We start from the raw sequence: 50,933 nt of genomic DNA on the forward strand, positions 1-50,933 counted from the left end.
GGACAGGAGCAGATGGCGCGCGAGATGGCGAGGCCTCCCGCACCGAAGCCGGTCACCGAGGCGAGGCCGCCGGTCGATCCGCGCGCGCGCGCAGCCGCCCTCCCGCCGCAGCCTGCGGCGCCGCCGGTTCGCAAGCCCAAGCCGCCTGTGACGCGGACCTACATGCCGGCCTCTTCGCCCGCGCCGCTCGCGCCTCCGCCGCCGCTATCGCAGGCCGCCGCCGCCACGCCGCCGGCTGCGCCGACCACGACGACGCAAGCCGTTGCTGATGACGACGGACCTATCGTGCGTCCGCCGATGCCGCTGCGCTAGAGCATGATCCGAACCCGAAGGGCCGCGTAAGCGCAAAGTGCGCAGCGGTTTTCCAAAACGATCATGCTCAAACAACAACAACCTGAAGCGCGATGACGATTCATTCTGATCGCATCGCGCTTTAGAGCAGCGACGCAGCCTTGCTGTCACGCGCTCACGCACGCTGTCCGAGTCGATGTGAAGCGTTAACTCCGGGCGATTACGGTGAGCGACGTCTCGCTCAAGAGAAAAGGCCGTCGGGATCTATGCCGGCGGCCTTCTCTTGCAGCTGCCGGTTCCCGGAGCCCGGTTCTGCTGCAATTCCATGCCTAATGATCGCGCGGGTATATTTAATAAACTCTTAACGAGCCCGCACGTTGCACATCATTTCTGCGCCATAAGCCCAGAGATTGCGCGCTCTGTTCATTCGATAGATGTCGACTCAGTGGTACCATCCGACATGTGTTGAGACTTGCACTGAAGCTCAGATCGTCACACCGGGGAATTCGGATGCCCTACTATTATTTCGATCTCGTGGTTGGTGAAGAGTTCAAGAACCAGGGTGGAATCATCCTCGAGGACATCGAGGTTGCCTCCGATCGCGCCGATCAATTGGCCTGCGAGCTGTCGCAGGTGAAGCCGGAGCTGCAGCAGAAGGGTTGCGCGGTGCGCGTCACCGATCGCGATCACAACGAGCTCTATCGCACGCCGCTCGATCCAGTGCCGGCCTGGCAGCGCTAGTCCAGCACCGGTGCCTCGAACCAGTTCGTCAGCGACAATCCGCCGTCGACGACGAAGGCTGCGCCGGTGACATAAGCGGATAGCTTGTTCGACAGCACCGTGAGAGCCATCGGGGCGAGATCCCCGGCCTCGCCGAGGCGCCCGAGCGGAATATGCCGCGCCAGCGCGGGATCGGCGACGAATCCGCCGGCTGCGACCGCGCCGGGGACCAGCGCGTTGACGCGGATGTCGTAACGTCCGAGCGTCTTGGCCAGCTCCTTCACCAGCATCGCCATGGCGGCCTTTGCCGTCGAGTAATGCGCCAGGTTGCGCGGCGTGCCCGCATGTAGCGAGGTCAGAAACAGGAATGAGCCCGGCCGCTTCGCCGCGATCAGCCGCTTGGCGAGCTCGCGCGCCAGGTGAAAGCCGGCATCGAGATTGACGGCATGCATCTCCTGCCAGGTGTTGCGATCGACCGCGAGCAAGTGATCCGCCTCGCGCCGCGGCGGCGAGGCGCTGTGGACGAAATGCGTGACCTCGCCCAGCGCGGAATGCGCTGATGTCAGCAGCTCATCGCAGGCCTCGAGGCTGGCAAGATTGCCGACCCAGGGCACGGCGAGACCTGGCCTCTCGCTCGCGCCGATCGCGGCACGCACCCGCTCCGCGCTGACATCCGCGAACACGGTGCGGACGCCCTCGCCGACCAGGCCGAGCGCGATCGCGCGGCCGATGCCGTTGCCTGCGCCGGTGACGAGCGCGGTGTCGCGTGTGGGATCGAACGGCGTGCTGAACAGGCTCATATCGCGCTCCGATGCTGGGGAGCGCAGGTTAGCCTACTGGGCCGATCGGCGACAATTGTGTCCCGATCCCATTGCCGAGCGGCGCGCCGGACGCTAGCCTCTCGATAAAATGGAGGAGGTCCCAGGGATGCGCACCGGTTTTCTGATGACGGGCCTGTTGCTGTTGGCCGCGCCGGCCCTCGCGGGCGATGCGCCGCCGCGATCGACCTATGTGACGATGGTCTTGCAGGCCTTCGCCGCCAAGGTCGAGTGCCCCAACACCGATCTCGCCTATCAGGACCTCGTGCAGAGGGCGCAGCAGATGCACCTGCCCGACGGCACCACCGAGAAGGTGCGCAAGGCGATCGCCTGGCTGCATACCGGCGGCAAGATGGGCGAGAAGCAGGACGATGACCTGATGGCGGAGGTCGCGATCGCGACCCAGGCGACCGACATGGACCAGCGCCGCCTCGGCATGTCCGGCTGGTGCGAAGCCCAGAAGACCAATCTCGCCGGCCTGATCCGCAGCAAGGGTGGCTAGCGCGCCGCCCCGTTAAGCACGCCGCGACGGAACCTCTGCCGCGGCCCAAAATCGTCATAATTTTTCACAGCATGCGGCCTCCTTCCGAATTCGAACAGGAGGTCCTCATGCGGAGTATCCATTTCGTTTTCGCCGGCGCGATTGCAGCCGCCGCGGTGCTGACTGCGCCCGCACTGGCGAGAAATTCCGACGCCCAGAAGGGTGGGGAAAAGTCCACCTCGCCGTCCTGCAGTGCCTATCAGCAGGCGCCGGACGGCTCGTGGGAACCCCTGCCCTGCAAGGAATCGGGCGAGCGCGCGCAGCCGCAGACACAGAACCGCAATTCGTCCCAAGGCGCCGATCGCGGCGAGCGTTGAAACTCGCGCGTTCGAGTGTCAGCTCTGATGCGGGCCGCGCATGATCTTCATGGCGTCCACGATGTGACGCCATTCCCTGGCCTCATCGGCCTCGCCGCGGCCCTCGCAGGCCTGGGCCTGCTCAGCGGCCTTCGCGATCGCAGCAAAGCCGTGCTGTTCGAGCATCTGCCGGGCAAGTGTATGGACCTGGACCTCGGACATCATGGGCGCTCTCCCGTCTGACCAGCCGCGGTGCAACGCTGCCGCGGGTGGTTCACAACGGTCGAGGCGCGGGGCGCGTTCCGTCCAATCGATGTGAGCGGCAAGACAAGGGCGGCCCGCCATGCCCGGCGGACCGCCTTCTCACCCACCCCAAAACGGGAGTCTGCGGGCCGCGGTCCCCTACGCGACCGCCACCTTCTTGCCCTCGATATCGTTGGGCACCTCGATGTCGACCTCGAGGGTCGAGACCTCGTCGCCGCGTTCGAGCCGGACGATGACCTTGGTCGGGTCCAGCGTCACATGTTTGGACACGACAGCGAGAATTTCCTCACGCAGCACACCGAGCAGATCGGGCTGGCCGCGCATTCCACGTTCATGGGCAAGCAGGATCTGCAGCCGTTCGCGCGCGACGGGTGCTGTGGCCTTCTTGCCGCGGAGGAGTCGAAGCAGACCCATGCTCATGCAGCCCTCCGTCGCAGCAGCCGGTCCATAAATCCTCTGCGCTCGGCAGGAACGTGCATTGTCACGTTCTCGCCGCAGAGGCGCTTAGCGGCGTCCATATAGGCTCGTGCCGGCGCTCCATCGGCATTCGACAGAGTCACAGGCGTGCCGACGTTGGAGGCCTTCAACACGTCCTGGCTCTCGGGGATGATGCCGAGCAAGGGCGTGGCAAGGATCTCCAGGATGTCGTCGATGGTCAACATCTCGCCGCGCGCGGCGCGTGAGGGATCGTAGCGAGTGATGAGAATATGCTTCTCGACGCGCTCGCCCTTCTCGGCCCGCACCGTCTTGGAATCGAGCATGCCGATGATGCGGTCGGAATCGCGCACCGAGGAGACTTCCGGATTGGTGACGATCACGGCCTCGTCAGCAAAGCGCATCGCCATGGAAGCGCCGCGCTCGATGCCGGCCGGGCTGTCGCAGATCACCCAGTCGAACCGGCTGCGCAACTCGGCAATGACCTTGCCGACGCCCTCCTCCGTCAGCGCGTCCTTGTCGCGGGTTTGGGACGCCGGCAGCAGCCACAAATTCTCCAGCCGCTTGTCCTTGATCAGCGCCTGCGGGAGTTTGGCGACGCCCTGCACCACGTTGATGAGATCGAACACGACGCGGCGTTCGGCGCCCATCACGAGGTCGAGGTTGCGCAGGCCGACGTCGAAATCGACGACGACCACCTTGTCGCCGCGCTGCGCCAAGGCAGCTCCCAGCGCGGCGGTGGTCGTGGTCTTACCGACCCCGCCCTTGCCTGATGTCACGACCAGTACCTTACTCATCTGAAATGTCTCCTTTGCTGGTCAGTTCAGTGCTGTAATTCGCATGGTATTCCCCTGCAGCCAGGCCTGCGCCGGCTTGCCGCGCAGGGCCTCGTCGATGTCCTCGGCGGTCTGATAAAATCCGTCGATTGCAAGCAGTTCGGCTTCGATCTTCTGGCAATAGATGCGCGCGCTGGTGTGTCCATTGACGCCCGCCATGGCGCGGCCGCGCAGCGCGCCGTAGACATGGATGGAGCCGCCGGCGACGACCTCGGCGCCCGAGCCGACCGAGCCGAGAATGGTGACGTCGCCTTCCGGGAAGATCACGGTCTGGCCTGAGCGCACGGGGTTTTCAAGCAGCAGCGACGTCGGCTTGGTCTCGACCTTCGCTTCGGCCTTCTTCGGCGCGCTCGGCTCGACCACGCAGCTGCGTCCGCCCGACAGCAGCGGCGGCATCATCGGCGTCAGCCTTCCCTCCTCCACGCCCTCGATGCCGAGCACGCGGATGTTGCGGTCCTGCAGGCTGGTGAGCAGATGGCCGATGCCGGCCTGGCTGAGATCGACCGAGGACAGGTCGATCACCACCGGCCGGCCGGCGAAAAAGCCGGGCGAGCGCGCAATCGTGGCGTCGATCTCGTGCAGCCAGTCCTGCACGGGAACCGTCGGCGTGAACACGAAAGCCACATAGGAGCGCCCGCGCAGGCGCACCATCTGACGTTGGACCTTTGCTGCAGCCTCCATGGCGGCCGACTCGTTCCCTGTTATTGAATGGTTAACGATGCGGCCGATATGGTTAATGGCTGGTTAATGTCTCCGTGGGGTTACGTGAGTGGATGCGCGGTCCCGTAGCCTGGATGGAGCCAACGGTCGGCGCGAAAGCGCCGCCCGTTTGTGCAATCCGGGTCTCGCGCATCACCCGGCACTCTCCCGGATTGCGCTGCGCTCCATCCGGGCTACGAAGCTGGGCGCGGCGTAAACACCGCGCCCTCGCCTCTTCCGCTCAGGTCTTGCTGCGCGTCTTGCTGAGCAGATAGTTGTCGTAGAAATTCTCCGCGATCTGCGTATAGAACAGCACCTCCTTCATATACGCGTCGTGGCTCTCCTTGGTCCGCTTGAACAGGTCGCTCTTGGCGGCGAGCTCGTTCAGATGGTCCTGGGTCGCGTTGTAGCAGGCCTCCAGCACCGGTTGCGGGAACGCCTTCAGCTCGGTGCCGTTCGCAATCAGCCGCTTTAGCGCACCGGGGTTCACGCTGTCGTATTTCTCGAGCATCCACGCACCGGCCGCCGCGCCCGCCTGGTTGACGATCGCCTGATATTGCTTAGGCAGCGAATTCCATTTCTCGTCGTTGACGATCATGTGCAACATGGCACCGCCTTCCCACCAGCCGGGGAAGTAGTAGTATTTGGCGACCTTGTAGAAGCCGAGCTTCTCGTCGTCATAAGGACCGACGAATTCGACCGCGTCGATCGTGCCCTTCTCCAGCGCCGGATAGATATCGCCTCCCGCGATCTGCTGCGGGACGACCCCGAGCTTTGCCAGCACATGGCCACCCATGCCGGCGATGCGGAATTTCAGGCCCTTGAGGTCGTCGACGGACTTGATCTCCTTGCGGAACCAGCCGCCCATCTGGGTGCCGGAATTGCCGCAGAGGATGGCGTGCGCCTTGAAGGGTTTGAGCGCTTCGTTGGTGAGGTCGGCGCCGCCCCCGAAGTGCCACCATGATTCCTGATGCCGATGGTTCATGCCGAAGGGCGCGCCGGTGGCATAGGCCAGCGCCGGCTCCTTGCCGATGTAAAAATAGAGCGGCGTCTGCGCCATCTCCACTGATGCGGTGCTGACCGCATCGAGCGCCTGCAGGCCGGGCACGAGCTCGCCCGCCGAGAAGGTCTGGATCTGGAATTTGTTGTCGGTGGCCTCGGCGACATATTTCGCGAAGGTCTGCGCCGTGCCGTAGATGGTGTCGAGCGATCTCGGGAAGCTCGACGTCAGGCGCCATTTGATCTCAGGCATGCTCTGCGCGATCGCAGGGGCCGCAACCAGCGTGGTCGCGCCGGCGACCGCACCACCTTGGAGGAATGTACGGCGTTTCATGATGGGTCTCCCTTGAACTCAGCGTCGAATGGATGGCCTGGGCCACGGTTTCTTGGCGAACCGTTTGCCCGTTCCGGGAGCGGAGTTCAAGCGACGGAAAAGAAAGGTCGGGCTTGCACCGGATACCGTGGACCAGCTGGACCCAGCATGTCGCGGCGGACCCGCCCGCTCGGCCCGGCCTCGCCTCAGGCGGCCGCTGCTTCCTCGTACAGGCCGGCGATGAAATCGCTGAACGTCGGTGCTAGCGGCAGGACATAGCCCCATTGATCGGACATCGCCTGCGCCAGTGTCCAGGGCTTTTCGTATTCGGCCATCTCGTGGTCCATGAACCAGATCTCGCCGAAATGGGCCTTGTCGATCGTCATGCAGATCGGATTGCCGCCGTGGTCGCTCATGATCCACAACAGCTCATCGACGGTCGGCCATTGCGGCGTCTGGCGCGTCTGCACCAGCGAGCACTCGTCGGACCGCAATCCCAGGACCTCCTGCACCGAACCCGCCCAGTCCCCATGCGGCCAGTTGAAGTCGGCGCCCCCCTGATGATAGCCGCCGGCGCAGGCCAGCAGGAAGCGGCGATAGTCGTCCGGCAAGCGACAGCCGATGGACGTCTCGAAGGCGGTGAGCGCGGCTTCGGTTGGTTGCTCCGCGCCAACGTCGATGCCTGCAATGAATTCTGCCAATTTCATATTCCCTCTCCCTGGCGCGGACGCGCAAGCCTTCGTCGCACCCGCCTTGCAGTGGGTTCGAGGGCGACGGATCAGGCCAGAGGGAGAGATTCTCTCAGAGCAGCTTGGCGCTGACGAACAGCGCGCGCACGGCGTTGGTTGCCTGCACCGCCAGCATGGCGTTACCGGCGGCGCCTTCCAGGGCCGCGACGGCGTCCTCGTGCAGCGAGCGAAATTCCATCCACTCGACCGATTTGAAGTTGGTCAGGAATTGATAGGCCTGACCGACGGTCGCGATCGCCAGCGTGTCGCCGTTCAGCTTGATCTTGAACGTCGTGCGCAGCGGGGTCTCGGAATTGGATGGATCGCTCATGGGCTGCTTCTGGACGAGGACGGCTTAACGAAGGGGAAACGGCAGCCCCGCCGTCGCAGGCGAATATCAGGAATCGGTGCTCGCGCGCTGCGAGGCGGTCGCCGCGCCGCGCAGACTCGGCACCACGACCAGGCGGTTGAACTCGCCATTGTCGTAGGCCTTGATGAACCGATCATAGTCCTTGATCGAGACGCAGCCGTTGGAATCGCCGCGCGGCCCGAGCAGGTAATTGTGCGTGAGCAGCCCGACGCGGCCGAGCGCGCTGGTGCCTTCGACCGGGGTCATGCGCAGCGCACGGACGCCGTGGAACGGCTTTTCGCGCGGCTTCAGATCGTAGATCGCCGGCGGCGTCGCGCCGACCATCCGCCGGTCGACATGGTCAGGATTGTCCATCAGCGCGCCCAGGCCGGAATGGGCTTCCAGCGCCACGCCGCTCGGCAGATAGACCGCCTTGGCCGAGATGTCATAGACCGCAGTGCGCGAATCGTAGCCGAGCGCGGCGAGATCCGGCCCCCTGCCGAGCAGGCCGTCGCCGGGCGTCAGCGAGGCCAGCTTGATCTTGTCGGTGAATTTTTCGAAGAAATTGCGGTTGTCGACCCTGAGATTGGTGTCCGCATAGGCCTGGCTGGAGGCGATCTGAGCGGAGAAGTCCGCCTGGACCGGACGCGCGCGCGGCATGGGGATGGCGTCGGCGCGCTGCGAGCGCCTCGCCTCCTCGGTCATGTACCGGTCGTCCTCGCTCAGGATCGAGCGCCAGTCGTCGCCTTGGAGCTTCTGGGCCAGCATCGCCTTGGCGTCCCGCAGCTTGAGCTGGGCCGCATTCACCGCGGAGCGCTCCAGCACCCGCAGACCAAGCTCGCGCGGCGACGGGCCGGCCGAGGCCGAGGCGAAACGGTCCTCGAATGAGGGGGCATTGGCCGGCGGCAACGCCGCGGAGACCAGCGGGGTCGAATCGCTGATATCGGCGACCCACGCGGCGGCGCCGAGCGCCAGCGCCATCGCGGCCACAGACAGCAGAATCGTTTCAGCCCGCCCGACACGGCGGCGCGACAACAGCCTCTCGGCGTGTGCTGCGTCGGAAACCATCAGATCCCCAAATCGACCCCCGGGGGGCTTACCCACCCCCACCCGGAGAGACTCTATACCAGCTACCACATTGGGAGCCAAAAGTTAGGCATAATCGGGGCCGCCAAGGCCCTCCAAAGGTATCCCCTAAGGTATCCAATGACCGATCCGTTCGATCTCGATCGCTTTGTCCGGGCCCAGGGCCCGGTCTACCGCGACGTCCTGGGCGAGCTGACCCGGGGCCGGAAGCAGACTCACTGGATGTGGTTCATCTTCCCCCAGGTCGCAGGTCTTGGCGCCAGCGCCATGTCGCAGCGATATGCCATCGGCTCCCGCGCGGAGGCCGAGGCCTATCTCGTCCACCCTATCCTGGGCGGCCGGCTGATCGAATGCACCAGGCTGGTGCTCGCGGTCGAGGGCCGGACCATCAACGCGATCCTCGGCGCGCCGGATGACGCCAAATTCCGCTCGTCGATGACGCTGTTCGGCGCGGTCTCCGACGAGCCCGTCTTCGATCAGGCGCTCGCCCGATATTTCGCAGGCGAACGCGATGGCGCCACGCTGGATATCCTCGAAAGGCTGGATCAGGCTCGGCATTAGCAGGCGCCGATCAACGTCCTTGGAAGACGGCCGCGCGACGCTCGATGAAGGATTGGATGCCCTCCTTGGCGTCGGCACTGCCGAGCACACGATCGCGAATTTTCGGGATGTAGGCAATCGCAGCCGCTTCGCCAGCTTCGACATAGTTCGCCGCCGCTTCCTTGGTCACCTGGATGCCGAGTGGCGCATTGCGCGCGATCATGGCGGCGAGCGTCATCGCCCGCTCGATCTGCTCGCCTGCAGGCACGACCTCCTGGACGAGACCGATCGCATGCGCGCGCTGCGCCGAAAACTCGTCGCAGAGGAACAGATGATACATCGCATCGCCCCAGCCGGCCCGCGATAGGAAGCGGAAATGCGCGCCGCCCAGCGGTGCGATGCCGCGCCTCGCCTCCATTTGGCAGAAACGTGCATCGTCGGCCGCAACCACGATGTCACCGGCGAGCATCAGCTCGATGCCGATGGTGTAGACGATACCCTGCACGGCCGTCACGATCGGCTTGGGGCAGCGCTTGTTGAGCCCGAACGGGTCGACATTGCCGTCCTTGGTGTTGCGCTTCTCCGCGGTGGGACCGAAGAATTTGGGCATATCGAGACCTGCAGTGAAATCCCCGCCCTCGGCGCAGACCACGCCGACGCGATAGGCCTCGTTGTGGTGCAATTCGGTGAGTGCATCGGACAATTGCTCCATCATCGCAGGCGTGAACGCGTTCTTCTTCGCGGCGTTGGCGATGATGATTTTGAGGACGTGGCCGTGCACCTCGGTGCCGATCTGACCTTCGCTCATGTGCTCGTCTCCCGATTGTTGGTGTTGGCAGCAAGTCAGGCCGGCTGCTGAAGCGCCGCGCGGATCGCCTCGATCCGGGCCGGCGTGAACACGCCGGAATCCAGCAGCTGAAGGATCGAGAGCACCCCGCCGCGCGATCCCCAGCTTCCCTCATCGATGATCTCGAAATTGACCCACCAGGTCGGCGACGGCGCCGGCATGCCGCAGGCCTCCGCAAGCCGCGCCAGCACGTTGCGGATCACCTCGGCGCGCACCTCCGCCGGCCAGGCCGCGTTCATGACGGCGATGTTGACGGTGATGATGTCGCGCGGCTTGTCCTGGTCGCACAGCAACCGGCCGCCGATCGCCATGCTGTCGGACGGAAGTTCGTGGAAATGCACCTGAAACCCCATTCGGGCCGCCGGCGCCCTCTGGCCGACCTCGGGCTCTAGCACGGCGTCGGTCAGGCTTTCCGCAAGCTGCCGGCGCTGCGGCAGGCCGAGCCGTCCGGCCGGTGCGGTGACGGTAATGATGGTCAAATCGGCACCTCTCCACGAATATGACACTCGTCATATCTCAGCACGGCTTGCCTATGTCAAGTGTCATAGTCTAGATGGAGATGGCCAATTGCAGGATTCCCGATGACTGCCACCACACGCGACAGGATGATCGCCGGCGCCGCCGACCTGATGAGCCGCCGCGGCGTCAACGCCACCAGCATGCGCGACGTGGTCCGCCACACAGCGACGCCGCGCGGCTCGATCAGCCACCACTTCCCCGACGGCAAGCCGCAATTGATCGCCGAAGCCGTGACCTTCGCCGGCCGGCAGGTATCCATTCCTCTGGAGAAAGCCATGAACGAACGCGGCGTGATCGGCGGCCTCAAGGCTTTTATCGCATCATGGCGCCGCCAGTTGGAGGCAACCGGCTTCGAGGCCGGCTGCCCTGTGCTCGCCGTGGCGGTCGATCGCTATGTCGGTGAGCCCAGTGACAAGGACGACGCGGCCGCGCAGCAGCACCTGCTCGATCTCGCCGAAGGCGTGTTCGCCGATTGGCGGCGGATCATGCTGGCAGCCTTGTTGCGCGAAGGACTGGCTGCCGAGCGCGCCGAGCGGCTTGCAACGCTCATCGTCGCCTCGATCGAAGGCACGGTCGCGATGTGTCGCGCCAGCCGCAGCGCCGACGCGCTCGATCAGGTTCAGGAGGAACTGGAGATCGTCCTCGCAACCGCCCTCGCCTGCACAAAAAATAGATTGGAGACGCGCAATGGACTTATCCCGGCAACGCGAACTCGCCCGTCAGCTCGCCGATTTGCGTCGCGAGGGCCGGCAACAGAGCGGCCTCGACGAACGGCTGGTCCCACCGGATGCGGACACGGCGTACCAAGTCGCGCAGATGGTGGAAGAAGAACTCGGCTGGGATGTCGTCGGCTGGAAGATCGCGGGCATGAAGTCGGGGCTCCAGCGTCAGCTTCGCATCTCCGCGCCGATCTATGGGCGGGTGTTCGCGCCCCTGATCAAGAGCTCGCCCGCTAGCGTCGAGCATGCCAGACAATGCAGCCCGATCCCCGAAGTCGAGTTCCAGGCACGTCTCGGCGCCGATCTGCCGCCGCGCGCAAAGCCCTATACGGTGGACGAGGTCGGCGACGCCGTCGTCTCGTTGCATCCCGGCATCGAGCTCGCGGAGTGCCGCTTCATTCACGATGCGGCGTTTCCACCGATGCCGGCGATCATGGCCGACGGCTCCGGATCAGGAACGATCGTGCTCGGAGAGCCCATCGTCGACTGGCGCAGCCGCGACGTCGCCACTCAGGATGTCGTCCTCAATTGCAACGGCATCGAGAGGCGCCGCGGCTCCGCTGCAGAGGCGATTGACCATCCGCTGGTGCCGCTGGCCTGGCTTGCCAACGAGCTGTCGCGGACCGGCATCGGTCTCAAGGCCGGCCAGACGATCAGCACGGGCACGCTGACCGGTATGCTCCGGCCCAAGGCTGGCGAGACCTACGTTGCCGATTTTGGTCCGCTGGGATCGGTCAGCGCGACCTACAGCTGAGCCGGCCAGGGAGCGTAAACCGCAGATTAACATGGCCGCCCTATCGTCCGGGCAAAATACTTCTCCGTTATTTGCCGGACAGATCATGAAAATCGGTACGCTCCTGACCAGCGCCATCGTCTCGCTCTCGACCGTCGGCGGCGGTCTCGCCGTCTACGTCGCCGCGACGAAGTACCAGACCATGGAACGGATCACTGAAGCGCAGGGGCGGCTCGCAATCGTCCGTGCGGTCAGCGACATCCCGCGCTATCTCAATCCGGAGCGCGGCTTTTCCACCAACATCCTCTACGGACCTGCGGCCATCGACCCTGCGCTGCTGGCCGAGCAGGACAAGCTGCGCAAGCAGACCGACCGCGCCCGCGACAAGATGAACGCGCTGCGCAAGGAGCTGCCCGGCCCGTTCGACGACGGCACCACGATCGGCAGCAACATCGACGGCATCAACGCGAAGTTCACCGCGTTGCGCGAGGCCATCGACAAGGCGCTGGCGGGTCCCGCCGAGGCGCGCAAAGACGCGGCCAAGAAGATCGTCGCCGACAATGCCGTGCTCAACGGCGGCGTGACTGCGCTGCTCAACGAGCAGGTCCGCCGCATGGCGATCCTGAACGGTGACGCTTACCGGCAGGCCAGCTACGCTAATGTCGCGATGACGCTGCGCGACGTTGGCGGCTTCAATTCCAGCCTGCACAAGAACCTCCTCGGCGGAAAGAAGCCGGCGACCGACGCCGAGAAGGCCGACATTGCCCGCTCGCAGGGCCGCAACGATCAGATCGTGATGTCGCTGCAGGAATTGCGCGGCAATCCAACAACGCCGGCGAATGTCGCGGAGGCCCTGGAGAAGTTCAACGCGATCTATGTCGAGGAGTTCGGCCGCGAGCTCAAGCTGGTGAAGGACGGCGCGATCACCGGCAAATACGAACACGACATGGACACCTATTACGCCGCCACGCAGCGCGGCCTCGGCACCATCATCGGCGTCCGCGACGCCTTCTACGACAACGCCGAGCAGATTCTCGCCGGCGCTTCGTCGGCCGCGCACACCAGCTTCACGATCGCGCTCGTCGGCCTTGTCGCCGTGCTGATCGCCAGCGCCGGCCTCATCGTGACGGTTCGCCGCCGCGTCTGCGCGCCGATCGTCGGCCTGACGACGCGCATGTCGCGGCTCGCCGACGGCGAGGTTGCGGAGAGCATTCCGGGCGCCGAGCGCTCCGACGAGATCGGCGCGATGGCCGCGGCCGTTCAGGTGTTCAAGGACAACATGATTCGCGCCGATCGGCTCGCGGCCGAGAAGCAGGCCGAGAACGACGGCAAGATGCGCCGCGCCCAAGCGCTCGACGATCTCACCCGCGCCTTCGAGGCCAAGGTGACCGAGCTGGTCGGCGGCCTGTCGCGGGCCTCTGCTGCAATGGAAAGCACCGCGCAGTCGATGACCTCGACGGCGGCGCAGACCAACAGCCAGGCCGCCGTGGTCGCCGCCGCCTCCGAACAGACCTCGACCAACGTGCAGACGGTCGCGAGCGCCACCGAAGAGCTGACCTCCTCGATCGCGGAGATCGGGCGTCAGGTCGCCCAAAGCACCGAGATCGCGGCACGTGCCGTCGACAATGCCCGCCGCACCGGCGACACGGCGCGCACGCTCGCCGAGGGCGCCCAGAAGATTGGCGACGTCGTGACGCTGATCCAGAGCATCGCCGAGCAGACCAACCTGCTGGCACTGAACGCGACCATCGAAGCCGCCCGTGCCGGCGAGGCCGGCCGCGGCTTTGCCGTGGTCGCCTCCGAAGTGAAGTCGCTGGCCGGCCAGACCGCCAAGGCCACGACCGAGATCTCCGAGCAGATCACCGCGATCCAGACCGCGAGCGACGAGACGGTGGCGGCAATCCGCAACGTCGCCGACGTCATCGCCGAGATCGACCAGATCGGCACCGCCATCGCCGCGGCGATCGAGGAACAGGGCTCGGCGACCAAGGAGATCGCCCGCAGCGTTCAGGAGGCTGCCCGCGGCACCCAGGAGGTCAACAGCAACATCTCCGGCGTGCAGCGCGCCGCCGACGACACCGGCGCCGCGGCAAGAGAGGTGCTGGGCGCGGCCGAGCAGCTCTCGACCCAGTCGCGCGATCTCGCCGGCCAGTTCGAGCGCTTCCTCGGTGAGGTCCGGGCGGCGTAGCACGCGAAGTCGTAGCCCGGATGGAGCGCAGCGCAATCCGGGACAGTGCCGTTGACGCGCGAGACCCTGGATTACGCTGTCGCTCCATCCAGGCTACGCGACCTCAATACGGCGGCGCCTTGCGCGCGCGCTGTGCTTTCGCCGCCTCGATCCACCAGGTCAGATCGTCGGCGAAGCGCGGAAACGAGCGCTCCAGAGCCTTGCCGCCGTCGCCGATCGGCTCGCCGGCGTCCGACAGCGTCTGCGCGATCGGGCCGACACCGATGGTGCTCGATATCACCACCATGCCCATCTCCGAGAGCGTGCCGTGCCAGGCGGTCGCTGCGCGCGCGCCGGACAGCCGGCCGGCCGAATAGCTCACGATCGCGGCCGGGCGCCAGAACCATTCCTCCAGGAAATGGTCGGTGAGGTTCTTCAGCCCGGGCTGCATGCCCCAATTGTACTCGCCGGTGACGAAGACGAATCCGTCGGCGCCGCGGATCTGCCCGGCCAGCTTCTCCAGCGCCTCCGGCGCCGAGCCCTTGGGATGTTCCTTGTACATCCGGTCCAGCATCGGCAGCCCGATCGCCTTGGCGTCGATGAATTCGACGTCCTCGCCGCGATCGCGCAGCCGGTTGATGACGAAATTCGCAAGGCGGATGCCCATGCGGTCGGAACGGTAAGAACCGTAGAGAACGAGAATGCGATTGCTCATGGCCGAACGGTAGCACGAAACCGGCGCCCAGCCCTACCCGATTTATCGTTCTACCTTCCGCGACCGCGGTCCAGTGTTTGCGACGGCGTCTCGCCGAACTGGTCGCGGTAGCTTCTGGAGAAATCGCTGAGGTGCCAGAAGCCATACGCCAGCGCGACCGCCTTGACGCTATCGGCCCCGGCGAGAAGGCGCCGACGCACCAGCCACAGCCGATGCAGACGCAAATAGCGGTGCAGGCTCATGCCGCGATAGCGGCGCACGACGTCGTGCATGGTGCGAACGGACAGTCCGAGCCTGCGCGCGATCTCGTCGCTATAAATCGGCTCCGACAGGTCGTCAGACAGCAGCGCGCGGATGTCCTGGAATAGCCTGAAATTCCGTCCGTCGTTGGGTGCAAAGGTCCAGCGGGCCGGAACGATCGTCGCAAAGGCCTCGTCAACGGCTCCGAGCAGGGACTCCTTCATCGCCGCGCCCTTCAACAAGAGCTCCGGTGCCGAAATCGGCCCGGCCGCCTCGGCCAGCACCTCCCTAACCACGCCGCGCAACCGCTGCAAGCCGGCCGTGGAGATTTCAAAAATCTTGAAGCTCGAGAGCGTGGGCGGCCAGCCACGATCCCTCACCTCGGGCCGGAAAATCACCGAGGCGATTTGCCGCTGCACCTCCTCGATGGTGGTGTAGGCCGCCCCGCCGCTGCCAATGACCACGGCGGGTCGCGCCCGTTGCGAGCCGTTAAAGCGAATTGGCACGTTGAGATCATCCATCGTGAAGCCGATCGCCGTGCAATTCTCCACGAGTTGTGCGTCAACCACCCGCGGAAACGCGCGCGTCAAATTCACGTCGCAGCCCGGTAGGGCCAGGATCGTCTGCTCAGCCGAAATCTTCCGCACAAAAGGGGTGAATTCGAAATTCAGCCCGCGTATAGCGCTTCGAAATTCGTCGACGTCTGAAAAACGAAATGTTTTGAGTGCCGACCTCGGCACATCGTCAATGCTGTTCATGGAAATATGAAAAATGCCGCGCCGCTCTGAATGTGCGTCCGGCCGCGGGGTGCCGTTCGCTGCCTCCTTCGGTTATTTCGTTAGAATCGATCCTAACGTGCCCTGATCAATTGGAGACGGGCCGGTTGAAAGAACAATCCGGGACAACCCTGTCTCGCCGAATTTCGATAGCGTTTCCTGCCATTGAGGCGGTGCGCCAATACCGAAGCCGTTGCCATTTAAGATTCAAATTAACGCCTTTGCGGCGGAATAACCGTCGTTTGATTGTGCAATTTATTTCATTTCAGGCTCCTGCCATGACGGCAAATTCGCCTGCCGACAATCTGGCCGAATTGGAGAACGCGGTCGCAACGTGTCCGCTGGACCGGTGCGCCCGCATTCTCTTCGGCCTTTTGCAACTGCTCACAAGCAGCCGCGGTCGATCCCAGGAATTGCTCGCCGGTGTGGTCGACGGCGTCCTGGTGCGACTGATCGAGCGGGTTGAGGCCAGCGCGCTGATCGATGTCAGCGCGGCGCTCGCAGAGCTCAAGGCGGCTCCGCCGGACACCGTGCGACGTCTCGCCTCGCACCGCGACCCGGAAGTCGCCTGCCCCGTTTTGCTCCGCTCGCGGTCGCTGTCCACGTCCGATCTCAAACTGATCGCAGCCGCGAGCGGCGTACGGCAGCAATGTGCCATCGCCGGCCGCGCGCCGATCGATCCACGGGTGGTGGAGACGCTGATCAAGGGTGGCACTTCCAGCGCTTGTCTTGCGCTGATCGGCAACAGCGAGGCAAGGTTCTCCGAAGCCGCTTACGTTGCGCTGGTTGAGAAGTGCCTGGTGGATGACGAACTCACCAAGGCACTGGCGCTCAGGCCCGACACGCCCGACACAGTCATGCGGAAGTTGCTGTCGGCCTCACCGGCGCCGAAATCCGGCATCGGCCCGAACGCCACCGTCTCGCTTCAAGCCGCAACGGCCGCACCCATCGTCACCAAGCTACCCTCCGCGGCGGCCTATGCGATCGCGCGACCGGAGATCGTTGCACTCAGCCGCATCGGCAAGCTGAACGATTCCACGGTGAACCGCTTCGCCATCCGCGGCGAGAGCGCCAACCTCATCACCGCGCTGTCGGTGCTTTCAGGCGCTCCCATCGAGATCGTCGAACATGTCATGACCGACGAGGATTGCGAGGGTCTCGTCATGGCCTGCCGCGCCTCGCGGCTGAACTGGCAGACCACGCTCGCCATCCTGAGCAACCGCAGCGGCACACGGCTTTCTTTCGCCGAGCGCGAACGCGCGCAGCACATTTTCGAGACGCTGCTGCTGTCGACCAGCCAGTGGACGGTGCGGTGGGGCGAAATTGCCGCAAACGCCAAGGAGTGCGGTCGGGGACATCGCGACGCAAAAAAGATGGGGGTTAGCCGATGAAGTTCGACGGTCGCAAAGCCTTTCGCGTGAAAATGGACCACAGGCAGCCGGTCAATCTCATGGGATCCGACGGCACCTGGCGGCGCAGCTGCGTCCTGCTCGACGTCTCGCAGACGGGCGCGAAGGTCGAGGTCGAGGGCACGCTGGATGTGCTCCAGGCCAAGGAATTCTTCATGCTGCTGTCGTCGACGGGCCTGGCCTACCGGCGCTGCGAGCTGGTCTGGATCGACGGCACCACCGCTGGCATCCACTTCGTCACGGCACAAAGCAAGAAGAAGCAGGCGATTACGCCGGCTGCCGCAGCGCAGAGCTCCGATCAGGCCAAATAGACCGAGAATTCGACCCATCGATTGGAGCCCGCGCTATTCCGGGGCATATCCGTGCAGAACGCGCAAACCACACTCAAACCCACCAGCCTTGGCGGCGTCGCGGTCGCTGCAGCGCCGCGCCCGTTCGTGCATGTGCTGGCCGACACGTCCGACAAGCTGGCCGGTGTGTGCTCGCTCCTCGAGCAACGCTTCGCCGTCGCGGGCGAGCGGCTGGACGCCGAGGCCAAGCTGTCAGAGGTGCCGTCCGCCATCGTCATTCGCGCCGAGCTTCGCGATGTCGACAATATCGCGGCGATCAAGAAACGGGCGGGCAAGCTCGCAAAGGCGAAGAAGCGGATTTTCCTGCTGGAGCACACCTCGCATGTCGCCGTTTCGCAGGCCTATGCGCTTGGAGCGACACTGGTCCTTCCGGGCACCATCAACCGGGCGAGGCTGCTGGCGGCGCTGTCCGATCCGCCTGATCCGCTCTCGGCCGCGTCGCGCGAGAGCGCGCAGGCCGACACTGCCGTCGAGACCGCCGCGACCGCGATCGCATCCATGTTTACCTCCGTCACCCTGGGCCAGCCGCTTGACGTCAACGCCACCAAGGAAGCGGGGCGCCAGATCGCCGATCGCATCACCCGCCATGGCCTGACGGAGTGGCTCATGACGGTGCGGCGGCACCACGAAGGAACCTATCAGCATTGCCTGCTCGTCACCGGTGTCGCGATCGACTTCGGACTGAGCCTTGGCGTCGGCAGGGCCGACCTGGAACGTCTCTACTCGGCGGCCATGTTCCATGACATCGGCAAGGCGCAGATTCCGCTCGCCATCCTCGACAAGCCGGGCCGCCTCGATGCCGCCGAGCGCGCGCTGATCGAAACGCATCCCGCCGCCGGCCATACGTTTCTCAAGGACCATGACGGGATCTCGCCGGAGATTCTCGATGCCGTCCGCCATCATCACGAGTACCTCGACGGGAGCGGCTATCCCGATGCGCTCTGCGCCGAGAGCATTGGCGATATCGTCAGGATTCTAACGATCTCGGACATCTTCGCAGCCCTGATCGAGCACCGGCACTACAAGCCGACCATGGCGCGCGCGGAGGCCTACGACGTTCTGTGCGAGATGACAGGCAAGCTGGAGAAGGCGCTAGTCCGCGCGTTCAAGCAGGTCGCGCTCACGCGGTGAGCGCTGTGACCCGTCTCGAGCGCAGCCTAATGCGTCGCACGATGGCTGGCGCGGCGCGGGATGGAGCGGCAGGCCAGCCCGTCGGCCAGCAGCTTCATGTCCTCGTGCCGGCCGCTGCGAATCAGCCGGCCGAACTCTTCGGGTGTGAACGGAAGACTTGGATCATCGTCGATCTTGGGCCGCAGTCGCGGACCGAAGAACCGCCGAACCAGGCTAGCCAGCCGCCGCATATCAATTCCCTCGCGCCAGCAACAAACCTCTCAGTCCGCATATTGTTCCTCCCGCGACTTCGAGAATGCAAGAGGCCACTCGCGACACCGCACCAAAAATTTTCCGCCAGAGAATAATCTCCTCTTGCTCGTGCTAATCGGCAAAACCCACGTAACGCACGAACTGGTGGTTGTGCTCGCGGTCCGAGCGCACGGCGTTCGCGGCAAAGCCGTCGTCGGGATAGCCCATCGCGACACAGGTCATGATGACCTCGTCCTCCGGAATCTCGGCGACCTCGCGCACGATGTCGGAGCGCATGATGCCCTGCCCGTTGATGACCGAGCCGAGCCCGCGGTCCCACGCCGCGAGCACGATGCCGTAGCAGAGCGCGCCGAGATCGAAGTGGCAGACCGCGCCGGGATCGAGCACGCGGTCATAGGTCAGCACCAGCGAGACCGGCGCGTCGAACTGGCGGAAGCCGCGCAGCACCCAGTCCTGCCGCATCGGCTTGTCGTCGCGCGCGATTCCCATCGCGCCGAACAGCTTCTTGGCGATGTCGACCTGCCGGGTACGATGCACGCCCTGGTATTCGCCATGGCTGACGATGTCGCGCTTGACCTTGGCACCGCCGGCCATCTCCGCCATGTTGCGGCGACGCACCTCCTCCAGCGGATGACCCGTGAGCACATGGACATGCCAGGGCTGGGTGTTCATCGACGAGGGCGCGCGCTTGGCGCTCTCGATGATCGCCTCGATCACCGCGCGCGGCACCGGCTCGTTCTTGAAACCACGCACGCTGCGGCGCGACTGGACCAGCGTCTCGAATTCCACCTCGTGAACCTCCCTGCCCGTTCGTCCGGCCTTGCGACGCACGCCGGTTGCCGATGCGGCCCGCAAAACCTATGCTAATGACCAAGCAAGACCAAGAACCCTGTGAGGAAAGCCCATGGCCGCACCGCTCGATCCCGTCATCGCCCAGATCATTCCGCTCATGCCGATGCGCGATCCCACGGTCATGACGCCACAGAGCGCCCGCGATTCCTTGCGCGCACTCGCTGCCTCGCGTGCCGCCATTCCGCCGCCGCCGGTCGATAGCGTCGAGGATATCAGGGTGAAAGGCGGCGCCAGTCTGCTTCCCGCACGGGTCTATCGGGTCGGCGCCGCGCCGGCACCGACGGTGGTGTTCTTCCATGGCGGCGGCTGGGTTGCGGGCGATCTCGAAACCCACGACCGGCAGGCGCGCAACCTTGCGATCGAGACCGGCGCGGTCGTTGTCTCCGTCGACTATCGCCGCCCGCCCGAGACGCGCTTTCCCGGCGCCTTCGAGGATGCTTTCGCCGCGGTTAGCGACGTGTTTGGCCGCGTCGCGGAATTTGGCGGTGACGCAACGCGCTTCGGCGTTGCCGGCGACAGCGCCGGCGGCAATCTCGCAGCGACGAGCGCGATCGCCTGCCGGGAGGCCGGCATCAAGCTCGCCGCGCAACTGCTGGTCTATCCGGTCACCGACGTCGTCGGCGCTTATGCCGATGCGCGCGAGAACGCGCGCTATCCCTCGCGCAGCGAGAACGCCGAGGGCTACTTCCTCACGCGGGCGACGATGGAATGGTTCTGCGGCCATTATCTCGCCGATCCCGCACACGCCGGCGACTGGCGCGTCTCGCCGCTGCGGGCCGCCTCCTTGGCCGGCGTCGCGCCCGCGGTCGTGACCACCGCCTGGTTCGATCCCCTACGCGACGAAGGCGCCGCCTATGCGCGGGCGCTGGAGGCCGCCGGCGTGAAGGTCAAGCACCATGAGGGCCCCGGCCTGATCCATGGCTATTTCGGCATGGGCGACGCCTCCGACGTCGCGCGCACTGAGGCGCAGCGCGCGCGGGCCGACTTCAAGGCGCTGCTGATGCGCGGCGCGTGAAGGCGATCAGGCGCTCTGCGCCCGCTGCGCCGCGGTGTGCCCCCAGGTCTCATCCCAGTCCTGGCCAGCGGCATCGACCACGCGGCCGTCGGCCTCGAAAAACTTGTTCGGCACCTGGAAGATCGCCAGGATCAACGCGCCGTCGGGGCACCAGGCGGCATGCCGGCTCCCCGCCTCGCGCCAGATGAATTCGCCGGCCTTGCAGGCAATGCCCTTGGCCGGACCCTCCTTGTCGACGAGCGCACCTTCGATGACCCAGCTCTGCTCGATGCCGACATGCTCGTGATCGGGCAGCACCGATCCTGGCGCAAAACGCATCAAGGCGGTCATCAGCCCCGTACGGCGATCGAACAGTAGCGTCTTGGCCTCGCAGCCCGGAAAGCGCGTCTTCTGCCAATCCATGTCTTGGGGTCGAACCAGGTGGGAATGCCGATCGGCTGCCTGGTCGTGCGGGATCGCGGCGTCCATCACGATGCTTCCTCTCCATCTCAAGGGACCGACGCTAGCAGGATCGCCCGATGCGGTCAGCGAGCACTGCAACAGAGGCGACATCTTCCGAGCTGGCGCGCAAAAATCAGCGGGCGACCGGGCGGCCCAGTGCTCATCCTGCTTGATTGCGCCACGATTCCCGGCTCCACTCTCCCGGCCATTTCTGGTTCAGGAGACCCCCATGATGAAACGGATTTTCCTCGCTGCGATCGTTGCCACCTTCGCAGCGGGCTCGGCCCTTGCGCAAGAAACCTGCGAGAGCAAGGCCGTCGGCAAGGACGGCAAGCCGCTGGCCGGCGCCGCCAAGACCTCGTTCCTGAAGAAGTGCAAGGAAGACGCCTGCGCGCCCAAGGCCGTCAGCGCAGACGGCAAGCCGCTCGCCGGCGCCGCCAAGAACAGCTTCATGAAGAAGTGCGAGACCAGCGCGTAACGCGCAGTCCGTTCCCGGCTTTTTCAGCAAAGCCACAACCGAAATGCCGTCATAGCCGGGCAGAAGCGCGTCTTCGCGCGAGAATGTCCCGGCCATTTGCTTTTTGGTGCCTCCGCACCGCCAGTTTCCGACACGCGCCGAGCGCGTAAAGCAAACGCGCCGCGACCCTAGACAGAACGCAGCGGCTGACAGATGATGCGACGCTGAGCGAACCGGGGCGCATCAACGAGGCTTCCAGCAAAGGATGGACGAGATGTTGCAGTTCCGCGTGCGTGATCACATGATGGCGATAATGAGCGTGCTCTTTGCGCTGCTCATGATCGTTGACGTTGCCAACGCGAGAAGCCCCGGCCTGCCCAACGTCATGGTTCTCGCAACCGGCGGCACGATCGCCGGCAGCGGGGCGAGCAGCACCACCGTCATCGGGTATACCGCGGCCACGGTGGGCATCGAGACCCTCTTGAACGCCGTCCCCGAGTTGAAAACCGTGGCCAACGTCAAGGGCGAGCAGGTCTTCCAGATCGCCAGCGAGAATATGAACAATGATCATTGGCTGAAGCTCGCCAAGCGCGTCAATACGCTCCTCGCGCAGGACGACGTGGACGGGATCGTGATCACACACGGGACCGATACGATCGAGGAAACCAGCTATTTCCTCAATCTGGTCGTCAAGAGCAAGAAGCCTGTGGTCGTCGTCGGTGCGATGCGGCCATCGACCGCGATCAGCGCGGACGGCCCGATCAATCTCTTCAATGCGGTGATCCTCGCCGGCAGTGAAGAAGCCGTGGGCAAGGGCGTGCTCGTCGCCCTCAACGATCAGATCAACGCCGCGCGCGATGTCACCAAGAACAACACGTCCACGGCAGACACCTTTCGCACGCCTGAACTCGGCTTTCTCGGCTACATGCAGGGCAACAAGCCGTATTTCTATCGGCAATCGACCCGCCGGCACACGGCAGATTCTGAATTCGACGTGTCCAAGCTCGATGTCCTGCCGCAGGTCGACATCGTCTACGGCTACGCCAACATGAACCGGGTCGCGATCGATGCCTTTGTCGGCGCCGGCGCCAAGGGGATCGTCCATGCCGGCGTGGGTGACGGCAGCCTGGCCCGCCCGGCGGTCGAGCCGGCGCTCGACGAAGCCCGCAAGAAAGGCGTCGTGATCCTTCGCAGCAGCCGCGTCGGCAACGGCATCGTCGCGCGCAATGGCGAGGCCAAGGACGATGAGCACGACTTCGTCGTCTCCGATACGCTCAATCCCCAGAAGGCGCGCATTCTGCTGATGCTGGCGTTGACCAAGACGAGCGACACCAAGGACATTCAGCGGATGTTCTACACCTATTAGAGCCTAGTCGCGCTTGAAACGATAATCGAACGCCGCGCCGAACGGCTTGATCAGGCCAACCGTGGGCGTCGGAAAATGGATCGGCAGGATCAGCGTGTCGGTGTCGGCAACAGAGGCGAAGAACTTTGCTCGCGACACCGCCGACAGCTTCGCATCCCAATCCGGCTTCGCCGACCAATCCGGCTCACGACACTGAATCTGGTGGTGCATGAGGTCGCCCGCGACCACGGCGCGCTGGCCCTTCGAAAGAATGTTCACGCAACAATGGCACGGCGAATGCCCCGGCGTCGGCGTGAGCGTAACGGTGTCGTCGAGCGCGTAGTCGTCGTCGACGAGCAGCGCCTGCCCGGCCTCGGCGACCGGCCGGCAATTGTCGCGAAAGACGGTGCCAGGCGGATTGTTGCCCTTGGCATGCTCGGCTTCCCAGGCCGCATACTCGCCCTTGTGGAAAATATATTTCGCATTCGGGAACGTCGGCACCCAACGGCCGTCGCGCAGGGTCGTGTTCCATCCGGTATGGTCGATGTGCAGATGCGTGCAGAACACGTAGTCGATCTGCTCAAAGCCGATGCCGAGCGCAAACAGCTCATTGCGCCAGCGCGCCTTGCCGGGGAAATCGAACGGCGGCGGATGGCCTTTGTCCTCACCGGTGCAGGTGTCGACAAGGATGGTGTAACGCGGCGTGCGGACCACGAAGGTCTGGTAGGTGATCACCATCATGCCGCGCGCGGCATCGAACACCTCCGGCTCCATCGTCGGCAGATGGCGCTTGAAGACGTCTTCGTCATAGGTCGGGAAAAAGTCCTGGGGCCGCCGCCATGGCCCCTCCCGCTCGATCACCGCATCGATGGTGATGTCGCCGATCCGCAGCTGCTTCATGGTTGTTCGTTCCCATTTTGCGAAGCGTAACGAACGAACGGGAGGCATTCAAGACGCCGACCGTGCCGGGACGTCTTGCGCGGGGTGCCGCAAATCGACCTCAAACACTGAGGATGATGATCATGGAATGAGGAATGTCTGGTGGGCAGGAAACTGAAAGTGACCGCGGCGATCATGATCGCCGTCGCAGCTGCAATTTACGTCAACAATACAAGCCTTCTGGCGCCACATCGGGACGGCAAGCCGGTGCTGCTCGCCCATCGCGGCATGGCGCAGCGGTTCGATGAACGCGACCTGAAGAACGATACCTGCACCGCCGCGCGGATGCTGCCGCCGGTGCACGACTATCTCGAAAACACGCTGCGCTCGATGCGCGCGAGCTTCGCGGCCGGTGCCGACATCGTCGAGCTCGACGTGCACCCGACCAATGACGGCGAGTTCGCCGTCTTCCATGACTGGACGCTCGACTGCCGGACCGACGGCCTCGGCGTCACCCGCGCGCAGAGCATGGCAAAGCTGAAGACGCTCGATATCGGCTACGGCTACACCGCCGACGGCGGCAAGACCTTCCCGTTCCGCGGCAAGGGCGTCGGCATGATGCCGACATTGTCGGAGGTGTTCGCTGCCTTCTCCGACAAGCAGTTGCTCATCAACGTGAAGAGCCGGGACCCGGACGAAGGCGAGAAACTTGCCGGCGTGCTGACCGCGTTGCCGGCCGGGAGGCGCAGCACCATCATGGTCTATGGCGGCGACGAGCCCATCGACGTGATCCGTCGCCTCGTCCCGGATGTCCGCACGATCTCGCGCGCAGCCATCCGAAGCTGCCTGGTCCGCTATATCGGCTACGGCTGGACAGGCCTCGTCCCGCAGGCTTGCCGCAACGCGATGGTGCTGGTGCCAATCAACGTCGCCCCCTGGCTATGGGGCTGGCCCGATCGCTTCCTCGCACGCATGAATGGCGTCAACAGCGCCGCGTTCGTGCTCGGCCCCTACAGCGGCGGCGGGTTTTCTACGGGCGTCGACACGGCGGAATTGCTCGCCCGCCTTCCGCAAAGCTATTCCGGCGGCATTTGGACCAACGAAATCGAGACCGTCGCCAGACTGACGGGCAAAAGCCATGACTAGCTCCGCAACCCCGGCGCCTCCTGCCCGGTGCGCGCGACATATTCGGTGTAGCCGCCGCCATATTGGTGGATGCCCTCAGGCGTCAGCTCCAGCACGCGGTTCGACAGCGTCGCCAAGAAATGCCGGTCGTGCGAGACGAACAGCATGGTGCCCTCGAAATCCGACAGCGCATTGATCAGCATTTCCTTGGTGGCGAGGTCGAGATGGTTGGTGGGCTCGTCAAGCACCAGGAAGTTCGGCGGGTCGAACAGCATCTTGGCCATGACGAGGCGCGCCTTCTCGCCGCCCGAGAGCACGCGGCAGCGCTTCTCGACGTCGTCGCCAGAGAAGCCGAAGCAGCCGGCGAGCGCGCGCAAGGAGCCCTGCCCCGCCGTCGGAAACGCGTCCTCCAGCGACTGGAACACGGTGCGCTCGCCGTCGAGCAGATCCATCGCGTGCTGGGCGAAATAGCCCATCTTGACGCTGCCGCCGAGCGCCACGGTGCCCTCGTCGGGCTCGCTCGCACCGGCAACCAGCTTGAGCAGCGTCGACTTGCCGGCGCCATTGACGCCCATCACGCACCAGCGCTCCTTACGGCGGATCATGAAGTCCAGCCCGTCATAGATGCGCTTTGAGCCATAGCCCTTGTGCACGTTCTTGAGCGCGACGACGTCCTCGCCCGAGCGCGGCGCCGGCAGGAAGTCGAACGCGACGCTCTGGCGGCGGCGCGGCGGCTCGACCCGCTCGATCTTGTCGAGCTTCTTGACCCGGCTCTGCACCTGGGCCGCATGCGACGCGCGCGCCTTGAAGCGCTCGATGAACTTGATCTCCTTGGCGAGCATGGCCTGCTGGCGCTCGAACTGCGCCTGCTGCTGCTTCTCGTTCTGCGCCCGCTGCTGCTCGTAGAATTCGTAATCGCCGGTGTAGGTGGTGAGCGAGCCGGAATCGATCTCGATCACCTTGGAGATCACGCGGTTGATGAACTCGCGGTCGTGCGAGGTCATCAGCAGCGTGCCTTCGTAATCGTGCAGGAATTTTTCCAGCCAGATCAGGCTTTCCAGATCCAGATGGTTGCTCGGCTCGTCGAGCAGCATGACATCGGGGCGCATCAGGAGAATGCGCGCCAGCGCCACGCGCATCTTCCAGCCGCCGGAGAGCTTGCCGACGTCCCCGTCCATCATCTCCTGGCTGAAGCCGAGGCCGGAGAGCGCCTCGCGCGCGCGGCCGTCGAGCGCATAGCCGTCGAGCTCCTCGAACCGGTGCTGCACCTCGCCATAGCGGGCGATGATCTCGTCCATCTGGTCGGCCTTGTCGGGGTCGGCCATGGCGGCCTCGAGCTCGCGCAATTCAGCTGCGACCTCGCTGACGGGGCCGGCGCCGTCCATCACCTCGGCCACCGCGCTGCGGCCACTCATCTCGCCGACGTCCTGGTTGAAATAGCCGATGGTGATGCCACGATCGATCGAGACCTGACCCTCGTCGGGCAGTTCCTCGCCGGCGATCATCCGGAACAGCGTGCTCTTGCCGGCGCCGTTCGGGCCGACGAGACCGATCTTCTCCCCCTTGTTGAGGGCCGCGGAGGCTTCGATGAACAGGATCTGGTGGCCGGCTTGCTTGCTGACGTTGTCGAGGCGGATCATGCGTGACTTTTGGGGGATTTTTGCGTTGCAGCGTCATAGGCCATACGGGGCGTGAGGGGAAGCCCGGGACAGGCCGGGATCGAGCCCATTCGCTCGTGACCGCTCGGTTCGGGGCCTACGGGCAAATGGGTCGGGCAAACTGCGTCCGGCACGGGCATCTATGCTTCGCTTGCCGGATATGTCGGCTTTTCCATCGGCTGGGTCGAAGGCCCGGAGATCAACGCTCGGCCTGTAAGAACTTTTCGCCGAATCTCGAAGAGACCTGAGACCGGCGCCGCCTCTCTATCTTACTGAGAACGGCGCCTGATACGGCCGCCCGAACGGCACGCCGTTGATGACGGTCTGGATCGGCTTGAGGTGGGCTTTCCCTTCCCTCCTGTTGTTGCGCGTGTCGACGAAGCTGACCGGTCCCTCCACCAGCTCCATGATCGCGACGTCGGCGGGCGCACCGACCTGCAGCGTGCCGATCTTCGGCGCGCGGCTGATGATCTTCGCCGGCGCGGTCGTTGCCATTGCGACCACCTGCTCCAGCGTGAAACCGAGCGTCATGAACTTGCTCATGACGTTGGGCAGGAAGGGAATCCCCGGCGAATTGCCGGAGAAGACGTGGATGTCCGAAGAGATGGTATCAGGAGCGCATCCGCCGGGGATCGCCACTTCCGCCACGGTGAAATCGAAGCTGCCGCCGCCATGCCCGACGTCGAACATGACGCCGCGCTGCTTGGCCGCGAGAGCCGCAGGCAGCAGCTTGCCGTCCTGAACGATATTCGTGAACACGCTCGACATGTTCGGGGCGCCCGAATAGGCATGCGTCAGCACGTCGCCCGGGCGCATCAGGTCGAGGATTTGCGACATCAGCTCCTTGGATTCGACGCCGCCGATATGTACCATCATCTTCGCCGGCCAGCCGCACATCTCGCACGCCTGGATGCCGCGCTTGAGCGGCTCGAGCCCATGCTTGAAGATGACGTTTTCCGACATGCGCACCTTGACCCCGAGCAGGAAGTCCGAATTCTCGGCCAGTGCCATGGCGCAGGCTTCGGTCTGCGCTGTATCGATGTTGTGGAGCTCGGCGACCGGGAACGCCGACAGGCCGTTATTGGCGATGTGGACGAAGGCGTACATCCGCGCCCGAGTCTGGGCCACGATGAAGCGGCGCAACGCCGCCAGATTGTTGACGCCGGCATCGCCCGCCGACACGACGGTCGTCGTGCCCTGGAACTGGACCAGCTCGTCGGCGGGAATGCCGATCGCCGAGCCGTAGGGATAGACGTGACAATGCAGATCGATCAGGCCGGGCATCACCAGCTTGCCCGAGGCGTCGATGCTCTTCAGCGCGCGCTCCGCCGGGATCGCCTCCTGGACCGCCTCGATCGTGCCCCAGCGGATGCCGACATCGCGCCTGGCGCGCAGCGACTGGCTGGGGTCGAGCACCTCGCCGCCGCGGATCACCAGATCGTATTTGTCGTTCGGCCCCATCGCCCCGCGCGCGGGCGCGGCGAGGCCGACGGCGGCGGCCGCCGTCGAGAGTGCCAGGAAATCGCGGCGTGACAACGCAGGCATGATGATCCCCCCTCTGTGCTTTTGTTCGCGGCAACGGCCGGGCTGGATGTCCAGATCTGCTTTCGCCGCCAAGGTCGAGTTCACAACGAACGGGCTTGGAAATGAAGCCCGGATGATCCGATCCTATGACGGCACGCGAGCCCTGAGGAGCCGCGAAATTTTCCAGAATCGCATCGGGCGGGCACCACTGGCAGAAGTCCGGCTGCATCTTTGCTGCGCCGCGACATGCGCGTGAATATCCGGCTGCTTGGAGTCGAACGTCTAAGACCAATAATGCGACACCGGGGCTTGTCGGATGCCGGCAATGCGTCCAAACTGTGATCAAAGTCGCTGGAATGCGGCATACCTCCAGCGGTTCACAACGACAAGCGCGTCGAAACGCGTTCGAACAATCAGGCCGCCAGGGAGGACGTCCATGACTGCAAAGTCCGAAAAGACCAGAACAACTCGTCGCAAATTCCTGCTGACCGCCGGCGCGGCCGGCGCTGCCACTATCGCCATGCCGCAAGTCAGCCGGGCGCAGACAGCGACCCTGAAGATGCAGGGCTCGTGGGGCAAGGCCGATGTCTTCAACGAGATGGCCGAAGATTATGTGAAGCGCGTCAACGATATGGCCGGAGGCCGGCTGCGCATCGACTATCTGGTCGGCGGCTCGGTCGTGCATCCGTTCCAGGTCTTCGACGGCGTTCATGGCGGCCAGATCGACGCGGCACACACGGTGACGGTGTACTGGTACGGCAAGCACAAGGCCGCCTCGCTGTTCGGCACCGGCCCGGTGTTCGGCTTCAACGCCAACGAAGGCCTTGGCTGGATCCACAACGGCGGCGGCAAGGAGCTGTTCGAGGAGCTCCAGACCAAGATCATGAACGTCAACATCAAGAGCTTCTTCGCCATGCCGATGCCGACCCAGCCGCTCGGCTGGTTCAAGAAGCCGATCACCAGCGACGCCGATCTCAAGGGCTTGAAATATCGCACGGTGGGTCTGGCCGCCGATCTCTTCCAGGCGATGGGCGCATCGGTCGCGCAGCTGCCCGGCGGCGAGATCGTACCCGCGATGGAGCGCGGCGTGATCGACGGGTTCGAGTTCAACAATCCGACCTCGGACCGGCGCTTCGGCGCGCAGGATGTCGCCAAGAACTACATGATGGGCAGCCATCATCAGGCGACGGAATATTTCGAGATCATGTTCAACCGGACGAAATTCAACGCGCTGCCGAAGGAACAGCAGGCGATCCTGCAATACGCCGCCGAAGCCGTGTCCTCCGCCAACGAATGGAAGGCCATGGATTATTATTCGAAGGACCTGCAGGAGCTGATCAACAAGGACAAGGTCAACGTCCAGCGCACACCGAAGTCTGTGTTCGACGCGCAGATCAAGGCGTGGGACGGTCTGATCGCCCAGCTCGGCTCGGATCCGTTCATGAAGAAGGTGATGGATTCGCAGAAGGAATGGGTGCGCCGCGTGGTTTACTACAACATGAACAACGCGACGGACTACCGCGGCGCCTTCGAGCATCACTTCCCGGGCGTGCTCAAGGTCTGACGGCTGTCGCGGGGGATCGCGTCAGGTCTTATCGCGAGGGCGGCGCAATTGAAGCGCCGCCCACGAGTTGGAGGGGGACATCCGGATGGACTGCTCGCAGCGAGTTCAGCTCGCATGACGAAATTCCTGTTCTTCATCGATGAGCTCAGCACGTGGGTGGGCAAGGCGTTCGCCTGGCTGATCCTCGTTCTCACCCTGGGAGTCAGCTACGAGGTGTTCGTGCGCTACGTGCTGCGTGCGCCGACCACCTGGGCTTTCGACATCAGCTACATCACCTACGGCGCGATGTTCCTGATGGCCGGCGCGTACACGCTCTCGCGAAACGGCCATGTCCGCGCCGACGTGGTCTACCGCCTCTGGTCGCCGCGCACCCAGGCGACGATGGACCTCGTCCTGTATATCCTGTTCTTCCTGCCGGCGATCGCGGCGCTGATGTATTCGGGCTGGAACTACGCCCAGATGTCGGTGCGCTTCCGCGAAGTCAGCATCTTCAGTCCGGCCGGCGTTCCCGTGTTTCCACTGAAGGCGCTGATCCCGCTCACCGGCTTCCTTCTGTTCCTGCAAGGGGTCGCCGAGATCATCCGCTGCGTGCTGTGCATCCGCACCGGTCGATGGCCGCAACGCCTGCACGACGTGGAGGAGACCGAGAGCCTCGTCATCCGCGAACATCAGCAGCACGCGGCTGAGCCGCAGAGCGAGAAGGGACCAGGCGCATGACCGATCCTCAACTCGGCATGCTGATGCTGGGCCTCTTCATCTTCATCATCATGCTCGGCTTCCCGATCGCCTTCACGCTGATGGCGATGGGCGTCTCGTTCGGCTACTATGCCTACTACACCCCCGGTCAGGACTTCTTCCAGAACCGCATCTTCACGCTTCTGGTGCAGAAGACGTTCGAGGTCACATCCAGCGACGTGCTGGTGGCAGTTCCGCTATTCCTGTTCATGGGTTATTTGATCGAGCGCGCGAACATCCTCGATCGCCTGTTCTACTCGCTGCAGCTGTCGATGAAGAACGTGCCGGGCGCACTTGCCGTGGCCACGCTGATCACCTGCGCCATGTTCGCGACGGCCACCGGCATCGTCGGCGCCGTCGTCACGCTGATGGGGCTGCTGGCATTGCCGGCGATGCTGCGAGCCGGCTATGACGCCAAGCTGTCGGCGGGCGTCGTCTGCGCCGGTGGCTGCCTCGGCATCCTGATTCCGCCGAGCATTCTCCTGATCGTCTATGCGGCGACTGCCGGCGTCTCGGCGGTCAAGCTTTACGCGGCGGCGTTCTTTCCGGGGTTCATGCTGGCCGGCTTGTATGTCCTCTATGCGATGACGCGCGCGATCATCAATCCCGCGCTCGCGCCGAAGCTGCCGCGCGAGCAGACCGACGTGCCGACCTCGAAGGTCATCTGGGCGCTTGCCACGTCGTTCCTGCCGCTCGCGTTGCTGATCGTTTCGGTGCTCGGCGCGATCCTGTTTGGGCTGGCGACGCCCTCGGAAGCTGCCGCGGTGGGAGCCCTCATGAGCATCGTGCTGGCGGCCGCCTATCGTTCGCTCAACTACGAGATGATACGCGAATCCGTGTATCTGACCGTGCGCGCGACCGCGATGGTCTGCTACCTCTTCATCGGGTCCTGGACGTTTTCGGCGGTATTTGCCGTCCTTGGCGGACAATCGGTGGTCGAGCAGTTCTTCACTTCGATGAACCTTTCGCCGATCCAGTTCCTGCTGCTGACCCAGATCATCATCTTTCTGCTCGGCTGGCCGCTGGAATGGACCGAGATCATCATCATCTTCGTGCCGATCTTCCTGCCGCTGCTTCCCCAGTACGGCATCGATCCGATCTTCTTCGGCATTCTGGTGGCACTGAACACGCAGACCGCGTTCAACACGCCGCCGGTCGCGATGGCCGCCTTCTATCTGAAGGGCGTGGCGCCGCCTGAGGTGAAGCTGACCGACATCTTCTCCGGCGCGCTTCCGTTCGTCGGCCTGGTCTTCCTCACCATGGCACTGGTCTACATCTTCCCGGGGATCGCATTGTGGCTGCCGAGCTATCTCTATGGGGCGCGATGAGCGGACCCGGCAAACCGACGAGAGGCTGCGCATGAGTCTCAACGCGCTCGGCCTCGCGGACGCCGCGGCCGGCATCCGCGACGGCCGGCTCAGCTCGGTGGAGCTCGTCGGCGACTGCCTCAGGCGCATCGATGAGGTCGATCGCGATATCCAGGCGTGGGCGTTTCTCGATCGCGACCACGCGATGCGGCAGGCCGAGGCGGCCGACGATCATCGCAAGCACGGCAAGGCCACAGGCCCGCTGCATGGCGTGCCCGTGGGCATCAAGGATATCTTCGACACCGGCGACATGCCGACCGAATTCGGATCGGAGCTGTGGGCCGGACGCACGCCGCGGCGCGATGCGGCGGCCGTGGCGCGTCTGCGGGCGGCTGGAGCGGTGATCCTCGGCAAGACGGTGACCACCGAGTACGCGTACTACAATCCGGGCAAGACCCGAAATCCGCACAACCCAAATCACACCCCCGGCGGATCGTCCTCGGGCTCCGCCGCGGCTGTCGCGGCGCTGATGGTGCCGGGTGCCATCGGCTCGCAGACCAACGGCTCGGTGATCCGCCCTGCCGCCTTCTGCGGCGTGGTCGGCTTCAAGCCCACGCATGGTCTCATTCCACGCAGCGGCGCGCTCCAATTGTCGCGCACGCTCGATCATGTCGGCGTGTTCGGGCGCAACGTCGAGGACGCGGCCCTGCTGGCGGAGGTCATGGTCGACTTCGACCCGGAGGATCCGGACACCCGGCCAGTTGCTCGCCCGCCATTCTCTGCGGTCGCGGCGAGCGAGCCGCCGTTGCCGCCGCGATTTGCCTTTGTGCGCTCTCCGGTCTGGGATCAGGCCGAGCCGGTGACGCGGGAAGCCTTTGCCGAGCTCGTCGACGCTTTGGGCGAAGCGTGCAGCGAGGTCGAGCTTGGGCCGAGCTTCGACGGGGCCGTCGACATGCACCGCATCATCATGGAAGTTGATATGGCGCACAATCTGCGGCGCGATGACCAGCGCGGCGGCGACAGGCTGAGCACGCGGCTACGCCAGGCGATCGAGCGCGGCCGCGCGCATCTTGCGGCGGATTATTGCAACGCTCTGGCTGGGATTGCGCCGCTCAACCAGGCCCTGGACCACGTTTTCGATGAATACGACGCCATCCTGACGCCCGCCGCGCCGGGCGCGGCGCCCGGAATCGAAACGACCGGCAACCCGGCTTTCTGCTCGCTCTGGACCTATCTCGGCGTGCCCGCGATCAGCTTGCCCTTGATGCGTTCCGAAACGGGCCTTCCGCTGGGGGTCCAGCTCGTCGGCCGCCGCGGCAACGACGCCCGCCTCTTGCGCACGGCGCACTGGCTGATCAAGTCCATCGGGCGCACGCGTGGTAGCGGTCGGCGCAACGCCCCGAGCGCCGGATCGAACTCGGCTCCGGGCGCGGAGAAAAGGAAAGTGCGATGACCAATCTGATCACCGGACTCATCGGCCTCGCGCTCATGATCGCATTTCTTGGAATCCTGCTGGTCTGGATCAAGGCCATTCCGCTCATCATCATCGTTGTCTGCGTCGTGGTGCTGGCCGTGATCGATTTCGTGCGATCCCTGCGGACGAACGGCGCGCCTCGCTGAATGCCCCATGGCAAGAAGACGCTTCACTTCTCGCATTGGCCGGAGCAGCCGGAATTACGACAAGAAGAGAGCTTTAGCGGCCAACCCGTTCGAGCTGCCACCTGGGATCGCCTGCGCAGCGCGCGTCGAGACCTTTGCTCAAGTCTGCGAGGCTCACCGCGCCCAACCGTTCGACCAGCAATGCTTCGGCATCGCGAAGGACATCGTCCACCGCTGCGTTGACGAGTTGCTCGATCGCACAGTCTGGATTGGAATGCTCGTTCCCGATCGCAAATAGCCGGGGACCACCAACCGCACGATAGACATCGAGAAGTGACACGCGCTCGAGGTCGCACGCGATGACCCACCCGCCGCCATGCCCTTTGTCCGACCGGACATAGCCCGCATCGCGCAGCCCCGCCAATGTGCGGCGAACGACGACCGGATTGGTCCCCAGCATCGTGCCGATCGCCTCCGAGGTCATGGGGCCGTCATGTCGCGCCATGTGGAGCAGCACATGCAGCATTCGAGAAAGGCGGCTGTCGTTTCGCATCGGCTGATCTTTCGCACGCATCCCATCATTGGCAAGGGCACGCAGTCATGATACATATAAAGTTACATGACTCGTGAGGTATCCGACGTGCAACAGTTTGAGGATCCAGACCACTGGGACAGCGCAGCCAGGCATTATCGAGAGACCGCGCACCCCTTCACCGCCCTGTTTGCGGAGGCGGCGCTGGCGCGCGTAACCCTGACGCCTCAGAGTCATGTTCTCGATGTGGCAGCCGGCACCGGCGCGCTCGCCCTCGCAGCCGCTCGCACCGGCGCACGAGTCCTGGCGACCGACTTCTCGCCCGGCATGGTCGGATGCATCGCAGCTGCTGGTCTGCCCAATGTGAAGGCGCGGGTCATGGACGGACAGGCGCTGGACCTGCCCGACGCGCATTTCGATGCCGTCTTTTCGATCTTCGGTGTCATCATGTTCCCCGATTGGCGCAAGGGTTTGGCCGAGATGCGACGGGTGACGCGCCCCGGCGGGCATGGCGTGGTTGCGACCTGGCAGGATCGGGGCGCGGCGACCTTCCTCCTGTTGGGCGAAGTGCGGCAAAAGCTGTTCCCTGATCGGCCGGGCATGGCAATGCCTGAAGCCGTTCAGGCCCTGAGCGATCCGGACGATTTCGCCCGCGCCCTCGTCGCTGCCGGCTATCGCAATCCCCGGATCGACACGGTGACTCATGATTTTCTGCTCGACGTCGCGGCGCTCGACGCGCCTGACACGCTCTTTGGCATGTCGCCCGACTGGACCAGCCTGGACGACATCGAAAAGGCGGCGGTGATTGCCGAGGTGCGGGCCAGAGCCGATGGTCGTCCGGTGCTGCCGATAAGCTCGACCGCACTCATTGGCGTCGCTGAACGATGAAGCTCAAACAATAAACCTGGCGGGCCGTCACACTATCGGCCGATCTCTCGATCTCCCGAAACCCGAGCGTCTGACCAGTGAGCAGAAACTCGCGCCCGATTGCGACACATGGGTGGGGTGTGGTCAAAGCTTCATCAGAAGCGGCTTGTCTGAGCAGCGGTTGTCGTCCCAATCCATTTCTCAATGGTCAGAAGCATGCGAGTCGCAATCCATACACTAGGCACCCGCGGCGACGTGCAACCCTATCTCGCCTTGGCGCTCGGTCTGAAGCAGGCCGGGCACGAAGTGCTGATCGCCGCGCCCTCGCAGTTCGAATCGTTCGTCGTGAGCCGCGGCATCGCTTTCGCGCATCTTCCGAGTGAATATCTCGCCCTCCTGGAAACCCCGGAAGCCAAGGCGGCAATGGCGGGCGGTGCGGGGTCTATGGCTGGCTTCAGGATGCTGAAGCAGTTCAGGCCGATCGGCCGCCAACAGCTCAGCGCCGAATGGCAAGCCGCCCGACGATTTCGTCCAGAACTGATCATCTATCACCCGAAGGCCATCGCCGCGGCGCATATCGCAGAAAAGTTATCCTGCCCTGCCGTTCTGGCTTCTCCCCTGCCTGGCTTCACACCGACAGCAGCGTTCGCGAGCCCGCTCGTGCCGTTCCGCTCGCTTGGCCCCCTCAACAGACTCACGCACAGCGCGATGGCTCACAGCGCCTACGCCCTCTTTCGCGGGATGATCGGGGAATGGCGGGCCACCGAGCTCCACCTCGCAAACACGCCGGAGAAGAAGCTGCGGCCTCGCGCGACGCTCTACGCCTATAGTCCGCATGTCGTGCCCGTTCCGCCGGACTGGCCGAATACTGTCGCGGTGACTGGGTACTGGTTCCTGGGAGGCGACGACGTTTGGCAGCCTGACCCGCAACTCCAGCGCTTCGTAGAGGGCGATGAGCGGCCTGTTTATGTGGGCTTTGGCAGCATGCCAGGTGTCGACCCGACGTCCCTGACGAAACTCGTACTGGAGGCATTGGCCAAGGCTGGGAAACGCGGCGTTCTAGCGGTCGGCGGCGGTGCTCTTCGAGGCGATCTCGGAGCCAGTCACGTCCATTTCATCCAAGGCGCACCGCATGCGCAGTTGTTCCCGCTGATGTCGGCCTGCGTCCATCACGGCGGGGCCGGCACTACGGGGGCTGCGCTTCGAGCTGGCAAGCCGAATATCATTTGTCCCTTCTTTGGCGACCAGCCGTTCTGGGGAAGGCGCATCGATGATCTGGGCGTCGGACCAAGATCAAGAGGAGTGAGGAACCTTTCAGCCGATTGGCTGGCCGCCGCGATCGCAGAGGCCACCGGAAATCCGTTGATTCAGCAGCGAGCGAACCGCCTTGGCGAAGCGATCCGCGTCGAAGACGGCGTCGCAAGCGCGATTGGCTTCCTGCGAAGCCAACACCTTCTCAATTAGGCCCGAAATTGCACAGGCCGATTCAAAAGGCTCGAGTTGCAATGCAGGTGAGCAGCCCTTGCGGTCGCTCAACGATCTGGACCTGCAGGTGCCTGCTCCTGGTCCACTGCAGGGCGAACGTCAAAGCGCCGCCGCCACAGCGAGTGGGCACGCCGCCTTGATCACCGCTACTTCTTAAGGATGCCCGTGTTGGTGTTTCCAAGCTGCTGGATGGCGGCGTCGGCGGCTGGCGTGTTGTAAGACGGTCGAGATCCGCCACCCTCCTGACCGGACGGGGGCAGCCCGAGTCTCTGGCCCGTCGTTCCCTGGCCCTTTGCATTAAGCGTGTTGGGCCCCGGCGAACCGCCGGTTCCGCTCAGCGTCGTCCCGTTCGAGAGCGTCGAGCCACCAGCGCCGCCCGAACCGGTTGCGCCCGCCCCTCCAGCGGAGGAAGCACCTCCTGAACCGCCTCCTGAGCTTTGCGCCATGGAAAACGAGATGGTGCCCAGAAGGACAGTCGCGGCCAAAACCAGAAGTCTCATCGTCCACCCTTTCCTATGCCAGCGCCTGAAACCGCTTGCTTCTTGTCACAGTTCCTAGCGGCGGCGAGCGATCCATACTCCGGCCAGGAAAGCGACGAGCAAGGACCGTAACGGCGCCCTCACCGTCACCTCGCGCAACTGATCAACCCATCGCTTCGCCGGCTCTGGCGACGGCGTGCGGGCCTGCGGAGCAAAAGCCCGTTCTTGCTCTCCGGAACCCGGCCGCGGGCCTGAAGTCCGCTCCATGCCGCCCTGATCGTCCGTCAGCCCGGAGGCTTCGGTCATTGCCGCGGCTTCCTTCATGTCCATGCGTGTGCTCCATCCGTTGCGGAACAACTCAACCGATCTCGTGCCCGCCCGACCGAGGTGACAGGCTCGTTCGGCGACCGGGAGCGGCTATGGCGTCGACATCGATGCGAACTATATGTTTGCCGAAGATCCCCGCCGTACCACTCCCTTGAAAAAGCCATTGCTCATCTTTCTGTTCCTCGTCTTCGCACCGCTTGCCGCATCGGCGGCGAGATATTTTTGGCTGGATGATGGCCGCCAGAGCTGGCAGACGGCCGACCGCTCCAGCGCGGGTCTATTGACCGCCGCGGCTGACCACCGTGAGGCCGTCATCCGGGTGTTCGGAGCAAGAACGGTGAGATGGCGCGGCATCTTCGCGATTCACACCTGGATCGTCGTCAAAGAGAAAGATGCGCCGACCTACACAAGGTACGACTACACGGCCTGGGGCGAGCCGATCCGCACCAACGGCTTCGCTCCGGACGGGCGATGGTTCGGCGCTGTGCCTGAAATCGTCGTGGCCGTCGATGGCGAGCGTGCGGAGGCGCTGATCCCGAAGATCAGGCATGTGGTCGAAAACTACAGGTTTCGATCCTATGGAGATTACAGCGTCTGGCCTGGGCCCAATTCGAACACCTTTGTGCAGGCCGCACTCGATTCCGTCCCTGAGCTCCGGGCCGTCCTGCCGCCGACCGCGATCGGCAAGGACTTCCCGTACACCGGCAAATGGTTCGGCGTAACGGCGTCCGGCACGGGCATCTACGCCTCGCTTGCCGGATACATCGGCTTCTCGCTCGGCTGGGTCGAAGGTCTGGAGATCAATTTCTTCGGCGCCGTTCTCGGCATCGACATCCGACGCCCGGCGCTCAAGCTACCTGGCCTCGGTCGGCTTGGGGTAACCCCCGGCCTGTCGTGATAGAGAGCGAACTGCTGGGTTGGCCGCACCGTTTGTGGACTGCTCAGTCCTTTCGTAAGAGCTTGGATCGATAGAAGAGCTGGCTGCTTACTGACGTGATGTTTGTTCCTGCCGAGCATCTGCTGCGCTCAAGCGGGACCAATCAGGACGACGGAGTCTGTCGCGCTCATCGCCCTTCCTCACGGTTGCGGAATGTTCTTCTGACTGAGCCATGCGCGCATCTCGCCGATCTCTCGCCTTTGGGTGTCGATGATCTCGCGAGCAAAGTGCTGGTTTCGAGAATCCTTGCCGAACTTGAGGACGATCTCGGCCATGTCGACTGCGCCTTGATGGTGAGGGATCATGCCGAGCACGAAGGCTGCATCGGGATCAGCGTTGGTGATGCCTCGCATCATCGGACCGTGCATGCGGTCCATGGCGGCGCGGTAGGCATCCGGAGCCGTCAACCCTATCGCCGCAGCGCCGTGCATGCCATGCGGATGTTCGGGGTTCGGCGTATGGGTCAGCCGCTCTCCAGCCAGCGTTCCGATGTCTCCTTCGAGGCCATAAATCGCAATGTGCAGTCCCCAGTAACCCGTTGTGAAAATGACTAGCGCCGCCGCAAGTCCGGTCGGGACGCCGGCAAGCCTTCGCTTGAGTGCGGGCAGGAAATGAACCTCACGACTATGATCGGCAGCAATGGCAACGACGACCGCCATGATGAGCGCGTGTCCGATCAGGTCGGTTCGCCCGAACGGATAGACGGCTGCGTTGAAGATGATGAAAAGAGCGATGACCGACAGCCGGCGGACAAGCGGCGTCCAGATCAAGCCGAATCCCATCGTGAATTCGGCGACGCCTGCCATCGGAATAAATACGTCGCGCGGCATGCCGAAGGTCAAGAAGGGCTTTTCCTGCACGAGCGGGTAGACTAGTCGGGATAGGCAAACTTTTCGAGGCTCGACCACATCAGCGCGATGGCGACGCCCCAGCGCAGCGCCTCGAAGCGATGGTTGCGCCATTCCGGATTGGATGAAGCCTCCAACACCAGATAGGCGGCGACACCGACTCCAAGCGCCAGGTAGTCCAGCAAATGGAAGACATCATAGTCGCGCAGCGCGAGTAGCCACAAGGCGATGATCCCGAGAGCCGCAAGTGGCTGCGTCTTGCGAGAGAAGATCAACCCGGCGATCAGGAGCTGGGTCCAGGACACCCATTCGGCCGGCGTTTTGAGATCTGGCGTCAGGTAGACGCCGCCGACGGCGAAGATCGCCACGAAGAAGGCGGCGATGACGACGCGCACGAAGTCGTCGAGGCGCATCCAGAGAGGGTCGGTGATGCGATCCATAGCCAGCAGGATCGTCTCGCCGGCGCTCGACTTCTCGATGGCTCGTGACGCGAGGAAGAATGCCAGCACGAGCGCAATGCCGGTCCAGAACCATACATTGGTCAACGTGGCCCCGATCGACTGTGGTGGCGCTCCGACAATATAGGGCGCAAACCATTTGACATGTGCGTGCGCCGGCACCGGGGGCCGCCACCGATGTGAGGATGATCAGGGCCAGCAGGCAACCAGAGGAGCGAGGCGGCGCGGGATGGTTCAATTTCTGCTCCTCAGGTGGTGAGGTGACTAAAGCGTGATTGAGGCGGGCGGTAGGAGACGAGAACGCCAGAGCATGATGTCAGGGCGATGGCTCTTGTGATAGTTTAGACGTTGCCAAGCGTGCTCCCTACTCTTTTTTCAATCGAGCTGCATCACGGCGGACGCGCGCTGTATGCCGTGCAATGCTGAGCGCGCGTACCGCCGTGGCAGCGGGCTATTGCGGCAGGTAGCCGCCGTTGATCACAAGTTCGGCGCCGGTGATGTAAGCGCGTAAGCACGCGTCGAAGGAGGCTGTGAGCTGGTTCACATGCTGTCTTAGTTAAACGGAGTACGGTTGGAAGAAGCCGGATAAGAGAAGGGCATCGCGTCGGCGCAGCGTCCGCTGCCGGAATTGGGCTTTTTCGGTCCAAACGTTTTCAGAAAAGTCATTTGCCATGTGTATTTTCACAAGCCGAGCCCGGCGCGCGGCAGGTCATAACCAGGCAAGCCGACCTTTCCTCTACCTTTTGGCTTCCATACTCTCGGCGGCCTGCGTCATTTCCTTTGCGAGCGCCGCGTCCGCTCAATGCGCGGCGCGCGACGTGTTGCAAAACAAGCTGAAGCTCAAGACGCGCTCGGCTCCGGCGTCGCAACAGCCTATTAAGTCCGCGCGCGACGTTGCGACATGGAAAACGATCACAATAGGTACCTTCGCCGACTCTCTTGCCTTGCGCAACGAACTCGATAGCAAGGGCTGCAATGTCGGTGGTCAAGCCGCTGAAATCCTTGCTAGGCCGACGTTCACCGTTAGCTCTCGGAAGACATATGTGGAGCTTCTCGATCTATCGCCTGCGCAGCTTGGATTCACGTCCGATACCGTGACTTTGGCTAACGTTTACGCACGCGCCCAGCAGTTCGGCCTCGAACTCGCTGCGGCCGAAGTCGGCCCGCAATTGCGTCTTCAATATTTCGACCAGCCTATCGGCGAATTTCTCATCATCGGAATGGACCCGATCAAGACATGGAGCGGCGAGCCGATCATTCTGAATGTGGCAAATGGCGGCGCCGGATTGATACTCATCGGCCAGGATGGTCGCTCCGAAGCGGATATACCCGTAGCATCTCGTTTCATTTTCGTTCGATCCCATCGACCGGCAGCTGGCCGCGACGTCGTCGGGCCAATAGCAGGAGCCTTTCCGCCGCCGTGAGCGACCGAAGCGCTTTTGCATCGAATGTCAGGTCATTGGCCCTCAGCCGAACTGCCCATGAACTGCCGCGACGGCTGCTCTCGGAGAGAAACCGGACCGGACGAGCAGAGCGGTCGGACCGCAGCTTGTGACCCGTTGCGGTCATGCGACAACCCGCTCATTCAATCCGTTCCCTGCTGACGAACAGTCGTCGCGGATCGATGACTGCAGTATGACGGAACTGCTGATCGATGTGATAGGCGAATTCACCCGAAGCGGAGTTGCTGTGGTCGCAGAGACGACCATTGCTCCTCTCGCTTCCGATTGCGGCCCCCGCACTGCCGCGCGAATCATCTCGCGAGTCGTGATACTCGAGGCCGAGCGGACTGAGCGCCGAGACCTGCGTGACGTACTCACCTGATTTCGCCCAGTGGAAATGCCAGGTCTCGCCCGGGAGGACAATGACGCTCCCAGGTGGATAGGCCTTGAGCTTGTCGTCATCGAAGGCTTCTCCAAGGCCGATATAGAAGACCCCGGATATGACCGTGTAGATCCGGTCCTCCGGATGCTTGTGCGGCATAAGCTTCGTTCCGCGCGGTACTTTAACCCAAATTAGGTACGGCCCCGGTTCGGCGGGGTGACCAACCATAACAGCTAGACGTGCGCCCGCTGGAAACGCCGGGAACGGCTCCCACGTAATTTCTTCCGGCAGAATCGCTCGGAATGTATCCTCATCCAATTGATGCTCGAGGATCATAACCTCTCCTCTGCTAGCGAAGACCTGAGAGGGGGCCGCCTCGGGGCAGCCCCTTGTCGCGGATTCTCCGGATGGTTAGTTGTTCAGCCGGCCGACGTGATATCCGAGCCGGTTCTCAACATCGCCCGGCCGATGGAAGCCACGATCGAGCAGGATCTTGATTCGGCTCTGGCTGGCCGGACGCTGGACCGACGCGAGGAAAGCGTCCCATTCGGGCGCGATGTCCGCATCCGACGGCAGGCTCGCGACGTTGACCAGCCGCTTTGTCTCGGCGATCGCTTGCTTGTCGAAGGAGGCGATTCGTCTGGCCAGGGCGTCAACGAAGCCGTCGAGTTCTGCGTCCGTCAGCGATCGATTGACGTAACCGTAGCGTTCCGCAAGATCCCCGCTGATGTCATCGGCGCCTAGCAGCACCTCAAGGGCACGACCCCGGCCGATCAAGCGCGGGAGCCGCGCCATTGGGCCGCCGCCCGGCACGAGGCCAGCGCCGACTTCCCATTGCGACAGGATCGCATTTTCGCGGCTCGCAAAGCGCATGTCGCTTGCCAGCGCCAGTTCGCTGCCAACGCCGGTGGCGCGGCCACGGACCATGGCGATTGACGCGACCGGCGCGCGACTCAGACGGACCAGCAGGTCAGGTAGCGCCTGCAGTCCGGTGGCCCCCGGCGGAATCTTCGTCGACTCCTCCAGTGGGGCGAAGAAATTGTAGTGCGTCAGGAAGAAGCCCTCGACCGCGCTGTCGAACACGACCACCTTGACCTGCGGGTCGGTCTCGATCGCCGTGATGATTTCGTTGAGCTGCGGAATGTTCTCGGGCCCAAAGATATTCAGCGGCGGAAGGTCGAAGGTGACGCGCCAATAAGATGGCGTGCGGCGTTGCAGCCTGATGCCGCGGGTGGCTGCAGGCTTCAGGAGCTTGAGCAGCGCCTCGGCGCCGGCCTTTGACGAGGCTGGATTCTGGCCGGTGACGAGCCTTCCGTCGGTGATGACAAAGCTCTGCCAGTCCGGCGCCTTTTCAAATAGCCCGCCCAGCCGCCTCAATTCGTCTTCGACAAGGAACGGCACGACCTTCGTCAACCCAACCGCTTCTTCCTCACTGTTGGTGAATCCGGCCACGCGCTTGCCCTTCACGATCGGCTCGCCGTTGTATGTGACGTGCCGGAGCACGCCCGGCGCATGGCAGACGGCCGCCACCGGCTTGCCGGCGTTGTAGAAGGCTTCGATCAGCGCGACGGAATCCGGATCCTCGGCGAGGTCCCACATAGGGCCGTGACCACCCGGATAGAATACCGCATCAAAGTCTGCGGGCTTCATCTGCGACAGCTTGCGCGTATTGGCAAGAACCGCCTGCGCTGCGGGATCCTGCTTGAATCGCCTGGTCAGGTCGGTCTGACCTTCCGGCGTATCGCTGACGGGATCGAGCGGCGGCTGACCGCCCCGGGGCGAAGCTACGGTGATGTCCGCGCCGGCATCAAGGAAGGTGAAGTAGGGCGCCGCAAATTCCTCGAGCCAGAAACCGGTCTTGCGGCCGGTGTTACCGAGTTGATCGTGCGAAGTCATGACCATCAGGATTCTCATTGGAAACTCCCATTGTCGGCGCCATCAGGTGAACACGCCGTGTTTGGTTTGAGTGGCAAGGGGCGTCAGGTGCTGATGGGGGCGCGCAGTATCCTCGCGCGCCTCCATTTTTCAGGACGATTGACGCAAAGAGCGGAACGAGGCGCGCATCTCCGCGCTGAACAGCTCGGGCTGCTCCCAGGCGGCGAAGTGTCCGCCGCGATCAAGCCGGTTGAAATGGATCAGCTTGGGATAGGCACGTTCCGTCCAACTCCGTGGGGCGGCGTAGATCTCGTCCGGGAACACGCTCACTGCGACCGGAATAGTGACATTCTTCGGCTGGAAGAACTGAAGCTTGTTCTCCCAATAAAGTCGCGCCGATGACATTGCCGTGTTCGTCACCCAGTACAGCGTTATGTTGTCGAGGATGTCGTCCCGCGTGAGCCCGGCGGTCTCGCCGCCGAAGACTCGGGCAATAAGCTGATGGCTGCGTGTATCGTGGTCGAGGATCCATGCTGCGAGGCCGACCGGCGAATCCGTGATGCCGTACAGCGTCTGCGGCCGGTTGGCCATTTCGATAGCGTAGCCGAGGCCGTGTTTGTAGAAGAAGTCCAGCTGGTTCCACGCGTTCTGCTCTTCGCCGGAGAGACCTGACGGCTGCTTCCCACCGGCCTGGAGCGAAGCCGCAACGTCGTCAGGAACAGTTGCAGGCATGTTGGTGTGGATGCCAACAAGTTCGGGTGCGCCGAGAAGCGCCATCTGTTCGGTGATGGCGTTGCCCCAGTCGCCGCCTTGCGCGACGAACCGCATGTAGCCGAGCCGCTTCATCAACACGATCCAGGCGCGCGCGATGCGCTGCGGATCCCAGCCGGTGGTCTCGGGCTTGCCGGAAAACCCGTAGCCGGGGATCGACGGGATCACCACGTCAAAAGCATCCGACGCTGCCGCCCGTGGGCAAGGGGATTGACCAGGCGATCAACGATCTTCAGCTGTTCGATGATCGAGCCGGGCCAGCCATGCGTTACGATCAGCGGCAGCGCATTGTCGTGCCGGGACCGAACGTGAATGAAGTGGATGTCAATCCCGTCAATCTCGGTGATGAATTGCGGCAGTGCATTGAGCCGTGCTTCCACCTTGCGCCAGTCGTAGTCCGTCTGCCAGTACTGGACCAGCTTCTTGACGGTCGCGAGCTGCACGCCCTGACTGTCGTCAGTCACGGTCTCCTTCTCCGGCCACCGCGTCGCGCCGAGGCGGTGACGAAGGTCGATCAAAGTGGCCTCGGGAACATGGACGTGGAAGGGGCGGATTTCGCCAGCGGTCTTGCCCGAGGCGGGCTGCAACGGCAGAAGGCTGACGGCTCCCGCGGCGACGATGCCCATGGCGGCGGTACCCAGCAGTTGGCGGCGATCCTGGTCGATCGTTTCGGAAGTGGACTGCGCGATCATTTTAATCTCCTTGGTTTGCGGGCCGTCGATATGGCCGGCCAGGCGGTTCGTGACGCCGCCACACTTGCGCAGAACCTGGGAGATTGCTCGTTAGGTGATGTAAAAGCGCGTTATGCTCCGCTGGGCCGCTTGCTTGCCTCGCGATAACGCGAAGCGTCGCCCACCGAGAATGATCATGACTGGAGCAGGCCGCGAGCCGACTGCAAATCGGCTGTCTCAAGCCCCTCACTGAAGCGAGCCAACGTCTGGGCTAAAGCCGTCAGCGCGGATTTCTTGCCCTGTTTGCCGGAAAGCACGACCAGCGTAATCTCGGAGCGCAGCCGCCAGGACAACGCGCCTTGCGTCTCGGCGAGTTCAATGGATGATTTGAGGCTCTGCCTCGCGCCGTCTTCGTCGCCGCCCTGGGCCTTCAGCTTGCCGCGAAGCCGGAGCAACTCCGGCATATCAAAAATCTCACCGCCGGCGGATGTACGGGACATCGAGTTGTCGAGCGCTTCAAGCGCTTCCTCAACCCGCCCTAGCCGGCCTAGCCCTTGCGCTAGGTCGGCGCTGAACCCGGATGCGTAGAGTTCGTAGCGGTCGGCGTGCAGGCGGGGCAGCACGTCGTGGAGAAGATCGACGCCGTCCTTCACGTCGCCGCGGGCTACCATCACCTGACCACGGAATCCGTCGGCCACGGCCTGATACGGAACGAAGCCGTGCATCAAGGCGTGTTCGCTCAGGCGCGCGGTCAATTTTTCCACGCTCGCCCAATCGCCGACCCAGCCAAATACTGATGCAGCCCAGCACAGCGCGATGCTGTACATCACAACGTCTTTTGGCGCGGCATCATTGGTGACCGCACGGGCGAGTTCCACCGCTTGATCAGGAAATCCCCGCAACCACAATGTTCGCGCCAGCGGAATGCGTGGCGTGCGCGCAAAGGCGAAGTGGCTGGGACCGGCAACGCGCAGCGCGATGTCGTTTTGCATGGCCTTTTCGAGGTGATGCTGCGCAAGGATCTGATTGCCGGCCAAATGATGGGAAACGCCGAGCAGGACGCTTGCTCCGGCAAGTCCTGCGGGATCGCCGATCTCGCGTGCCACTTCCTCGGCTGCCTCCGCGGACGGTACCAGGCGGTCGCATTCGCCGGTTCGCCGGTAGAACATGTTGAGGCGCGACAGCAGCCGGAATTGGTTGGGTCGATCCGACAATTTCCTTGCGACGGAGAGCCCTCGTAGCAGCGCGGCCTCGGCCTGCTCGCTGTTGCGCTCTGTGAACATGGCTGCGTGACCGAGCGCCGATTGCAGTTCGATTTCCCAGATTCCGCCGCGGTTGGTGTCGTCGAGCGCTCCGAGGGCGCGTTGCGCCACCCGGCTGCACTCGTTGAGCAGGTTCAGTTCGACGAGCAGCGGAGCACTAGCGCCGCTCAAGGGAACGCGCAATTCTGCCGCACCTTCATCCGAATAGGCCCATGACAGCGCGGCACGCACGTCGCCGAGCAGTTCGGAGCGCGCCGGCAGGCCTAGGGCATTTCCGTTCGACCCGCTACGGACCAGCGCGCTCATCACGTATTCCGCGTGCCGTCGCGCGATGGTATTGGCCTCGCCGCTTTCGCTGAGCCTTTTCAGCGCGTAGGTCCGGGTGGTGTCAAGCAACCGATACCGCATCGACGATTTGATTGGCCTGGCTGACAGCAGGGACTTGGCGACGAGTTGCCCGATCATGTCGATGACCTGCTCGTCGTCGGGCTCAGCTCCGGCAACCGCTATTGCAGCTTCCAGGGTGAACGCCCCGGCGAACACGGCAAGCCGCCGAAGCGCCAGCCGTTCGGCGTCGGTGATGAGATTGTAGCTCCAGTCCAGCATTGCGCTCAGCGTCTGGTGGCGCGGCGGTGCCGTACGACGCCCCCGCCATTCCAGTTTCAGCCGACCGTCCAGCAGCGCATCGATCTCGCGCAGGCCGTGCGCGCCGAGGCGAACGGCCGCGAGCTCGATGGCGAGCGCGATGCCGTCGAGTTTCTCGCAGATGCCGGCGAGGAGCCGCATATTGTCGGGACTCATCTCCACGCTGTATCCGGCCGCCGTCGCTCGTTCCGTAAAGAGCCGGACCGCCGGATAGGCCAGCATCTCCTCCGATGTGAGCGCCTGGTCCGCGGGGGGGGTTGCGAGCGGCGGCAACTCGACGATCTGCTCTCCCTGAACCAGCAAGGATTCTCGGCTGGTGGCAAGAATGCTGGTGCCAGGCGCCTGCAGATAGATGGCTTCGGCGAGCCGTGCGGCATGTTCGATGACGTGCTCGCAGCTGTCGAGAATGAGCACGACGCGCCGGCCGCCCAGGAATTGCACGATACTTGAGGTCGGGTCCGCGGTTTGCACGACCAGATTGAGCGCCGAAGCGACGGTGCTTGGAACAAGCTCGCCTTCCTTCAGGGGCCCAAGATCGACGAAGCGCACTTCCTGCGCGCGGCCCGACAATGCGTGGGCAACCGCAAGCGCAACCGTCGTCTTCCCGATGCCGCCAGGTCCCCGCAGCGTAATGAACTGCTCGGCGAGTAATCGCTCCGAGAGGCGCTGAACCACATCTTCCCGTCCGATCGTGCGGGTCAGCAGCAGCGGAAACGACGGTTCGCCCGAGACCATTGCCGCCGGCTTCGGGGCATCCTGCGCCGGCTGGCGCTGTTCGATGGTCGCAACGAAGCAGTATCCCCGATTGGGTACGTTGGTGATGAAGCGCGCACCGTCCTTGCCGTCGCCGAGCACCCTTCGGATCTCTGCGATGTGGACGCGGAGACTGGCCTCGTCCACCGTCAGGTTCGGCCAGGCGTGCGCCAACAACTCGTCCTTGTGAATAATGTCTCCCGCACGACCAACCAGCAGGCACAGAATGTCGAGCGCGCGGCTACCGATCTTGACGGGACCCTGATCTTTTTCGAGCAATCGGGATTTTTCGTAAAGACAAAACCGGCCGAATCTTACGCCCAGGGAATCAGGCTCGCTCGCGCGAGATGGCTGTGCGCCTCTGTGCTTTGCTGGGAGGCTGGAAGGCATCGCCCGCTACTTCGACAATCGTCGCGATGCAATCCGCGGCGCGCGCGTTGCTTCGTTGCCGTTTATTTCGCGCATTTCACAACTATTCCGGGAAAATTAGCAGTACTGCGGTCGAGGCCAATGAGGAAGCATGTCGCGGGCGGAGCTTCAAATCAATACACAGTTAGGTCATGGGAGATGCGCCCAATATAGGGTCACGATCCGGCATTCGACTCGGCCGGGCTGAAACGAACCACAGATAGATCTATGCCGACCATCAGATCTTCCGGGATCGGCTTCAAATCACGGTCGCGCAGATAGGCGCGCTGCCTGGTCGGAATCGTGATGCCGTCGATCACGACCGGCTCGGAGAAGTATTGGGCGGCAGGAAAACTGCCGGCGATCTGCACGTGATAGTCGTGGCGCCTGATCAGCATGTCGGGTCCGAAATAGAAGTCCTGCTCGAGGCTGTGGCTGGCTAGCCTCTCCGGAAACACGGCCCGCAATCCGCGCCAGATTTCCGCGCCTTCGCGCCATGGTTCGATCTCGCGCAGCGTGAAGCCGCGCATCGTGAGCAGGAATGGCACGGTCAGGCAAGTCCAGAGCGCGTAGCCGCCGAAATAGGCCCGGTGCAGTAGATCCCAGGCGGTACGCATGTCGTGGCCATCGAACGATGCGCGCGGGTTCCTGCGCTCGGCGATTGTCCTGCTGCCGCCGGACAGGATCGCGACGCGGTCGGGGGTGAAGTCACTCCGTTGTCCAGGTTTGCCGATATCGTCGACAGACGCCCATTGCCGGTGCAGATCGACATGCACCGTCCTTGGAAGGCCACTCTGGTGCACGCATTTCAGGTCCCAGAGTTCGCCCGTGATGACGAACGATGCGCTGAGACGGCCGTGCGCCCGCCAGCGGCTTTCGCCACCATGAGCTTCGATCGCTTCGGCCAGGAGCGGAATCATGTCTAATTCTCCCCGTTTCAACCTGGCCATGGTGCCGCCGCCTACGCGCGCGGCGCGAGTTCATAGATGTAAAGCGATGTTAATGGCCGCCCGCGGAAGGCTGGACCGGCATGCGAACCGCCGGAATGGCGCCGTTTCGCGCCAAATAACATCAGTTAACGGGCGGAAATCGCCGTGTCGTTGCACAGTGAGCTCGCAACCAAGCTCGACCGAAAGCTGGACGGGCCAACGACAGGAAAATTACCATGTCAGACAAGATCGACGTTCAGCGCCGCAACTTCTTCGGCACCGCCGCGATGACGCTCGCCACGGCTCAATTTGCTCTGGCCGGCACCTCGCAGGCTGGCCTTACCAACCTGACCGCCGCAGCCGATGCGGATCTCAACCGGACGAAATCGGGCAGCCTACCAGCGATCAAGCCGGGCACGAATACGGCTTTCTCTGCCCTCAAGCAGATCGATGCTGGCCTGCTCAATGTCGGCTATGTGGAGACCGGCCCGACAAATGGACCCGCGGTCCTGCTGCTGCACGGCTGGCCCTATGACATCTACAGCTTCGTCGATGTCGCGCCGCTGCTCGCCGGCTCCGGCTATCGCGTGATCATCCCGTATCTTCGCGGCTACGGATCGACGCGGTTTCTCTCCCCGACATCCTTTCGCAACGGTCAGCCTTCGGCGATTGCGCTAGACATGATCGCTTTACTCGATGCGCTTAGGATTGAGAAGGCTGTTGTCGCCGGCTTCGACTGGGGCGCGCGGACCGCCAACATCATGGCGGCGCTGTGGCCGGAACGCTGCAAGGCGATGGTATCTGTGAGCGGGTATCTGATCGGCAGCCAGCAGGCCGGCAAGATGCCGCTGCCGCCGAAAGCGGAACTGCAATGGTGGTACCAGTTCTATTTCGCCACCGAGCGCGGCCAGCTCGGCTATGACAAGTATCGCCGGGAATTCTCCAGGCTGATCTGGCAGCTGGCGTCGCCGAAGTGGAATTTCGACGATGCCACTTTCGAGCGCAGCGCGAGCGCCTTCGACAATCCGGATCATGTCGCGATTGTCATTCACAATTACCGCTGGCGGCAGGCGCTTGCCGATGGCGAGGCTAGATACGAGGACATCGAAGCGAAACTCGCGCAGGGTCCTGCCATCGCCGTGCCTACAATCACCATGGAAGGCGACGCCAACGGCGCGCCGCACCCGGAGCCGGCCGCCTACGCCAAAAAATTCTCTGGCAAGTACGAGCATCGGACCATCTCGGGCGGCATTGGGCACAATCTGCCCCAGGAGGCGCCGCGCGCATTCGCAGGGGCGATCATCGATGTCGATGGCGAAGCCTGATCCCGTCGAGCGAACGAGGAGAATGTGACCATGCGCAAGACAAGTGTTCTGGCGGCACTCGCCCTCATCGCGTTGCTCATGCTGATCCAATTCAGCCCGCCGTTTCTCTATGGTTAGGAGATCGGTATGAGCGTGCGGGCAACAAATCGCGATCTGCGTTCGACACGACAGTCGATCGCCTATCGCAGCATCGAGATCGAAGGCCTCGAGATCTTCTACAGGGAGGCAGGGTCGGTCGATGCGCCGACCGTGCTGCTGCTGCACGGCTTTCCATCCTCATCGCGGATGTGGGAGCCGTTGCTGCCGCTCCTTGCCGATCGATATCACCTGATTGCGCCTGATTATCCCGGCTTCGGTCACAGCAGCGCGCCGCCGACATCCGATTTCACCTATACGTTCGACCGGCTCGCGCAGATCATGGACACGTTTGTGACGAAGCTCGGCCTCGCCAAGTATGTCCTGTTCGTTCAGGACTATGGCGGGCCCGTCGGCTTCCGCCTAGCGCTCGCTCATCCCGAACGGGTGCGCAGCATCGTTGTCCAGAACGCGGTGTCGCATGAGCAGGGTTTGAGTTCGCTGTGGGACGCCCGCCGCAGGTACTGGGCCGATCCGGCCGGCGAACTCGATAACCTCAAGGCCAATTTCACCTCGCTGGAGGCAACCCGGCTGCGGCATGTCGGGACCAGCCCGCATCCCGAGCGGTATGATCCGGATAGCTGGACCGACGAGCACGCGTTTCTCTCCCGTCCGGGTCAGGCGGATATTCAGGCGAAATTGTTCCTGGACTATCGCAGCAACGTCGCATCCTATCCGCGCTGGCAGAAATGGCTTCGCGAAGTTCAGCCACCGATGCTAGTGGTCTGGGGAAAGTACGATCCTTCGTTCACCGTGGCGGGGGCAACTGCGTACGTCGACGATGTGCCTGACGCGGAGGTCCACCTGCTTGAAGCAGGTCATTTCGCGTTGGACGAGGCGACCGATAAGGTCGCCGAACTGGTTCGGCGCTTTCTTGCTAATTGCTAGGTGTGGTTGGTTAATGGCGCCTATGGCCCAATGCGGACATCCAGATGCGCGACTTGATTGTCGCCTCCGGAGCAGACGCGACAGAACGATCGGCGCCCTACGCTCTTCGCATCAGCTTGAGCGACGCCCTCAGCCGCAGGCTCCGCTTTCCCGCGAGCGCGATGCCTTCGAGCTCGCCGCTGTCTTCCGTGCAGGTCCCGGAGAAGCCGATGCCGACCTCGAGGCCGCCGAACACCGGGT

At 63.8% G+C, this 50,933-nt stretch carries 52 protein-coding genes and 2 pseudogenes; 26 read left to right on the forward strand and 28 right to left on the reverse strand.

Features of this window, described 5'->3' with window-relative positions; translation table 11 throughout:
• Positions 1-312 (forward strand): annotated as a pseudogene (locus tag XF30_RS23050) (hypothetical protein); the annotation flags it as partial.
• A 489-nt stretch (positions 313-801) separates the two neighbouring features.
• Positions 802-1,032 (forward strand): DUF6894 family protein, encoded by a 231-nt coding sequence (locus XF30_RS23055; protein ID WP_025035960.1) that lies wholly within the window; start codon positions 802-804, stop codon positions 1,030-1,032.
• Here XF30_RS23055 and XF30_RS23060 read toward each other — a convergent pair.
• Positions 1,029-1,811, reverse strand: coding sequence for an SDR family NAD(P)-dependent oxidoreductase (locus tag XF30_RS23060; protein ID WP_109143945.1), 783 nt, complete (start codon positions 1,809-1,811; stop codon positions 1,029-1,031). The genes XF30_RS23055 and XF30_RS23060 overlap by 4 nt on opposite strands.
• A gap of 127 nt (positions 1,812-1,938) precedes the next feature.
• Between XF30_RS23060 and XF30_RS23065 the strand changes: the two genes are divergently transcribed.
• Both XF30_RS23065 and XF30_RS23070 read left to right on the forward strand, forming a co-directional pair.
• Positions 1,939-2,331, forward strand: coding sequence for a hypothetical protein (locus tag XF30_RS23065; RefSeq protein ID WP_036000295.1), 393 nt, complete (start codon positions 1,939-1,941; stop codon positions 2,329-2,331).
• 107 nt (positions 2,332-2,438) lie between these two features.
• Positions 2,439-2,687 (forward strand): hypothetical protein, encoded by a 249-nt coding sequence (locus XF30_RS23070; protein WP_025035957.1) that lies wholly within the window; start codon positions 2,439-2,441, stop codon positions 2,685-2,687.
• Between the two features lie 18 nt (positions 2,688-2,705).
• Here XF30_RS23070 and XF30_RS23075 read toward each other — a convergent pair whose 3' ends face one another.
• The 8 genes from XF30_RS23075 to XF30_RS23110 form a co-directional block, all read right to left on the reverse strand.
• Positions 2,706-2,891, reverse strand: coding sequence for a hypothetical protein (locus XF30_RS23075; RefSeq protein ID WP_036000257.1), 186 nt, complete (start codon positions 2,889-2,891; stop codon positions 2,706-2,708).
• A gap of 177 nt (positions 2,892-3,068) precedes the next feature.
• Positions 3,069-3,350, reverse strand: a complete 282-nt coding sequence (gene minE, locus XF30_RS23080) for a cell division topological specificity factor MinE (protein WP_109143946.1) — start codon at positions 3,348-3,350, stop codon at positions 3,069-3,071.
• Positions 3,347-4,162 (reverse strand): septum site-determining protein MinD, encoded by an 816-nt coding sequence (minD, locus tag XF30_RS23085; RefSeq protein ID WP_036022837.1) that lies wholly within the window; start codon positions 4,160-4,162, stop codon positions 3,347-3,349. Before minD ends, minE begins: the two co-directional genes overlap by 4 nt.
• A gap of 21 nt (positions 4,163-4,183) precedes the next feature.
• Positions 4,184-4,882: a septum site-determining protein MinC gene (gene minC, locus XF30_RS23090; RefSeq protein WP_036022835.1), complete on the reverse strand. Its 699-nt coding sequence runs from the start codon at positions 4,880-4,882 to the stop codon at positions 4,184-4,186.
• Positions 4,883-5,141: 259 nt separating this feature from the next.
• Positions 5,142-6,233, reverse strand: coding sequence for a TRAP transporter substrate-binding protein (locus XF30_RS23095; RefSeq protein WP_036000267.1), 1,092 nt, complete (start codon positions 6,231-6,233; stop codon positions 5,142-5,144).
• 185 nt (positions 6,234-6,418) lie between these two features.
• The gene (locus tag XF30_RS23100; RefSeq protein WP_036022833.1) at positions 6,419-6,919 is read right to left on the reverse strand and encodes an SMI1/KNR4 family protein; all 501 of its coding nucleotides are present in this window, start codon (positions 6,917-6,919) and stop codon (positions 6,419-6,421) included.
• A gap of 94 nt (positions 6,920-7,013) precedes the next feature.
• Positions 7,014-7,271, reverse strand: coding sequence for a hypothetical protein (locus tag XF30_RS23105; RefSeq protein WP_036000273.1), 258 nt, complete (start codon positions 7,269-7,271; stop codon positions 7,014-7,016).
• A gap of 66 nt (positions 7,272-7,337) precedes the next feature.
• Positions 7,338-8,288 (reverse strand): DUF2778 domain-containing protein, encoded by a 951-nt coding sequence (locus XF30_RS23110; RefSeq protein ID WP_225142044.1) that lies wholly within the window; start codon positions 8,286-8,288, stop codon positions 7,338-7,340.
• A 207-nt stretch (positions 8,289-8,495) separates the two neighbouring features.
• Here XF30_RS23110 and XF30_RS23115 point away from each other — a divergent pair, with 207 nt between their 5' ends.
• Complete coding sequence (locus XF30_RS23115; protein WP_109143948.1) at positions 8,496-8,936, forward strand: DUF1810 domain-containing protein; 441 nt, start codon at positions 8,496-8,498, stop codon at positions 8,934-8,936.
• Between the two features lie 10 nt (positions 8,937-8,946).
• Here the strand turns inward: XF30_RS23115 and XF30_RS23120 are convergent, their stop codons facing one another.
• Together XF30_RS23120 and XF30_RS23125 are read right to left on the reverse strand one after the other, a co-directional pair.
• The gene (locus XF30_RS23120; protein WP_109143949.1) at positions 8,947-9,723 is read right to left on the reverse strand and encodes a crotonase/enoyl-CoA hydratase family protein; all 777 of its coding nucleotides are present in this window, start codon (positions 9,721-9,723) and stop codon (positions 8,947-8,949) included.
• Positions 9,724-9,758: 35 nt separating this feature from the next.
• The gene (locus XF30_RS23125; protein WP_109143950.1) at positions 9,759-10,241 is read right to left on the reverse strand and encodes a tautomerase family protein; all 483 of its coding nucleotides are present in this window, start codon (positions 10,239-10,241) and stop codon (positions 9,759-9,761) included.
• Between the two features lie 126 nt (positions 10,242-10,367).
• Here XF30_RS23125 and XF30_RS23130 point away from each other — a divergent pair, with 126 nt between their 5' ends.
• The 3 genes from XF30_RS23130 (at position 10,368) to XF30_RS23140 (ending at position 13,921) form a co-directional block, all read left to right on the forward strand.
• Positions 10,368-11,237 carry a TetR/AcrR family transcriptional regulator gene (locus tag XF30_RS23130; protein WP_244609006.1) on the forward strand — a complete coding sequence of 290 codons (870 nt, stop codon included), beginning with the start codon at positions 10,368-10,370 and terminating at the stop codon, positions 11,235-11,237.
• On the forward strand, positions 11,149-11,754 hold the full coding sequence (locus XF30_RS23135) for a 2-keto-4-pentenoate hydratase (protein ID WP_244609007.1): 606 nt from the start codon (positions 11,149-11,151) through the stop codon (positions 11,752-11,754). The genes XF30_RS23130 and XF30_RS23135 overlap by 89 nt, the downstream gene beginning before the upstream one ends.
• A gap of 85 nt (positions 11,755-11,839) precedes the next feature.
• Positions 11,840-13,921 (forward strand): methyl-accepting chemotaxis protein, encoded by a 2,082-nt coding sequence (locus XF30_RS23140; protein WP_036022825.1) that lies wholly within the window; start codon positions 11,840-11,842, stop codon positions 13,919-13,921.
• A gap of 103 nt (positions 13,922-14,024) precedes the next feature.
• Here XF30_RS23140 and XF30_RS23145 read toward each other — a convergent pair whose 3' ends face one another.
• The gene (locus XF30_RS23145; protein ID WP_036022824.1) at positions 14,025-14,615 is read right to left on the reverse strand and encodes an NADPH-dependent FMN reductase; all 591 of its coding nucleotides are present in this window, start codon (positions 14,613-14,615) and stop codon (positions 14,025-14,027) included.
• Between the two features lie 50 nt (positions 14,616-14,665).
• Entirely contained in the window at positions 14,666-15,613 is a 948-nt protein-coding gene (locus XF30_RS23150) for an AraC family transcriptional regulator (protein ID WP_109143951.1), read from the reverse strand.
• 296 nt (positions 15,614-15,909) lie between these two features.
• On the opposite strand from XF30_RS23150, the gene XF30_RS23155 reads away from it, so the two are divergent.
• The 3 genes from XF30_RS23155 to XF30_RS23165 are packed head-to-tail and all read left to right on the forward strand — an operon-like array spanning position 15,910 to position 18,521.
• On the forward strand, positions 15,910-17,022 hold the full coding sequence (locus XF30_RS23155) for a DUF2336 domain-containing protein (RefSeq protein ID WP_109143952.1): 1,113 nt from the start codon (positions 15,910-15,912) through the stop codon (positions 17,020-17,022).
• Positions 17,019-17,351: a PilZ domain-containing protein gene (locus XF30_RS23160; RefSeq protein ID WP_036033812.1), complete on the forward strand. Its 333-nt coding sequence runs from the start codon at positions 17,019-17,021 to the stop codon at positions 17,349-17,351. Before XF30_RS23155 ends, XF30_RS23160 begins: the two co-directional genes overlap by 4 nt.
• A gap of 51 nt (positions 17,352-17,402) precedes the next feature.
• Entirely contained in the window at positions 17,403-18,521 is a 1,119-nt protein-coding gene (locus XF30_RS23165) for an HD-GYP domain-containing protein (RefSeq protein WP_109143953.1), read from the forward strand.
• A 26-nt stretch (positions 18,522-18,547) separates the two neighbouring features.
• Here XF30_RS23165 and XF30_RS23170 read toward each other — a convergent pair whose 3' ends face one another.
• Positions 18,548-18,751 (reverse strand): hypothetical protein, encoded by a 204-nt coding sequence (locus XF30_RS23170; RefSeq protein WP_036000317.1) that lies wholly within the window; start codon positions 18,749-18,751, stop codon positions 18,548-18,550.
• 133 nt (positions 18,752-18,884) lie between these two features.
• Positions 18,885-19,562, reverse strand: coding sequence for a nitroreductase (locus XF30_RS23175; RefSeq protein ID WP_109145820.1), 678 nt, complete (start codon positions 19,560-19,562; stop codon positions 18,885-18,887).
• 115 nt (positions 19,563-19,677) lie between these two features.
• Here XF30_RS23175 and XF30_RS23180 point away from each other — a divergent pair, with 115 nt between their 5' ends.
• Positions 19,678-20,640 carry an alpha/beta hydrolase gene (locus XF30_RS23180; RefSeq protein WP_109143954.1) on the forward strand — a complete coding sequence of 321 codons (963 nt, stop codon included), beginning with the start codon at positions 19,678-19,680 and terminating at the stop codon, positions 20,638-20,640.
• 6 nt (positions 20,641-20,646) lie between these two features.
• Here XF30_RS23180 and XF30_RS23185 read toward each other — a convergent pair whose 3' ends face one another.
• Entirely contained in the window at positions 20,647-21,108 is a 462-nt protein-coding gene (locus tag XF30_RS23185) for a cupin domain-containing protein (RefSeq protein ID WP_036000328.1), read from the reverse strand.
• Positions 21,109-21,310: 202 nt separating this feature from the next.
• On the opposite strand from XF30_RS23185, the gene XF30_RS23190 reads away from it, so the two are divergent.
• Positions 21,311-21,559: a hypothetical protein gene (locus XF30_RS23190; RefSeq protein WP_036000331.1), complete on the forward strand. Its 249-nt coding sequence runs from the start codon at positions 21,311-21,313 to the stop codon at positions 21,557-21,559.
• 292 nt (positions 21,560-21,851) lie between these two features.
• Positions 21,852-22,904 carry a type II asparaginase gene (locus XF30_RS23195; RefSeq protein ID WP_109145821.1) on the forward strand — a complete coding sequence of 351 codons (1,053 nt, stop codon included), beginning with the start codon at positions 21,852-21,854 and terminating at the stop codon, positions 22,902-22,904.
• 3 nt (positions 22,905-22,907) lie between these two features.
• Here the strand turns inward: XF30_RS23195 and XF30_RS23200 are convergent, their stop codons facing one another.
• Positions 22,908-23,783, reverse strand: coding sequence for an MBL fold metallo-hydrolase (locus XF30_RS23200; RefSeq protein ID WP_109143955.1), 876 nt, complete (start codon positions 23,781-23,783; stop codon positions 22,908-22,910).
• Between the two features lie 141 nt (positions 23,784-23,924).
• Between XF30_RS23200 and XF30_RS23205 the strand changes: the two genes are divergently transcribed.
• On the forward strand, positions 23,925-24,908 hold the full coding sequence (locus XF30_RS23205; protein WP_370141197.1) for a glycerophosphodiester phosphodiesterase family protein: 984 nt from the start codon (positions 23,925-23,927) through the stop codon (positions 24,906-24,908).
• Here XF30_RS23205 and XF30_RS23210 read toward each other — a convergent pair.
• Together XF30_RS23210 and XF30_RS23220 are read right to left on the reverse strand one after the other, a co-directional pair.
• Positions 24,905-26,527, reverse strand: coding sequence for an ABC-F family ATP-binding cassette domain-containing protein (locus tag XF30_RS23210; protein ID WP_109143956.1), 1,623 nt, complete (start codon positions 26,525-26,527; stop codon positions 24,905-24,907). The two genes, XF30_RS23205 and XF30_RS23210, sit on opposite strands and share 4 nt — an antisense overlap.
• A 282-nt stretch (positions 26,528-26,809) precedes the next feature.
• Positions 26,810-28,090, reverse strand: a complete 1,281-nt coding sequence (locus XF30_RS23220; RefSeq protein WP_057029323.1) for an amidohydrolase family protein — start codon at positions 28,088-28,090, stop codon at positions 26,810-26,812.
• A gap of 415 nt (positions 28,091-28,505) precedes the next feature.
• Here XF30_RS23220 and XF30_RS23225 point away from each other — a divergent pair, with 415 nt between their 5' ends.
• The 5 genes from XF30_RS23225 to XF30_RS38215 all read left to right on the forward strand — a co-directional run bounded on the left by XF30_RS23225 (position 28,506) and on the right by XF30_RS38215 (position 33,295).
• A complete protein-coding gene (locus XF30_RS23225; protein ID WP_036000349.1) occupies positions 28,506-29,633 on the forward strand; it encodes a TRAP transporter substrate-binding protein in 1,128 nt (375 codons plus the stop codon).
• A gap of 114 nt (positions 29,634-29,747) precedes the next feature.
• Positions 29,748-30,350 carry a TRAP transporter small permease subunit gene (locus XF30_RS23230; protein ID WP_025035930.1) on the forward strand — a complete coding sequence of 201 codons (603 nt, stop codon included), beginning with the start codon at positions 29,748-29,750 and terminating at the stop codon, positions 30,348-30,350.
• Entirely contained in the window at positions 30,347-31,696 is a 1,350-nt protein-coding gene (locus XF30_RS23235; protein WP_036000352.1) for a TRAP transporter large permease, read from the forward strand. Before XF30_RS23230 ends, XF30_RS23235 begins: the two co-directional genes overlap by 4 nt.
• A 31-nt stretch (positions 31,697-31,727) precedes the next feature.
• Entirely contained in the window at positions 31,728-33,128 is a 1,401-nt protein-coding gene (locus XF30_RS23240; protein WP_109145823.1) for an amidase, read from the forward strand.
• A complete protein-coding gene (locus tag XF30_RS38215; protein ID WP_157284651.1) occupies positions 33,125-33,295 on the forward strand; it encodes a hypothetical protein in 171 nt (56 codons plus the stop codon). The genes XF30_RS23240 and XF30_RS38215 overlap by 4 nt, the downstream gene beginning before the upstream one ends.
• Before the next feature lie 73 nt (positions 33,296-33,368).
• Here XF30_RS38215 and XF30_RS23245 read toward each other — a convergent pair whose 3' ends face one another.
• A complete protein-coding gene (locus XF30_RS23245; protein ID WP_036000430.1) occupies positions 33,369-33,827 on the reverse strand; it encodes an Rrf2 family transcriptional regulator in 459 nt (152 codons plus the stop codon).
• Positions 33,828-33,893: 66 nt separating this feature from the next.
• Here XF30_RS23245 and XF30_RS23250 point away from each other — a divergent pair, with 66 nt between their 5' ends.
• Both XF30_RS23250 and XF30_RS23255 read left to right on the forward strand, forming a co-directional pair.
• Complete coding sequence (locus XF30_RS23250) at positions 33,894-34,694, forward strand: class I SAM-dependent methyltransferase (protein ID WP_225185955.1); 801 nt, start codon at positions 33,894-33,896, stop codon at positions 34,692-34,694.
• A 195-nt stretch (positions 34,695-34,889) separates the two neighbouring features.
• Positions 34,890-36,137: a glycosyltransferase gene (locus XF30_RS23255; protein ID WP_109145825.1), complete on the forward strand. Its 1,248-nt coding sequence runs from the start codon at positions 34,890-34,892 to the stop codon at positions 36,135-36,137.
• A gap of 575 nt (positions 36,138-36,712) precedes the next feature.
• Here XF30_RS23255 and XF30_RS23260 read toward each other — a convergent pair.
• Positions 36,713-36,967 carry a hypothetical protein gene (locus XF30_RS23260; protein WP_109143957.1) on the reverse strand — a complete coding sequence of 85 codons (255 nt, stop codon included), beginning with the start codon at positions 36,965-36,967 and terminating at the stop codon, positions 36,713-36,715.
• A 160-nt stretch (positions 36,968-37,127) separates the two neighbouring features.
• Here XF30_RS23260 and XF30_RS23265 point away from each other — a divergent pair, with 160 nt between their 5' ends.
• Positions 37,128-37,862, forward strand: a complete 735-nt coding sequence (locus XF30_RS23265; RefSeq protein WP_109143958.1) for a DUF3750 domain-containing protein — start codon at positions 37,128-37,130, stop codon at positions 37,860-37,862.
• Positions 37,863-38,041: 179 nt separating this feature from the next.
• On the opposite strand, the gene copM is transcribed toward XF30_RS23265, so the two are convergent.
• Positions 38,042-38,743 (reverse strand): CopM family metallochaperone, encoded by a 702-nt coding sequence (copM, locus tag XF30_RS39455; RefSeq protein ID WP_244609008.1) that lies wholly within the window; start codon positions 38,741-38,743, stop codon positions 38,042-38,044.
• A 29-nt stretch (positions 38,744-38,772) separates the two neighbouring features.
• Positions 38,773-39,294, reverse strand: coding sequence for a hypothetical protein (locus XF30_RS39460; protein ID WP_244609009.1), 522 nt, complete (start codon positions 39,292-39,294; stop codon positions 38,773-38,775).
• A 584-nt stretch (positions 39,295-39,878) separates the two neighbouring features.
• Here XF30_RS39460 and XF30_RS23275 point away from each other — a divergent pair.
• Positions 39,879-40,631, forward strand: a complete 753-nt coding sequence (locus XF30_RS23275) for a hypothetical protein (protein ID WP_050991661.1) — start codon at positions 39,879-39,881, stop codon at positions 40,629-40,631.
• Between the two features lie 157 nt (positions 40,632-40,788).
• Here XF30_RS23275 and XF30_RS23280 read toward each other — a convergent pair whose 3' ends face one another.
• The 5 genes and pseudogenes from XF30_RS23280 to XF30_RS23300 all read right to left on the reverse strand — a co-directional run bounded on the left by XF30_RS23280 (position 40,789) and on the right by XF30_RS23300 (position 48,336).
• Complete coding sequence (locus XF30_RS23280; protein ID WP_244609010.1) at positions 40,789-41,367, reverse strand: cupin domain-containing protein; 579 nt, start codon at positions 41,365-41,367, stop codon at positions 40,789-40,791.
• A 75-nt stretch (positions 41,368-41,442) separates the two neighbouring features.
• Entirely contained in the window at positions 41,443-42,945 is a 1,503-nt protein-coding gene (locus tag XF30_RS40195; protein ID WP_109143959.1) for an enoyl-CoA hydratase-related protein, read from the reverse strand.
• Positions 42,946-43,056: 111 nt separating this feature from the next.
• Positions 43,057-44,369, reverse strand: a pseudogene (locus tag XF30_RS23290) (epoxide hydrolase family protein).
• Between the two features lie 173 nt (positions 44,370-44,542).
• Positions 44,543-47,287: an ATP-binding protein gene (locus XF30_RS23295; protein ID WP_225125637.1), complete on the reverse strand. Its 2,745-nt coding sequence runs from the start codon at positions 47,285-47,287 to the stop codon at positions 44,543-44,545.
• A gap of 305 nt (positions 47,288-47,592) precedes the next feature.
• Positions 47,593-48,336: a hypothetical protein gene (locus tag XF30_RS23300; RefSeq protein ID WP_109143960.1), complete on the reverse strand. Its 744-nt coding sequence runs from the start codon at positions 48,334-48,336 to the stop codon at positions 47,593-47,595.
• A gap of 245 nt (positions 48,337-48,581) precedes the next feature.
• Between XF30_RS23300 and XF30_RS23305 the strand changes: the two genes are divergently transcribed.
• On the forward strand, positions 48,582-49,670 hold the full coding sequence (locus XF30_RS23305; protein WP_109143961.1) for an alpha/beta fold hydrolase: 1,089 nt from the start codon (positions 48,582-48,584) through the stop codon (positions 49,668-49,670).
• Positions 49,671-49,796: 126 nt separating this feature from the next.
• Complete coding sequence (locus XF30_RS23310; protein ID WP_036022786.1) at positions 49,797-50,693, forward strand: alpha/beta fold hydrolase; 897 nt, start codon at positions 49,797-49,799, stop codon at positions 50,691-50,693.
• The last annotated feature ends 240 nt before the right edge of the window (positions 50,694-50,933 follow it).

This window comes from Bradyrhizobium sp. SUTN9-2, from assembly GCF_003122645.1.
Classification (GTDB): Bacteria; Pseudomonadota; Alphaproteobacteria; order Rhizobiales; family Xanthobacteraceae; genus Bradyrhizobium; species Bradyrhizobium yuanmingense.

Excerpts from the sequence above, each read along its gene's own strand:
- XF30_RS23115 (WP_109143948.1), top strand. The coding sequence starts at position 8,496 with ATGACCGATCCGTTCGATCTCGATCGCTTTGTCCGGGCCCAGGGCCCG.
- XF30_RS23075 (WP_036000257.1), bottom strand. The coding sequence starts at position 2,891 with ATGATGTCCGAGGTCCAGGTCCATACACTTGCCCGGCAGATGCTCGAA.
- XF30_RS40195 (WP_109143959.1), bottom strand. The coding sequence starts at position 42,945 with ATGAGAATCCTGATGGTCATGACTTCGCACGATCAACTCGGTAACACC.
- XF30_RS23070 (WP_025035957.1), top strand. The coding sequence starts at position 2,439 with ATGCGGAGTATCCATTTCGTTTTCGCCGGCGCGATTGCAGCCGCCGCG.
- XF30_RS23190 (WP_036000331.1), top strand. The coding sequence starts at position 21,311 with ATGATGAAACGGATTTTCCTCGCTGCGATCGTTGCCACCTTCGCAGCG.
- XF30_RS23155 (WP_109143952.1), top strand. The coding sequence starts at position 15,910 with ATGACGGCAAATTCGCCTGCCGACAATCTGGCCGAATTGGAGAACGCG.
- XF30_RS23300 (WP_109143960.1), bottom strand. The coding sequence starts at position 48,336 with ATGATTCCGCTCCTGGCCGAAGCGATCGAAGCTCATGGTGGCGAAAGC.
- XF30_RS23230 (WP_025035930.1), top strand. The coding sequence starts at position 29,748 with ATGACGAAATTCCTGTTCTTCATCGATGAGCTCAGCACGTGGGTGGGC.
- XF30_RS23055 (WP_025035960.1), top strand. The coding sequence starts at position 802 with ATGCCCTACTATTATTTCGATCTCGTGGTTGGTGAAGAGTTCAAGAAC.
- minC (WP_036022835.1), bottom strand. The coding sequence starts at position 4,882 with ATGGAGGCTGCAGCAAAGGTCCAACGTCAGATGGTGCGCCTGCGCGGG.
- XF30_RS23225 (WP_036000349.1), top strand. The coding sequence starts at position 28,506 with ATGACTGCAAAGTCCGAAAAGACCAGAACAACTCGTCGCAAATTCCTG.
- XF30_RS23195 (WP_109145821.1), top strand. The coding sequence starts at position 21,852 with ATGAGCGTGCTCTTTGCGCTGCTCATGATCGTTGACGTTGCCAACGCG.
- minD (WP_036022837.1), bottom strand. The coding sequence starts at position 4,162 with ATGAGTAAGGTACTGGTCGTGACATCAGGCAAGGGCGGGGTCGGTAAG.
- XF30_RS23185 (WP_036000328.1), bottom strand. The coding sequence starts at position 21,108 with ATGGACGCCGCGATCCCGCACGACCAGGCAGCCGATCGGCATTCCCAC.
- XF30_RS23280 (WP_244609010.1), bottom strand. The coding sequence starts at position 41,367 with ATGATCCTCGAGCATCAATTGGATGAGGATACATTCCGAGCGATTCTG.
- XF30_RS23170 (WP_036000317.1), bottom strand. The coding sequence starts at position 18,751 with ATGCGGCGGCTGGCTAGCCTGGTTCGGCGGTTCTTCGGTCCGCGACTG.
- XF30_RS23160 (WP_036033812.1), top strand. The coding sequence starts at position 17,019 with ATGAAGTTCGACGGTCGCAAAGCCTTTCGCGTGAAAATGGACCACAGG.
- XF30_RS23240 (WP_109145823.1), top strand. The coding sequence starts at position 31,728 with ATGAGTCTCAACGCGCTCGGCCTCGCGGACGCCGCGGCCGGCATCCGC.
- XF30_RS23210 (WP_109143956.1), bottom strand. The coding sequence starts at position 26,527 with ATGATCCGCCTCGACAACGTCAGCAAGCAAGCCGGCCACCAGATCCTG.
- XF30_RS23235 (WP_036000352.1), top strand. The coding sequence starts at position 30,347 with ATGACCGATCCTCAACTCGGCATGCTGATGCTGGGCCTCTTCATCTTC.
- XF30_RS23095 (WP_036000267.1), bottom strand. The coding sequence starts at position 6,233 with ATGAAACGCCGTACATTCCTCCAAGGTGGTGCGGTCGCCGGCGCGACC.
- minE (WP_109143946.1), bottom strand. The coding sequence starts at position 3,350 with ATGAGCATGGGTCTGCTTCGACTCCTCCGCGGCAAGAAGGCCACAGCA.
- XF30_RS23130 (WP_244609006.1), top strand. The coding sequence starts at position 10,368 with ATGATCGCCGGCGCCGCCGACCTGATGAGCCGCCGCGGCGTCAACGCC.
- XF30_RS23260 (WP_109143957.1), bottom strand. The coding sequence starts at position 36,967 with ATGGACATGAAGGAAGCCGCGGCAATGACCGAAGCCTCCGGGCTGACG.
- XF30_RS23275 (WP_050991661.1), top strand. The coding sequence starts at position 39,879 with ATGTGTATTTTCACAAGCCGAGCCCGGCGCGCGGCAGGTCATAACCAG.
- XF30_RS23305 (WP_109143961.1), top strand. The coding sequence starts at position 48,582 with ATGTCAGACAAGATCGACGTTCAGCGCCGCAACTTCTTCGGCACCGCC.
- XF30_RS23200 (WP_109143955.1), bottom strand. The coding sequence starts at position 23,783 with ATGAAGCAGCTGCGGATCGGCGACATCACCATCGATGCGGTGATCGAG.
- XF30_RS23065 (WP_036000295.1), top strand. The coding sequence starts at position 1,939 with ATGCGCACCGGTTTTCTGATGACGGGCCTGTTGCTGTTGGCCGCGCCG.
- XF30_RS23100 (WP_036022833.1), bottom strand. The coding sequence starts at position 6,919 with ATGAAATTGGCAGAATTCATTGCAGGCATCGACGTTGGCGCGGAGCAA.
- XF30_RS23140 (WP_036022825.1), top strand. The coding sequence starts at position 11,840 with ATGAAAATCGGTACGCTCCTGACCAGCGCCATCGTCTCGCTCTCGACC.
- XF30_RS23105 (WP_036000273.1), bottom strand. The coding sequence starts at position 7,271 with ATGAGCGATCCATCCAATTCCGAGACCCCGCTGCGCACGACGTTCAAG.
- XF30_RS23120 (WP_109143949.1), bottom strand. The coding sequence starts at position 9,723 with ATGAGCGAAGGTCAGATCGGCACCGAGGTGCACGGCCACGTCCTCAAA.
- XF30_RS23150 (WP_109143951.1), bottom strand. The coding sequence starts at position 15,613 with ATGAACAGCATTGACGATGTGCCGAGGTCGGCACTCAAAACATTTCGT.
- XF30_RS23180 (WP_109143954.1), top strand. The coding sequence starts at position 19,678 with ATGGCCGCACCGCTCGATCCCGTCATCGCCCAGATCATTCCGCTCATG.
- XF30_RS38215 (WP_157284651.1), top strand. The coding sequence starts at position 33,125 with ATGACCAATCTGATCACCGGACTCATCGGCCTCGCGCTCATGATCGCA.
- XF30_RS23135 (WP_244609007.1), top strand. The coding sequence starts at position 11,149 with ATGAAGTCGGGGCTCCAGCGTCAGCTTCGCATCTCCGCGCCGATCTAT.
- XF30_RS23145 (WP_036022824.1), bottom strand. The coding sequence starts at position 14,615 with ATGAGCAATCGCATTCTCGTTCTCTACGGTTCTTACCGTTCCGACCGC.
- XF30_RS23060 (WP_109143945.1), bottom strand. The coding sequence starts at position 1,811 with ATGAGCCTGTTCAGCACGCCGTTCGATCCCACACGCGACACCGCGCTC.
- XF30_RS23310 (WP_036022786.1), top strand. The coding sequence starts at position 49,797 with ATGAGCGTGCGGGCAACAAATCGCGATCTGCGTTCGACACGACAGTCG.
- XF30_RS23245 (WP_036000430.1), bottom strand. The coding sequence starts at position 33,827 with ATGCGAAACGACAGCCGCCTTTCTCGAATGCTGCATGTGCTGCTCCAC.
- XF30_RS23220 (WP_057029323.1), bottom strand. The coding sequence starts at position 28,090 with ATGCCTGCGTTGTCACGCCGCGATTTCCTGGCACTCTCGACGGCGGCC.
- XF30_RS23255 (WP_109145825.1), top strand. The coding sequence starts at position 34,890 with ATGCGAGTCGCAATCCATACACTAGGCACCCGCGGCGACGTGCAACCC.
- XF30_RS23250 (WP_225185955.1), top strand. The coding sequence starts at position 33,894 with ATGACTCGTGAGGTATCCGACGTGCAACAGTTTGAGGATCCAGACCAC.